Source organism: Thalassospira permensis NBRC 106175 (assembly GCF_000714555.1).
Classification (GTDB): domain Bacteria; phylum Pseudomonadota; class Alphaproteobacteria; order Rhodospirillales; family Thalassospiraceae; genus Thalassospira; species Thalassospira xiamenensis.
The window spans coordinates 57672-115342 of the sequence record NZ_AUNC01000067.1 but is presented as its reverse complement, the minus strand read 5'-3'; the positions used below and the strand labels follow the sequence as shown (position 1 = coordinate 115342).

The following is a 57671-nucleotide window of genomic DNA, read 5'->3' as shown; positions in this document are numbered from 1 at the left end:
TGATGCTTTCTTCGGCTGCGGCACTGCGCAGGGTGATTTCAAGCACCGGCAAACCACCGGCCACCAGCGCCTTTGCAAGCGGAACGGCATCATTGGCGTCTTCGATCACCAGAACCGGTACGACCGGGGCCTTGGACAGAATTTCGCGTGACGAAAGGCTCATTGGGTATCCTCCAGTTTATCGGTCAGGCCGTCAAAATCCTGGCACAACCGATCAGGGCCGGGTATTTCGCCGTCATCAGGCGCACCGGCACATCATTCATCAAATCATGGAAACGGCCTTTGGCGATCATACGATCCTTAAGGCCGCTTTGTTTCATAAAACCGGCAATGCGCGGACCAATGCCGCCGCCGATAAACACACCATCAAACGCGCCAAGCGTCAGGACCAGATCACCGGCCACCCCGCCCATGAACAGACAGAACCGATCGAGCACCTTAAGGCAAAGCGGATCGTTTTTCTGCATGGCATTTTCAACGATTTCCGCCGCACTAAGCGGTGTGACGTCGATCCCGTCAATGGCGGCAAGCGCACGATAAAGGTTTTCAAGCCCCATGCCCGACAGGATACGTTCCGCCGACACACGGCCCAGTTCGGCACTCAGGAATTTGACGATTTCATAATCAAGATCATCGACGGCGGGCAGTGACACATGGCCGCCTTCGCCCTGGATCGGAATCCAGTGATCGTCATGGCGCAGAAGCCCCGAAACGCCAAGCCCGGTGCCCGCTCCGATCACCGCCAAGGGCAATCCCGGACGGCCCGGACCATCAAACAGCGTGATCAGGTCTTCGTCGCCAAGATAAGGCACGGACATCGCAAGTCCGGTAAAGTCATTGACCACCACCAGACGATCAAGACCAAATTCGGCCTTCAGCGCATCCTTGGAAAATACCCACGGATTATTGGTGAATTTGATGATGTCTGCGGATGCCGGGCACGCTACGGCAACCGCAAATTCATTCAGATCCGCACAATCGGTTTTCACCATGAAATCGCGCATGGCATCGCCGATGGTCGCATAATCGCGGACCGGCAATGTCATCGGTGATTGCGGATCGCCATTATCGTCAATCCAGGCAAAGCGGGCGTTGGTACCGCCGATATCACCAACCAGCCGCATTATGCTACCTCGACCTCGACAGCCCCCGGAAGCACCGCACTGGCCCCCATTTCGGCCAGCCCGACATGTTCGCGGAACACACCAAACAATTCACGACCGAAACCGGTCTGATGTTCGGCCTTGTTATCAAAGGTCGCAAAGTCGCGCTTGGCCAGTTCGGCCTCGGTCACGTTCAGGATCAGCTCGCCGGTTTCGGCATCCAGACGCACGATATCGCCGTCTTTGACCTTGGCGATCGGACCGTTCATCATGGCTTCGGGGGTGACATGGATTGCCGCCGGGACCTTGCCCGACGCACCCGACATGCGGCCATCGGTGACAAGGGCCACCTTGTAACCAAGGTCCTGCAACACGCCAAGCGGCGGGGTCAGTTTGTGCAATTCGGGCATCCCATTGGCCTTCGCCCCCTGGAAACGGACAACACAGACAACGTCGCGATGCAGTTTGCCGTCCTTGAACGCCTGCATCATTTCTTCCTGCGAGGTAAAGACCGCCGCCGGGGCTTCGATCACGCGGTTTTCCGGCTTCACCGCCGATACCTTGATCACCGAACGGCCAAGGTTGCCCGACAGCATGCGAAGACCGCCATCGGTGCTAAACGCCTTTTCGGTCGGGCGCAGGATTTCCTCGTCATGGCTGGTGGCCGGGGCATCGCGCCACGACAGTTTGCCATTATCCAGATACGGCTCGGTGCCATAGGCCGCCATGCCACCGGTATGGATGGTCTGAAGATCAGGATGCAGAAGACCGTTTTTCAGAAGGTCGCTGATCACAAAGCCCATGCCGCCCGCGGCATGGAAATGGTTCACATCGGCCTGCCCGTTCGGATAAACGCGGCACAGCAACGGCACAAGTTTCGACAATTCATCGAAATCTTCCCAACGAAGTTCGATACCCGCCGCACGGGCCATCGCCGGAAGATGCAGGGTGTGGTTGGTCGACCCACCGGTCGCAAGCAAACCGATGATGCCGTTCACAAATGCCTTTTCATCGAGAATTTTGCCAACCGGACGATAATCATTGCCAAGCTTGGTGATCTGAAGCGCACGACGGGCGGCTTCTTCGGTCAGGGCATCACGCAGATCGGTGTTTGGATTAACAAACGCCGCACCGGGCAAATGCAGCCCCATGATTTCCATCAGCATCTGGTTGGAGTTCGCCGTACCATAGAAGGTACAGGTCCCCGGGCTGTGATAGGACGCGGTTTCGGCTTCAAGAAGCTCCTTGCGACCGACCTTGCCCTGTGCATAAAGCTGACGGATGCGGGCCTTTTCATTGTTCGGCAAACCGGACGGCATCGGACCGGCTGGCACAAACACCGCCGGGATGTGACCATAGGCAAGTGCACCCATCACCAGACCCGGTACGATTTTATCGCAGACACCAAGATAAAGGGCCGCATCGAACACATCATGCGACAGCGATACCGCCGTCGACATCGCGATCACATCGCGCGAAAACAGCGACAGCTCCATCCCCGGACGGCCTTGCGTCACGCCATCGCACATGGCGGGCACGCCACCGGCAACCTGTGCGGTTGCCCCGGCTTCGAACACGGCCTTTTTGATGCGGTCGGGATAGACGCCCAGCGGCTGATGGGCGGACAGCATATCGTTATAGGATGTCACGATGCCCAGATTGGCACCTTCGTCACCATTGATGCGTTCCTTGTCCGCCGCACTGCAGCCCGCAGACGCATGGGCAAGGTTGCCGCATGACAGCGATGATCTGTGCGGGCGGTCGGACGCGGCGGCTTCGATCCGTTCCAGATATGCCTCGCGGGTCGGCTTGGAACGTTCGATGATGCGTTTGGTAATCTGTTCTAATTCACGTTTCATGGGGTTCAGCCTTTCGGGTTCTCGGCGCTCCACCACAGATCGACGGGGATGTCAGTCTGCTGCAAGATTGCGCGAACCGGCATTTCTTCGATCTCGGTGCCGTTTTTCGCGGTTTCAAAGGTCGACCATTTGGATTGTCCGGTAATATGGATGCCAATATACCGGGCATTAAGGATGGCGGGCAAAGTCATGCTGATGCGCGGGACCGGGGATACGGTCGGGCGCGCGGCGGCAACCAGTTCGCCATGGGCGGGATAAAGTCCCTTTTGCAGGGCATCAGGCGCGGATGACGGGAACAGGGATGCCGTGTGGCCATCATCGCCCATGCCCAGATACACGATATCAAGCGGCCAGTTCAAATCGGTGCGAAGGCGGCTTGAAACCGTTGAAATTGCGTCTTCGGGATTGGCATCGCCGGTTTTCAGCGACACAAAACGCGCATGCTGGGCCTCGTTGATCAGGAAATGATCGCGAACCAGCTTTTCGTTCGACTGATCGTCATCCAGCCCCACCCAGCGATCATCGCCAAGGGTCACGGTGACTTTTGACCAGTCGAGTTTGACGGTCGACAGTTTTTCAAAAAGCGGTTTGGGAAAACGTCCACCGGCCACCGCCATGCTGGCATGGCCGCGGGTGGCAATGGCGAATTCAAGGCGTTCCACGGTTTCCTTGACCATGGCCGCAAGCATGTCATCGCCGCTTTGGAAAATGCGTTCGTTTGTCATGTCTTCGTCCAGAAAATTGGGAACCGGTTCATCGTCACGCAAGGCCGCCATACCAAAAGGCAAGGCGACCCGCATGTCATCAGAACCCGGCTTCTTCGTTCCAGGTCCGGCCGTCACGCTCGATCAGCGCAATGGCCGCCGAAGGCCCCCACGTGCCGGAGGTATAACCCTTGGGCGTGATGTGATTGCTTTGCCATGCTTCCTGAATGGCATCGACCCACTGCCAGGCAATGTCCTGCTCATCACGGCGAACAAACAGCGTATTATTGCCATCAATCGCATCGAGCAGAAGACGTTCATAAGCATCCGGGCTTCGACCACCGAACGCCTCGGCAAAGGACAGGTTAAGCGCCGTCGGACGCAGGCGCACAAGCCCCGGCCCCGGATTCTTGGTATTCAGAACCAGATGAATGCCGTCATCAGGCTGCAAACGCAGAACAAGGCGGTTGGCCTGATAATTGGTCATGGATTTTGCCAGCGGGAAAATCTGGTGCGGCACATCGCGGAACTGGATGACAATTTCCGAATGACGTTTCGGCAAGCGTTTACCCGTCCGCAGATAGAACGGCACACCAGCCCAGCGCCAGTTATTCAGTTCGGCCCGGATGGCAACGAATGTCTCGGTGGTGCTGTCGATATTGGCACCTTCTTCTTCAAGGTAGCCCGGGACTTCCTTGCCACCGACGGCACCGTTGCGGTACTGGCCGCGCACGGTGGCACTGTCGATATTGGAATCGTTGATCGGTTTCAGTGCCTTGAGCACCTTGACCTTTTCATCGCGCACCGCGTCCTGATCCAGAACATGCGGGGCTTCCATCGCGACAAGGCAGAGTAGCTGCAACATATGGTTCTGAACCATGTCGCGCATCGCACCGGCATCGTCATAATAGGACCAGCGCCCTTCGACGCCGACTTCCTCGCCAACCGTGATCTGCACATGATCGATATGCGCGCTGTTCCACAGCGGTTCGAACATGGCATTGGCAAAGCGCAGGATCAAAAGGTTCTGCACCGTTTCCTTGCCAAGATAATGGTCGATACGGAAAATCTGGTGTTCTTCGAAGACTTCGCCGATCTGGCCGTTGATTTCACGGCAGCTTTCAAGATCGTGGCCCAGCGGCTTTTCAAGCACAACGCGGGAATTCGGCGTTACCAGACCGGCTTTCTTGAGGTTAAAGGCCATATCGGCAAACAGCGACGGGCTGGTCGAGAAATAATAGACGCGGTCGCGATCCGGCTGATCGGAAAGCTTTTCATGCAGGATTTTAAACCCGGCCTCATCCCCGGCGGATACCTGAACATAGGCGATGCGGGCTGCAAACTTTTTCCAGACCTTGGCGTCAAATTCGCCTTTGGGAATGTATTTCTTTCCGGCTTCTTCAAGCTTGGCGCGGAATTCTTCGTCGGAATGTTCGCTGCGTGATGCACCGAAAATACGGGTGGTATCGTCAAAACGCCCGGTACGTTCCATTTCGTAAAGTGCGGGGAAAAGTTTGCGTAACGCCAAATCTCCGGTCCCACCGAAAATCACGATATCAGCGATACGATGCTTCAGCCGTTGGCGCTGCGTCGTCGTTTGTGTCATCTTGCCCTAAGCCTTCCAAGCGAACTGCTTTGCTCTCACTCGTTTCCTCCCCGTCGTAAAGGTGGGATCCCGAACCCGAAGGGCTCTGGCAAACGACCGGGCCACGGTATTTACCGTGTTGGCAGGTGCCGGGTTTCCCCCGCCACCGCCTATCCTGTTGCCAGCTGGGCTCTGAGCGGTTCGTAATCCACATCAAGGCGCCGTCTGGCTTGTCCGTTCTGATCGAACAGATAGCAATCTTCCACCCGGGCATGAATGCCGATGGATGATCCTGTTACAATTGCCGTATCACCCGTGACACGGGCAACAAACAGTTCGTCCCCATCGGCCTGCACATAGACGAGACCCGCCTCGCCCAGATGTTCAACCACTTCGACCGTTCCTGACAGCATTGCCGTGTCCTGATCGGCAAGGCTGCAATGTTCCGGTCTGATGCCCACTGTTACACGATCTCCGGCGTCAAGACCACTGCCATCAACAGGCAGCGTCACCTCTTTACCGGAATCCAGTTTAACCGTAACAGTTTGTTGCGAAACCCCCATCACAACCGCCGGAACAAAGTTCATTTTAGGCGACCCGATGAAGCCCGCAACAAATTGATTTTGCGGGTGATGATAGAGTTCAAGCGGGGTCCCGACCTGTTCGACCGAACCGGCCCGCAAAACCACGATCTTGTCGGCCATTGTCATGGCTTCGACCTGATCATGCGTCACATAAATCATCGTGGACTTCAATTTTTCATGAAGTTTTGTCAATTCGATGCGCATTTGCACGCGCAAACCGGCATCAAGGTTCGACAGCGGTTCATCAAACAGGAAGACTTTCGGCTTGCGTACAATCGCCCGGCCAATCGCCACGCGCTGACGCTGCCCACCTGAAAGTTCCTTTGGCTTGCGGTCCAGCAATTCTTCAAGTTGCAGCACCCTGGCCGCAGCCATCACGCGTTCGCGTTGTTCGTCCTTGGTTCTTTTCGCAAGATCAAGGCCGAACGCCATGTTTTCATAGACCGTCATATGCGGATAAAGCGCGTAGGACTGAAAGACCATGGCAACACCACGATCCTTTGGCGCCCTGTCATTGACGATCTCGCCACCAATGGAAAGTTCGCCGTCGCTGATATCTTCCAGCCCGGCAATCAGGCGCAGCAAGGTTGATTTGCCACATCCCGACGGGCCGACAAACACACAAAACTCGCCATCGCGGATGTTCAGATCGACACCATGAATGGTTTCGATTGGACCGAAACGTTTTTTAACCTGCTTAAGAACCACTTCCGACATGCGGGTTCCTCCCTCGACTTGTCGATTTATATCGTTCCGAAATAAAAGCCCCAGCCCGGCAGCGAAAGCTGATTGCCGGTAACCGATCCGCTGTTAAGGGCGAAATTCGCATCCGAACGCCCGGGCAAGGTCACGGTCCGGGCATCGGGTGTAGTGTTGAACACGCAAATGGTCCGGACCACGCCCGCCATCCGGGCATAGGCAATGACATTGTCATCGATATCGAGCATCTCGATATCGCCATCGATGATTTCCGGATGGATTTTGCGCCACGCCAGAAGATCGCGATAGAAACTGCGCAATGAATTGGGATCATCCATCTGTTCGGCCACGGCAAGCCCGCTATGATCCTGCGGGACCGGCAGCCACGGCGCGTCACTTGTTGTGAAACCACCATGGGGGATGTTGGCATTCATCCACGGCATTGGGGTCCGGCATCCATCGCGCCCCTTGAATTCCGGCCACATTTCAATCCCGTAGGGGTCCTGCAACAATTCATAGGGGACGATGGCTTCTTCAAGGCCAAGTTCCTCGCCCTGATAGATGCAGGGCGTGCCACGCAATGTGGTGTAAAGGGCCGGGATCATGCGAAGGCGGGCATCATTATCGCCACCCTTGTCCCTGCCCCAACGGGTCGCAACCCGGACGAAATCATGGTTTGACACCGCCCAGCACGGCCAACCATCACCAAGGACGTCAAACACATTGCGCAACATCCCGCGGATCAGCGGCGTTTCAAGCGGGCTTTCGAGCAGATTGATCGTGTAGGCCATGTGAAGCTTATCGCCCCCGGCGGTATATTCCGCCATCGTCGCCAGCGAATTGTCCGATCCGATTTCACCGACCGTCGTGGCACCGGGATATTTATCAAGAACCGCGCGCAGTTTTTTAAGGAACGCGATATTTTCCGGTCGCGTTTTGTCATAGACATGCATCTGGCGGGTATAGGGATTTTCCTTTGGCGCGCCTTCGGGCCGGTGGGTACCCGGAACCCATGGCGGGTTATCACGTAATTCCGCGTCATGGACATAGAAATTGGCGGTATCAAGCCGGAAACCATCCACCCCACGACGCAGCCAGAATGCCACATCGTCAAGCAACTGGGCCTGAACATCCGGGTTATGGAAATTCAAGTCCGGCTGACTGACCAGAAAGTTGTGCATGTAATATTGCTGCCGGGTGGTATCGAACTTCCATGCCGAACCGCCAAAGATCGACAGCCAGTTATTGGGTGGCGTGCCGTCCGGCTTGGGATCGGCCCAGACATACCAGTCGGCCTTGGGATTATCGCGTGATGACCGGCTTTCCTTGAACCAGGCATGCTGATCGGAACTGTGCGACAGGACCTGATCAATGGTGACACGCAGGCCAAGCGAATGGGCCTTTTCAACCAGATGATCAAAATCGGCCAAGGTGCCAAACATCGGATCGACATCCCGATAATCCGCCACGTCATAGCCGAAATCCTTCATCGGCGAGGTAAAGAATGGCGACAGCCAGATGCCATCAACGCCCAGATCGGCAATATAATCCAGTTTCTGGGTAATCCCGGGCAGATCACCAATGCCATCGCCATTCGAATCAAAGAAACTGCGCGGATAGATTTGATACAGGACGCCACCGCGCCACCAGTCAGGATTTCCGGCCAAAGCCATTTAAGTCACCTTAAGTCATGTGGGACGAGAAGCCGCATCAGCCTTTGACAGCCCCGGCGGTCAGGCCGGACACAATGCGACGCTGGAAAATCAGAACCAGAACAATCAACGGAACCGTCACGATCACCGATGCCGCCATGATATTGCCCCATGGCATTTCAAACTGGCTGGCCCCGGAAATCAGGGCGATGGCAACCGGCACGGTGCGCTGTTCATTGGTCAGGGTAAAGGTCAGGGCAAACAGGAATTCGTTCCATGCCATGATGAAGGCCAAAAGCCCGGTGGTCACCATCGCCGGCCACATGACCGGCAGGAACACACGCGTGATCACGGTCCACGGGCTTGCCCCATCCATCACGGCGGCTTCTTCAAGTTCACGGGGCAATTCGCGCATGAAGGCGGTCAGTATCCAGACCGTGAATGGCAGGGTCAGCATCATGTATGAAATCGCCAGCCCGAACATCGAATTATAAAGCCCGACGGCCCGGATCAGTTCGAACATGCCCGACAGCACCGCGACCTGCGGGAACATCGACACCGACAGGATCGTCACCAGCAACAATCCCCGCCCGGCAAATTTAACCCGTGCAAGCGCATAGGATGCCGTTACCCCCATCAGAAGCGACAGGGCCACAACCATCACACTGACAAAGATCGAATTGAAGATATTGCGACCGAACGGCTGTCCTTCAAAGACCGACAGATAGTTCGAGAAACTGAAACTTTCCGGCAGATAATTGACGTCAAACAGCGCAGACCCGGTTTCGAACGCGGTCAGGATCGCATAGTAGAACGGGAAAACGGCAAAGATCACGATCACCGCCACCAGAAGATAGAACCCTGCCTTCATCATCAGGGATTTGACATTGCGGTTCATCTTAATGTCCCCCTTCGTCAAGCCGGACCCGACCGATCATCATGTAGGCCATGATCGAAAAGGCGATGACCAGAAACAGCAGTGTCGACGCCGCCGAGCCGTACCCGACTTCCTGAAAATCGACCAGAAGCTGCCGGGCATAGACCGACATGGTCATTGTGTTCGGATTGTTCGGCGTTAAGACATAAATCACGTCAAACACACGCAATGCATCAAGGGCACGGAAGATCACGGCAACCATCAATGCCGGTTTGATCAGCGGCAATGTCACCTTGAAAAACACCCGGATCGGATGAATGCCATCGACACGGGCGGCTTCGTAACAGTCACTTGGCAGCATCTGGAGGGCCGCCAGTGTCAGAAGCGCCATGAACGGCGTGGTTTTCCAGACATCGACCATGATTACCGCGACCATTGCCGTATCGGGATTGGCTGTCCAGGCAACCGGCGATGCAATCAGCCCCAGTGACATCAGAAGATCATTGATGATGCCGAACTGGTCATGCAGCATCCAGTTCCACATCTTGGCCGATACAATCGTCGGGATCGCCCACGGGATCAGAACCGCCGCCCGAACCAGACCGCGCCCCTTGAATTCCTGATTAAGGACAAGGGCCACAATGATACCCAACACCGTTTCAAGCGAAACCGAAATCACGGTGAAGTAAATCGTGTTCCAGACTGCCTGCCACCATTCCGGATCGGCCAGAAGGCCGAACGTCTCGCCGTCATAAACCGCATAGAAATTTTCAAAGCCGATAAAGCCATAATTGCCAAGGTCGGAAAGATTTGCATCGGTAAAACCGAAGATGAAAGTCCGCAGCAACGGCCAACCGGCCACTGCGGCAAGAATGACCAGCATCGGTGTTAAAAACAGCCATGCCGAACGCCGTCTTGCACGCGTCAGGGACGAAGCTTGCGCCATGGGAACCGCTCTTGATCTTGAAGGGGGATGATCGATCATGACCGCCATCCATCAAACCGGCCAAAGCAAAGCCGGTACGAAAACAGGGTTGGAGCAACACCGGGAAAACAAGAGCCTCCCGGTGTTGCAAACCCTGTTTACCAGCCGGAACGTTTCACACGTTTCAGGTTGCGTTCAAGTCCGGTTATCGCCTGATCGGCGTTCTGCGATCCCGACAAGGATGCATGCACCGCCTGCCAGAACTCGCTTGACACCTGATTGTATTTCGAACCGGTCACGGTTGACGGGCGCGGTGCCGCACTGGTGAATGTTTCGTAAAGATCGCCAAAGAACGGGTTGGCCGAAAGGACTTCTTCGTCCTTGTAAAGATCGGCAATCGTCGGGTTATAGGATCCTTTGATCGCACGGCGTTTCTGTTCTTCGTAGGAGGTCAGGAACTTTACAAGATCGGCCGCCAGTTCCGGATTTTCCGAATATTTCGAAACTGACAACTGCCATCCGCCAAGGGCCGCCGCCGAACGGCCATCCGTGCTTCCCGTGGGCAGGGCAGCAACACCGACCTTGCCCTTGACCGGGCTGTCTGCCGAATTGGCCAACGCCCAGGCATAGGGCCAGTTGCGCATGAAGACCGAATTGCCTGACTGGAACACGCCGCGCGCTTCTTCCTCGGCATAGCCAAGAACGCCTTCGGGGGAAATGGTGCCAACCCAGTTTGATGCGGTTTCAATCGCCTTTTTTGCCTGATCGTTATTGATCGAAATATCGCCATTCGGTTCGACCACCGAACCACCATTGAACGAAACCACCCATTCCAGCGCGTTACAGGTCAGCCCTTCATAGGCGCGGCCCTGAAACACATGGCCCCACATCTTGTCATTACCGGCCTTGCGTTCGCCTTCCTGAATTTTCTGAGCCGTCGCAGTCAGCTGTTCCCAGGTTTCAGGAACGCTTTCGCCGTACTTTTCCAGCAGATCCTTGCGGTAATACAGCACGCCTGCATCCGTGTACCACGGCATTGCGACCAGCCGGTCTTCAAAGGTATTGTTAGTAACAATGGCCTCAAAGTGCTGCTTGGCCTCGTCCGCCATGTATTCGTTAAGATCGATGAAGTGGTTGCCAAGAATCCCCGGCCAGATCACATCAATCTGGAACACGTCGATATCGGATGATCCGGCAGCAAGAATCTGCTGATACAGCGCCAGTCGTTCGGTAGTCGAATTCGGGGTGGAAATTACCGCAACTTCGTTGCCGGTTTGCTTTGCCCATGCATCGACACCTTCCTGGCAAAGCGCAAGTTCCTGGCCGACGGCACCACAGGAAATAGAAATTTTTGCGGCATTGGCATGTCCGGCCATCACGAAAGCTGCGCCAAGAACGCCCGCCGTTGCGAGCAATTTTTTCATCAAGGTCATTGAGACCTCCCTAGGATGTTATCGGTTTTCCCATACAGCTTTTGGCAGCTGCTTTTGTTCGTTTTGATTGGTCTTTTTGTCCGGGTCGGGCACCCGTACCGGAACCCCAGATGCAATCACCGGCTGCAATCTGCTTTTGGTGATTGCTTCCCGGCGCGAAACCGCCCGATTGAAAAAGGATACGCCTCATCGCACCTTTTCAAAGTGTCATATCCTTCAAAGGATGATACTATTCTGCAAATTCGCGGCGATCAGAACATGAATAGTAGGACGATATGCGGATCATTCAGGAACGGATCACGAATCCACAGGGATATAGCTGGGGTTATTTTCACTATGTCTGGGATGATTTTCGCTGCAACTGGCACCAGCACCCCGAATATGAAATGACCCTGACGCTCAACGCCAAAGGATCGCGGTTGATTGGCGATCATCGGCAGACGTTTGACGGGCTGGATTTCGCCATGGTCGGCCCCAACCTGCCCCATCTTTGGGAATGCAAACGCATTGATCCGTCGCGCCCGATAGAGGTTTATGTGCTTTGGCTGTCGCAGGAATGGGTGGAAAACCTGACACGGGATTTTGTTGAATTTGCCGATTTCCACGAATTGTTTGCCCGTGCGCGCCGCGGTCTTTCCTTTCGCGATGAAACCGTGGAACAGGTTCGGGAAATCTGCCCGCATCTTGATGATGCCAAACCGCGGCGGCGCTTTATCCTGATGATCGAACTGCTTGAAGCCCTGCTTGCCGGGATCGACAAACCGCTGGCATCGGCCAATTTTGGCGGCGAAGCCGGGAAGAATAGCGAATCTATCCGGGTGGATCGCTCACTGGCCTTCATTCATGCCCATTACGCCGAACCGCTCCGGGTTTCATCGCTTGCCGATGTGGCAGGGGTCAGTGAAAGCAGTTTTTACCGGCTGTTCAAACGCTATACCGGGCGCAGTGTTGTCGAATATCTGAACGAATACCGGATTTCGCGGGCCTGCGTGCAGCTATCGCGCACCGATCTTCCGATCTATCAGATCGCCGAAAATAACGGCTTTAGCAATCTGTCTAACTTCAACCGGCGTTTTCGCCAGTATCGCGGAAAATCAGCCAGCGACTATCGCGAAAACATTCGCATTCATGGCCAGTTCCCCGATCACCCACCGATGCCCGATGCCCGCATCGGCGCCGTTCCGGCCCGCCCGCTGCCAAGCGAGGTCGACGGTGTCCCGGACCGTCGCACAGCCATTCCGGCATCCGCCGCAGAATAGGTCCTGCGAAGCAATACGGAACATCTGGAATGCGACGATGTTCCGTTTTGCGTTCTCCTATGGCCCACCCCCTTGAAGACTCGCGTAAAGCCTTTGTTTTCTGCGGGTTTCATTCGACCTGACACACAGTGTTCACCATCGATGTTCTCATTTTCAGCAGCAAAAAGAGAACATCGAGAACAAATAAATTTCATTTAAAAACATCAACTTAACAATTTAATCGGCCTTTGTTCTAATTTTGTTCTTGTGAGAACAAAACGGGATCAGTATGGTTTCTTCAGACAGATTGAGGAGGACATCGCCATGATGAAGTTGCTTGAAAATCCGAACCGCCTAAACGAGCTTTGCAGCACGGTCGCCGTGGTCGGAAGCACCGGATTTTTCCTGTTCGTGATTGGACTGGGAATGGCGCAAACCCTTCGCGGTCTGATCTGATCAAAGCTCATACCTTTTACGAAACCCGGATGGACTTCCCATCCAGGGTGACGACCGGCAGGCAACCCCGCACCCATACCCTGTCCCGTCTGTCGGTCGTCCCTCTTCCATCGGTCCGGGTCACGTAAATTGTAACCTGCATATTACTTTCGTTATTCCGCGCTACTTGACGCTGCTGTTTCCCCGACAGCAGCGTTTTTCTTTGATTGGTTCTTTCGGACCTCGAGTCCCGCAGATACTATACCATTGCATAGATCAGGACGGATTTACCCCATCTTTCAGGGAAAAACTATTATTGCAACGCAACAACTTACGCTGCATTGCAAAATTTCACTCGACAGCACCCCGAATGTTGGTTTGAATCAAGGTGAAAAACGAAAGTTTGGAAATTCATCATACTTTTAGGCTATTGATTGAAACCTGAAGTATCGTAGGATTCTGATGAATTGCAGGATTTCTGTTTATCGTGATTTTGCGGTGTCTTAGCCCGCAATCAGCTGAACCCCGGATGGTCACCCGCAAAAAACGGCCGGACGCGGGTTCGGAACTTACGAAAATCAGAAGGCCTGCCCACCGGAAATCCTTTCGGAAAAATGCAGCCGGGGACCAACACGGTCGATGCACCCCACCACCGAACCTTTGCATCGCCGGGGAGTGAGAGATTAATGCTGTACCATCTCTATGAACTGCAGCACGCCACCATCAGTCCATTGCGGATGGCGGCAGATGCCAGCAAGAAGTGGCTGCGCAATCCGGTCAACCCGCTTGCCTATACCCATCAGGGCCGTGCGGCGGCCGCCGCGTTTGATGTGTTCACCCATATCACACATCGTTATGGCAAGCCTGAATTTGGCCTTGATACCACGATCATCAATGGTGAAACCGTTGCCGTGACAGAGGAAATCGTTCACAGCGAACCGTTCTGCAATCTTTTGCATTTCAAACGCGAAACCGATCACCTTAAAAATCAGCCCGACGATCCGCGGCTTCTGATCGTGGCCCCGCTGTCAGGTCACTTCTCGACGCTTCTGCGCGGCACGGTTGAGGCATTACTGCCCGATCACGATGTTTACATCACCGACTGGATCGATGCGCGCACGGTGCCGGTGCATCTGGGTCATTTCGACCTTGATAGCTATATCGACTATGTCATGCAGTTCCTGCGCAAGCTGGGCCCTAATACGCATCTGATGGCAGTGTGCCAGCCATCCGTTCCGGTGGTTGCCGCCGTATCGCTAATGGCAGCAGGTAACGAGCCGTGCCAGCCGGCATCGATGACCCTGATGGGCGGCCCGGTCGATACGCGTGAAAACCCGACCGAGGTCAACAATTTCGCCAAACAGCACAGTCTGGACTGGTTTGAACGCCATGTCATTTCGCATGTACCGCTGCCCCATGCCGGTGTGATGCGCCGGGTTTATCCTGGCTTCATGCAGTTGGCCGGATTCATGAGCATGAATTGGGACAAGCACGTTTCCGCCCACCACGAGATGTTCACTCATCTTGTCGAAGGCGACGGCGAAAGCGCCGATGCCAAGCGCAATTTCTATCATGAATATCTGGCAGTGATGGATATGAGTGCCGAGTTCTATCTTCAGACGCTGAAAGCCGTGTTCCATGAACATCAGCTGCCCGAAGGGACGATGCGCTGGCAGGGAGTTCCGGTTGAACCGTCCGCCATCACCAAGACCGCCCTTCTGACGGTCGAAGGTGAACGCGACGATATCACCGGCATGGGACAAACTCGTGCCGCGCACAAGCTTTGCAGCAATCTGCCCGATAATATGCGCATGCATCACATCCAGAAGGGCGTTGGTCATTACGGCGTGTTTAACGGTCGTCGCTGGCGCGAACAGATCAGCCCGCGGATCAAGGATTTCATCCGCCGCCACGACCAGCAGGGCAAAGGCCGCCAAAGCGCGCCCGACATGACCCGGATCGAAGCCGCCGAATAGGCAGCGCCCCGATCCTCGGATGAATAGAACACTCAAAAGCCGCCCTTATCCGGGGCGGCTTTTGGCTTTGATGCCTGAGACGGGGGATATGGGGATGTGTTCACGCCCCGATCATCAGCTGGCTTGACGTCAAAAGCGCGGCTGAATCCGGCCATTGACGATTTCGCCACCATAGGTCCCGTCGCCATAGGCATATTGTTCAACCGGATGCAGTGTATCGACCAGATGCTGATAGACCGCAGACGCCGATGCTTCCCATGCACTGATCGATCCGATCACGACAGGATACGCCCCACCATCCAGCAATCCGATTGCCGTATCGATATCGTCATTGGTCACCGCGTTATTCCCATCACGCAGTGGCAGATGCACACCGATGACCTCATTGTTCTTGATTGCCATGATCCCGATGCACGATGAAAAGCCGGTAAACATGATCTGAGCCGCTTTGCCCCATTCCCGTTCGGCGATGGCTTCGGTATCGGCGGCCTGGCTAAAAACATATGGCATTGGATTGTCCCTGATTTGCGAAAGATAAAGGATAACTGACGCATCTGAGAGGGGTGTAATCCGTTACTGTGACAATCCATAAACCAACACGGTTTTGCCTACGTAAAACAGACAGGATAGAAAACCAGATCGGGGATCAGATCATGTCGATACCACCCGCCCCCAAACTGCAAAGTTTTGATGCTGCCAGCATCGCAATTGTAATCGGGGCAACCGGCGGCATCGGCCGGACCTTTGTGAAACATCTTCGCGATTGTGGCCGGTTCGATGGTGTGATCGAACTATCGCGCGGCACCCAGCCAGCCATTGATTTTGCCGATCCCGGCAGCATCGAAAATGCCGCCGCCTTTGTTCGTGATAAGGCATCTGCCAAGAACCAATCCGTTCGTCTGATCATCGATGCCACCGGTTATCTGCATGACGAGGTATTTCAGCCGGAAAAATCATTGCGCCAGATCGATGCCGATTACATGGCGAAATCGTTTCTGATCAACGCCATTGGCCCGGCTTTGCTGATGAAGCATTTCACGCCGTTATTGCCGCGCGACGGCAAATCGGTATTTGCCACCCTGTCGGCAAAGGTCGGTAGCATCGGCGATAACCGGATGGGCGGCTGGTACGGTTATCGTGCCGCAAAGGCCGCATTGAACCAGTTGGTCAAATGCACCGCCATCGAACTTGCACGCAGCAAACGCAATGCCATCTGCGTCGCCCTGCATCCTGGCACGGTTGATACCGGCCTTTCGGGCCCGTTTGCCAAATCGGGGCTAAATGTACAAAGCCCCGATTTGGCAACGGCCAATATGTTGATGGTGATTGACGGGCTGCAACCATCACAAAGCGGCGGTTTCTTTGCCTATGATGGTAGCGAATTACCTTGGTAAAGCTGCAAAAACATCAATCAAACAGCCCCTTCAACAAGGCGTGCTGTAACAGAATGACGGTTTTGGCATCCCTGATGCGACCATCCGCGATCATGGCCAGTGCGTCCTTGAAGGGCACTTCAAGGACGTGGATATCCTCGCCCTCTTCATGCAAACCGCCGCCCTCGCCCGCACGATGATCGCTTGTGACTTCGGCCACAAACAGGTGCAGGCGTTCAGTGACCGAACCGGGGCTCATGAACAGATCAAACACCTTTTGCGGTTTGCCGATCTTGTAGCCGGTTTCTTCTTCGACCTCGGCAATCACGGCGGATGCCGGATCGCGATCGTCAAGCAAACCTGCCGGAACTTCGATCAGCATGCCGTTTTCATGGCCGTTCACGAAGGATGGTAGACGAAATTGCCGTGTCAGGATCACGGTGCCAGCCCCGCGGTTACAAAGCAGGATGCCCGCCCCGTTGCCCCGGTCATAGGCTTCGCGTTGCTGATTCTGCCATTCGCCGTTGCTTCGGCGCAGATCAAAGCTTACGCGGTACAGGTGATACCAGTTGTCCGACAGGCGTTCGATGTCCTGAACGCGGATATCGTCGTTTTCCGGCAAGTTCCAACCTTTGGGAAGCTCGGTCATGTCAAAATATCCGTTAGCGGTTCAGAAATGCAGACAGAGTCAGCAATACCGCATCAGGTTTTTCGGCATGAACCCAATGGCCTGCGCCCTTGATGCTGGTAAAGGCCGCCTTGGGAAATAGCGACTTGATGTGATCGCGGTCCTTGGGATCGACATAATGCGAATTGGCCCCGGATATGAACAGCACATCGCGATCAAAACTGCCATTGGCCGTTTCGGGCCAGCCGGTGATGTCGGAGAGGTGGTTTGCCATGGCATCGATATTGACCTGCCATGACATTTTGCCGGTTTCCTTGTCGGTCGCGACATTCTGCGCAAGGAACTGACGCACGCCCTTTTCCGAAACGCCACGGACAAGTGCATCTTCGACTTCGGCGCGCCGCGATACTGCATCGAAATCCACCGACTTCATGGCACTGATATAGTCGGTATAGTCATGGTCATAGGTCACAGGCGCAATATCAACCACAACCAGATCGGCCACCAGATCGGCATCCTGTGACAGGGTCAGCACCATTGATGCCTTACCCCCCATCGAATGTCCGATCAGGTGAACCGGACCATTGGCAACATCCCGGATCAGTTCGGCGATGTCCGATGCCATCGCCGCGTAGGTCATGTTCGCATCCCACTCAGACCGGCCATGATTGCGCAGATCTGCGGTTACCACATGATACTTTTCCGCCAGACGCCGCGCGATGGCGGTCCAGTTACGCGCCTGCCCGAACAGCCCGTGCAGGATCACAAGCGTGCCATTGTCACGGTTTTCTTCGCCAAAGGCATAATGGGTAAGTTTCATCAAGCAGGCTCCGCATTTTAATTATCAGGCTGTTACATCAATAGCCGGACAATAGCGGCAGCAAAGGACGGCGTGAAGCCCTGCGATGGGGATGGAATCAAAACACCCCCGCATGGGAGGAATGCGGGGGTGTTTTTTGGGTCATTCGACCCGGTATTCATCGCCAAGCGTTAAGCTTAGGCACCAGCCGGACGGCCACCCGGAAGACGGTTACCGCCAAACAGGGAAGCAATTTTGCGGGCCAAAGTAACAACGGCTTTGCGGATCGCCTGAGCACGGAGTTTTTCGGCTTCGCGCTGCAGCGTGGTCAGATCGTAATCACCATAACGACGCATGGCTTTATCCTTTCCATAACAGGCGGAGCTATGTGCGCTCCGGTTTCGCGTTGATTTGTTCTGAAGCCGGTGTACGCCTGTTTATTCGATCCTACGAGACGAGTTTTTTCACCTCACCCATGCATTTGACGCATAGACAGACATAAGTTCGTCACAATCATTTCATGCGAAAGACGCATGATTGTCTCATGACAAATAAACCATTCAACTTGAACGAAATTTTCCCCGACCTGTTTTACACAGTTCAAACACAATCCGAACAGGCCGGATCAATTAGACCTCTATCCTTTGCATATAAAGGGATTGAGGCAGATCAAACAGGGTGATTTTAATGCTTAAAGCGGGGTCTTAAATGGCAATTTGCCGACAAATCGGTTTTAAATTGCAGACTCGATTCCTGGAATCGCACACCGTTCAATTTTGCATGGCTGATTAAGAAATCGGAGAACGGCAATTGCAGAGCACACAATTGCCGTTCTCCGATCTGAAAATTATCGCACGAAAACCACCGGATATTTGCGGGCTCAACCCAGTGCATAATTCAGATATTTGGGTTCAAGATATTCTTCCAGCCCCCAATGACCGCCTTCGCGGCCCTGTCCGCTTTCCTTTACACCGCCAAATGGCGCGCCTTCATGGGACGTGGTGCCATCATTGATGCCAACCACCCCGCTTTCAAGCCCATCGGCGATCCGCTGGATACGACCGATATCGCGACTGAAAAGATAGGATGACAGACCGGCCCGTACCCGGTTGGAAAGCTCGATCACCTCGGCCTCGGTCCTGAAACGATAGATCGGCGCCACCGGGGCAAACAGTTCCTCGTTAAAGCAATCGGCATCAAGGGGCACATCCGTCATGACAAGCGACCGGATGAAATGGCCTTCTTCGGGGCGGTCAGCACCGTAATGCATTATCGCGCCACGCTTTTTCGCATCATCGATCAATCGTTCAACTTTTGCCACCGCCTGACGATTGATCAGCGGACCAATATCCGTACCGGGAATAAAACCGTTGCCGATGGATTGCGCATGGCTTGCCGCGATGAATTTTTCGACAAAGCTTTCATAGACCCCGTCCTGCACGAAAATGCGATTGGCACAGACGCAGGTCTGGCCGCTGTTGCGGAATTTGGAAATCATCGCCCCGGCCACGGCGGCATCGATATCGGCATCATCCATCACGATGAAAGGCGCATTGCCGCCCAGTTCAAGCGACAGCTTCTTGACCGTCGGCGCACATTGCACCATCAGCCGTTTGCCGACCTCGGTAGAGCCGGTGAAGGACAGCATCCGTACGCGCGGATCCCCTGTCAGGGCCTCACCAATCGGCATGGGTTGGCCGGTCACGATGTTAAACACCCCCGCCGGGAAACCCGCCATTTCGGCAAGTTTGGCGGCGGCCAGTGCCGAAATCGGGGTATCTTCGGCTGGTTTGACAACAATTGTGCACCCCGCCGCCAGTGCCGGGGCACATTTGCGCACGACCATGGTCAGCGGAAAGTTCCATGGCGTGATCGCCGCCACGACACCCACGGGATGCTTTTGCACCACCACGCGCCGGTCGCGCTGGGTCGCGGGCATGGTTTGGCCGTAGGCGCGTTTGGCTTCCTCGGCATACCATTCGGCATAGGCAATGGCGCCGACAACTTCGCGCAAGGCCTGATCATAGGGCTTACCCTGTTCAAGCGTGATCAGGGCGGCCAGATCATCCTGATACTGTTCCAGAAGGTCGCGCCAACGTTTGATGTAGCCGGAACGTTCCTTTGCCAGCATGCGCGACCATGCCGGGAACGCTGCATCCGCGGCATCAATGGCGCGCCGTGCCTCGGAGGTGCGCATGAAGGGCACATCGCCGATAACCTTGCCGGTTGCCGGATCATACACATCAATGGCTTCGCGCGAATCAGCACGCGCCCATTCGCCATTGATGAATGCCTTATCAAGGTTCCAGTCGGCGATCAGCTTGCGGGCGCGCGATCTGCCCTCACGAATGGCGGTTTGGCTGGCATCGGGGGCGGCGTTGGACACAGCGGACATTTGGGGGCGTTTCCTTGTGCACGTCATTTACAATAATTTATTCGGTGATCACGCGGTTGTGATTCCGAATTTCGGGGCGCAATTGGGAGACTAAGCGCAGCGGCAAGTCATAGGCAACAATGCTTATGACCTTAATATAAGAATTAAAACAGCCGGGGCCGCACGCCAATGCCCCGTATCCGTCAGAGAGTTTCGAAGAAACAACCAACGAGAGAGCCATGAAGCATTTTGTGACCGCAGGTTTGATGACCGCATCCCTCGCCCTTGGTCTGGGGGCATTTGGAACCGCACAGGCCGACGAGGCAATGGATAACGAAGCCGTTCAAACACGTCAGATGCTGATGGATGGCATCGGTGGTGCGATGGGAACACTTGGCTGCTACATGAAGGGGCAGTGCGAACTGCCTGATGGCGTAATCCGCAACCTTGCCAATGGCATTGCGTTTTCCGCCTCTGCCGCCCCGGCCGCGTTCGAACAGAACACTGCGGAAGCATCCGTAAAAACCACCGCAAAGCCGGATGTCTGGACCAATTGGGATGAATTCGCGGGCCGTTTCCCGGAAATGAAAACCGCGGCCCTGAACCTTGCGGCCGCAGCCGGGGATAAAGGGGCTATGGGTGCCGCTCTTGGCGAACTTGGCAAATCCTGCAAGGGCTGCCACGACGAATACCGTTCGAAGTAACAGATCGAAGATGCCGGGCACGAGCAAGCTCGGACATCCCCGAAAGGCCCTGTCCCCCCCCCTGCTGCCCTCCCCCGGCAGCACGACAGGAAAAACCTTTCGGGGATTTCTTTATTTTCGCGATATTAGCCTTAGAAATAAAGCGTCACGGTAATGTCCTGATCATAGTCACCGAACCCGCGACCAAAGATATTTACCCCGCCCGGATTTTTGGCATTTTCATCAACCCCGATCCGGAACCGGATCGAGTGATGATCCATGATTTCCAGCGTATGGATCGTTTGATCGGAAATTTTTTTGCCGTCGATCCAGGTACCGCTTTCATCGATCACCCAGGTCTTGAGCTGACCATATTGCGAACCTTCCAGCTTCCACCAACCGGGGGAATACAGGCCCCGCCGATCACCGAAATCGCCGGGTGAAGTCCATATGCCGACATGGACCCCATTGATCCAGATCGAAATATCCGATGGCCATTCCGCGTTGGTTTCCGGGGTTTCCGAACTAACCTCGGCAGTGATCTCGATCCGCTTTGGCAACCGTCCGGTGACCTTGGCATTGTTGGGGAATTTGTATTCGACATGTCCGCGCGTGAACCATAGAAGGGCCGCCTGCATCCGTTGCGGGTCCAGAAACACATTGGGCACATCAAGCACACCAATAATCCGTTCAATCGAACACATCCCACAAGGTGGCCCCACATCAAATTCGGTGAACAGGCCAATTGGCATACTCACGACAACCCGATCATCGTCCGAGCTGGTTTTATCCGCATCAAAGCGGATATAGATTTCACTGTAAGCTGCCGAACAGACTTTCTGATTGCCCTTCTTGGCCTTCATGGTCTGGGTTTCAACCAATCCGGCCTTTTCAAGCGTCTTGATATTGGTTGCAACAGTCGATTGCGGCAATCCCATCATATCGGCGATTTCATTGACATTTTGCGGGCCGTGTTTGCGCAGAAGATACAGGATATCAATCCTGGTTTTCGATGCCAGGCCCTGAACAATGTCGGCGTCTTTTACCGGATCGACTGTCAGTAATTTTGTCTGCATGACTTTTTATTGTTCCCTTCAGCTTTTTCGATCCATCGGCCAATGCATATGCGGACTGTACATATAGCCAGGAATGGCGACGGCCAACTTATCCCTTGATCCCCGATGACAACATGATCGCCTGCGTCACGCGGCGCTGGAAAACCAGATATGCAACAGCCACTGGCATCGCTGCCATCACGGCAACCGCCATATCACGCGCATACTGGACGCCGAACGAATCACCGACCTGCGTAATACCGACAGTAACCGTCATCATTTCTTCCGAAGTGGTAACAAGAAACGGCCACAGGAAGTTATTCCAGGACATGATAAAGGTGATGATCGAAAGTGCTGCTGTAATCCCCCAATTCAACGGCAGATACAGCTTGAACAGAATCTGGAATTCGCCGCAACCATCAAGTTTGGCAGCCTCGCGCAGTTCACGGGGCACAGAATCAAAAAACTGCTTATAAACAATCACAACCACCGGAATGATCACCTGCGGCAGGATGATCCCACCCCATGTATTAACCATGCCGAATTTATGCATCAGCACGAATTGCGAGACCACCAGTGCCTGTGATGGCACCATAAAGCTTGCCAGCACCACCAGAAAAAGCACCCGACGGCCGGGAAAGACCAGTTGTGACAGGGCATAACCACACATCATGCTTATCATGAGGACTATGCCTGTAATCAGGACCGACGTCCCGATGGAATTGATGTACCAGCGCACAAGATTGGTATCGAATAACGCAAAGGCATAGGAAGAAATATCGAATGTCTGTGGCCAGAACGATAGACTGCCAACGACTTCCGGTTCCGGCTTCAGCGATGTGACAATCGCCCAGTAAAGCGGGAATGCCCATGCACAGGCAGCGATCAGGGTAAAGATCAGAAGCAGGATGTTGCTTGGCGAAATGCGTCCCATCATTATTTCCCCCGCGCTTTAAGCAACTGATATTGCAGGACCGAAACCGCCACGATGATGACAAACAACGCCACCGCAACCGCCGAGGCGTAACCGCCCTGATTGCGCCCGAACGCCTCGCGATAGACAAGTTGCAACAACACATAGGTCGAATTGAACGGCCCGCCTTGTGTCATCAGGTAAATCTGATCAAAAATCTTGAGCTGCAGGATCAGTTGCAGGGTCAGAACCAGCGCAGTTACCGGCCACAGCAAAGGCCACGTGATACGACGGAACTGCTGCAAGCGGCTGGCACCATCAAGCGATGCGGCTTCGTAGTAATCGTCGGGAATATTGCGCAGGGCTGAAATGAACAGCAACACATTGAACCCGTTGGTCCACCATATGGTTACGAGTGCCACCATCGGCATTGCCCATACCGGATCACGGAATACACTGATACGGCGGCCAATAACGGCTTCTATCAGGGGCTGAGCGACCCCGAACTGCTGATCAAGAACCCACTGCCAGATTTGTGTCACGACTGTCACCGGCAGGATATAGGGCATGAAAAACAGCACCAGAATGCCAGCCTGTATCCAGCCTTTAAGCCGGACGACCATCATTGCGATGCCAAGCCCGATCAGGGTATTGGGCACCACTGTCAGCAACACGAAATAAAGCGTATTATAGACCGAGGTGTAGAACAGCTTGTGTTCGAACATCCGGATATAATTGTCGAGCCCGATCCATTCACCTTCACCGATCAAGGGCGCGTTGGTAAAGCTCATCGCGAACATTTTGTAAACCGGATAGGCAAAGACCACGAGATAGCAGATCACAAATGGCGCAATCAGCAGCAGGGCCGTTACTGTTCTGTTTCGGGATTTCAATCGCATTGATGCCGCCCCATAGCCATGAAAGTCACGCAAGGGATCACCTGCAGCGATGGCTGGCAAAGGGAGGAATGCCAGCCACCACCGTCACCGATGATCAGTTAAGTTCCAGGCCCTGGAGTTCGTCACGCACCATGTCCAGCGCATCTTCGGGGTCGAGCTGCCCGTTGAGTGCAGGAACAATGAAATTCTGCGTGGCTTCGTAAATCGGCCCGGCGACACCGGCAATCGAGATTTCAGGATCGAAAACAGCGGTTTCAGCAAGTGCGGAATAGGTCGCATTCGGTTCCATTTTCTTGAACTCGTCGCTTTCGGCAACCGCCTTGAAAGCCGGTATATGCCCGGCATCAGCCCACGACAGGCTGTGTTCGTTCATCCAAGCGATGATCTGCAGGACGGTCTTGACCTTCTCAGCCGACATCGGATTGGCTTCGCTGTGCGGGATGGCAAAGGCATGAGAATCTGCCCATGTCGCTTTTTGATCCATCAGAACGGGGATCTGAATGGCACCCCATTCGAAACCAAGATCGCCGTTCTTGGCCAGATCCTTCATTGTCGGGACTTCCCATACACCATTGATATGCATGGCGGCACGACCCGATGTGAACAGCGCGATGGATGCCTCGTAGGAAATCAGCTCTGGCGAATAACCCGATGCCACCCAATTGGTCATAGCATTCAGCGCCTTTAGCCCCGCATCGCCGGGGAGGATTTCGCCATCTTCGATAAATGGCGCGCCTTGCTGGGCAAGCAGCGTATAGAATACACGCCACATTGATCCGCCTTCATCCGTATGCAGAGACAGCGGAACCTCGACCCCGGATTCTTCAAGTTTGGCAAGGGCTGCGTTGAAGTTTTCAAGCCCGTCCAGCCCTTTTGGTTTGCCGTCTTCACCAAGCAGGCCGGCCTTATCAAGCGCATCCTTGTTGTAATAAAGAACAATGGAATGGATATCGAACGGCAGGCCATAAAGCTGATCACCAACCTTGGCCGCGTTGAAGCTTGAAGGGAAATAATCATCGGGCGACAGCCCGGCCTCTGCCAGCTCATCATCACTGATCGGGCGCAACTGCCCCTGCGGCACGGCAAGCGGGAAACGCGACAGGTGATAGGTCATGATATCGGGTTGCTGACCGACCGCCGTTGCGGTTTGAACCTTGGTATAGAATGGAACGCCCCATTCCAGTGTGGTTGAACTGATATTGATATCCGGATGGGTTTCGTTGAATTCCTTGATCAGTGCCTTCATACGCACGCCATCGCCGCCTTCAAGGAAATCCCACCAGGTAATCTGGGTCTGGGCGCTGGCGACGGCAGAACCGCCTATCAGGATAGCGGCCGAAAGACCGGCCTTGATGAAATGTTTCACGACGTTTCCTCCTCGTTCGCCGGGTGATGAGACCCGGCCTGAAATGCCCTGACAGGTTTCTTGTTATGATTGCATCCCGTTTCGGGCGACTGTAGTCCGGTGGGCTGCGGCGTTACCGCAGGCGCGCACCGTCGGCATCGAACAGAAACAGGTGACGTGTCGGCAAACGCGCCGATATGTGATCCTGTGCGATATGATTGCGATCCGACCGGCGTTCGATTGTGACGCGCGCGCCACTTTCGGTCAGGCTGTGGACGTAGCTGACCCCACCGAGTTCTTCGGTAAATTCGGTTTTAAGCGTTAGTTCCGCGGCGTGCCCGTCCACGTCTGTCACGTCACCGGTTTCGATATTTTCCGGACGGATGCCCAGTGTGACGGTAGTCCCGACTTTTGGCACTGGTCCGGAAAGGGGCAGCGAAACGATACTGTTTGGGGGTTCATCCAATCGGATATCCACAGTGTCCGATGTGCCACTATTTGATTTGGCGACAGTGCCGGTCAGGAAGTTCATTTTCGGCGAACCAATGAAACCGGCGACGAACTGGTTATCGGGATTATCGTAAAGATCAAGAGGCGATCCGATCTGCTGCACGACACCCGATTTCAGGACCACGATCTTGTCGGCAAGCGTCATGGCTTCGACCTGATCGTGGGTGACATAAATCATTGTCGCCCCGATCTGATTGTGTAGACGGGCGATTTCCATGCGCATCTGAACGCGTAGTTCGGCATCAAGGTTGGATAAAGGTTCGTCAAACAAAAAGACCTTTGGCTGACGCACAATGGCACGTCCGATGGCAACGCGCTGACGCTGTCCGCCGGAAAGCTGCGATGGTTTGCGATCCAGATGCTGATCAAGTTGCAGAATGCGTGCTGCTTCTCCGACCTTTGCCCGGATTTCATCCTTTGGACGACGGGCAATTTGCAGGCTGAAGGCCATATTGTCGAAAACCGTTAGGTGCGGATAAAGCGCATAGGATTGAAACACCATTGATACGCCGCGCCTGGCAGCTTCCTGATGGGTGACATCCTGCCCTTCGATATCAATGACGCCGCTTGTCGTTTCCTCCAACCCGGCAATCATTCGAAGCAGCGTGGATTTCCCACAGCCCGACGGACCGACAAAGACGACGAACTCGCCCTGTTCGATCGAGATATTCACATCATGGATAACTTCGACCGGCCCGAAGGCCTTTTTGATATTGCTCAGCGTAACACCGGACATTTCCGTAATCCTCCCAAGTCTGAACCCGATATGACGACGGGCTGGCCGGTGCTTCCGGCCAGCCCGTAACCATCAGGCCGATGCATCAAGAGAAATTCGGATCATGTGATAGGACAGCGGCTTGAGCATTCCGGCGAGCTTGCCATCCTCAAGTCCGATACCGCTGCCCTTTTTCGGAGTTACGGTATCCGGTGCGTCAATCGAATTGCGGTCTTCGAGCTTGTGACCGGACAGCTCGACATGTTCGATCACACTCGTTTCGCCAAATCCTTCAAGGGACAGATCAAGACCAAGGTCGCTGTCGAGGTGGCGATTGATCAGGAATATCGCAACAGACTTACCGTCTTCGGCCTGCACAGCCGACGCATCGAGATAAGGCACGTCCTGCGATACATCACAATCGTAGCGCGGCACATCCACACTTACATTCAGCGCCGTGCCCCGCCCGTGCTTTGATGCGAACTGCAGGGGATAATAAATTGTCTGAGCCCAAGCTGGTCCGCCTTCACGCGTCAGGATCGGGGCAATGACGTTCACAAGCTGCGCCATGCAGGCGATCTTGACGCGGTCAGAACGACGGATGAATACGTTCAGCAGGCTGGCAATCAGAAGTGCGTCTTCGAAATTATAGACTTCTTCAAGCAAGGCCGGTGCGACCGGCCAGTCCCATTCCTTGATCCGCTGATCATCGGTTTTACGGTCGTGATACCAGACATTCCATTCATCAAAACAGATTTTGACATCCTTTTTGGAACGCTTCTTGGCCTTGATGTAATCAATCACGCCGCCGATGGTAACGATATAGCGGTCCAGTTCTTCGGCACGGCCGAAATAGTTCAGCGTGTCCTTTTCCTCGTTGCCGAAATATTTGTGCAGCGAGATGTAATCAACACTGTCATAGCTTTCTTCAAGCACCGTGGCTTCCCAGTCGGGATAGGTTTTCATCTTGTCGTTCGACGACCCGCAAACCACAGTTTCAAGTGACTGATCAAAATATTTGAAGGCCTTGGAAACCTCGTTGGCAAGATGTCCATAGTCCCGTGCGGTCTTGTGACCGACCTGCCAAGGACCATCCATTTCATTGCCAAGGCACCAGATACGCACATCATGCGGATCGGCATAGCCATGGGACTTGCGCAGGTCCGACCAATAAGTTCCTCCGGGATGGTTGCAATATTCAAGGAAGTTGCGTGCATCTTCCAACCCGCGTGAACCAAGGTTCATCGCCAGCATCATTTCTGTATTGGCAAGCTTTGCCCAATCAGCGAATTCGTTGACCCCCATCTGGTTTGTTTCGCGGGTCCGCCATGCCAGATCAAGACGTGTAGGGCGGTGATCGCGCGGACCGATACCATCTTCCCAGTTATAGGCCGAAACGAAATTGCCCCCCGGATAGCGTACAATCGGCACATCAAGCCCGCGAACCAGTTCCAGCGTATCCTGCCGGAATCCGTTTTTGTCGGCGGTTTCGTGGCCGGGTTCATAAATACCGGTATAAACCGCACGGCCCATATGTTCGAGAAACGAGCCATAAACCCGCCTGTCGACAGTCGCGATTTTGAAGTCCCTGTGAATGGTTGCGCGTGCCCGCATGACTGTTTCCTCACCTGTCTTTTGTTCTTTGATGAGGTCAGCCTAGGAACACGAAATTTATAGATCAAGTAATTTGTTTTATATCAAAAATACTGATACATAAATTTCGGTATATATCTCATTTTTCGGTTTTAATGTCCGCCGAATTATGACGGTCAACTCAGTAACTTACCGCAATGCAACACGTTTTCCGATTTAGTATGATGATATGATAAAATATTTCACCCGCCTCTGGCAATGATAACCATTCCCCACACCACCAGACCACAAACCACGAGAATCGCAATCCCGAGGACCGGAGACGCAAAGCGGATTTGCAGAAAGCCGGCCGCGATGCTTTCGGGGACTTTGCGTACGCCGGTGATCATGGCCCCGATCAGGTTTTCGCGTTTGATCATCAGATAGAAAATCGCGGCCAGAACATGCAGCGCCACTGCGCCATAAATCAGATTGATGTTGGTGTGGTGAATGAAATTCATCGTGCTGGCGACATCGGAACTGACATAGGCAACCAGCGGACCATCAAAGAAGAGGAAGGTATCCTCGCTGGCAAAAAGGCCGCTTATCGCCTGTATCGCCACGAGCAGGATCAGCACAATAACCATCCAGCCGCCCGCCGGATTGTGCCCTGGATAAGTCAGGTCGCGGACCGAGCCGTTTGACAATTTGCGCATATAGCCGATCACCTTGTCTGGACCGGCAAGGAAACTGGAAAACCGTGCGTTGGAACTGCCGACAAATCCCCAGATAATACGAAACAGCACCAGTGCTAATACGCTGTATCCGGCAAGGGCATGGATATCAATCATGACTTCCTGATTGGACCACCAGGATGTCGCAATCGCGATCACCAATGCCCAATGGGACAGACGGACGGGAAAATCCCAAAGCCGGACGGTTTTTTGCGGTTCTGTATCATCGCTCATACGCAGGTCCCCTCTTTCTGCTTGTTGGCGGTCGCATCATGCATTTGTTTGATGATGCTCCGATCTTGGCAAAAGTGCAGGTCAAATTCCGTTTATCACAGCAAAAAATGTGGAAAATCTGCTTATTGAGATATTTCGAGTTTGCAAATCATTATCACAAGCAGTAACAATTACCCCGAAGTATCACGGGCTATGCCCTTGGCTCACCTTCAGGGACAGATGGGAACTCCTATGAAATTCGTTAAAATTCTCGGGATGGCTGCACTGGCAACCACCCTTGGTGCACAGGCCTATGCCGCGCCGGACGCAAAAGACGTCCTGACCACCTATGCCGATATTGCACATGCCGGTTACGAAGATTCGCTCATCACCGCAAAACAGCTCCAGACCGCTATTGATGCGCTGGTGTCCAATCCGTCGCAGGCGACTTTTGATGCTGCGAAATCCGCATGGCTGGCCTCACGCGTGCCGTATCAGCAGACCGAAGTTTACCGTTTCGGCAATGCGATCGTTGATGACTGGGAAGGCAAGGTTAACGCATGGCCGCTTGACGAAGGTCTGATCGACTATGTCGAAACCGACCTTTACGGCGAAGAAAACGAAGAAAACCCGGCTTATACCGCCAATGTCGTTGCCAATCCGAGCCTGAGCATTTCCGGTGAAACCATCGATGCATCAACCATCGATGCCGCACTGATCGAAAGCCTGCATGAGATTGACGACGTTGAAAGCAACGTTGCAACCGGCTACCACGCCATTGAATTCCTTCTGTGGGGTCAGGATCTGAACGGGACCGAAGCCGGTGCCGGTGCACGCGCATGGACCGACTATGCCAAGGGCGATGCCTGCACCAATGGCAATTGCGACCGTCGCGGTACGTATCTTCAGGCCGCAACCGACCTTATGGTTTCGGACCTTGAATGGATGACCGCACAGTGGGCGGATGGTGGCGAAGCACGTGCGACCGTTCTTGAAGGTGACGGCGTTCCGGGCCTGACCGCAATCGTGACCGGCATGGGCTCGCTGTCTTATGGCGAACTCGCGGGCGAGCGCACCAAGCTTGGCCTGTTGCTGCATGATCCGGAAGAAGAGCATGACTGCTTCTCGGACAACACCCACAACTCGCACTACTATGACGCGTTGGGCATCCAGAACGTTTATCTTGGCCGTTATACCCGTGTTGACGGGTCGGTCGTCGAAGGCGCATCGCTTTCGGATATGGTTGCCGCCAAGGATGAAGGCCTCGATACCGAACTGCGTGCCAAACTGGCAGCATCGGTTCTGGCCGGTAAGGCCATGGTCAGCCGCGCACAGGCAGGCGAGCATTTCGACCAGCTGATCGCAATGGACAATGAAGACGGCAATGCCGTTGTTCAGACCTTTGTCGATGCGCTTGTTGATCAGACCAAATCGATCGAACAGATCGTTGCCGCGATTGGCGTTGACGGGATCGAGTTCGAAGGGTCGGACAGCCTTGACAATCCGTCCTCGATCAATTGATTAGATACGATCCGCATTCGGGGTCATGCCCCAAATGAGTCCGACGGCGGGGGAATTTTTCTCCCGCCGTTTCGCTTTTACGATTAGAAGAATTCCATGCAGTTTCCCGCCATGCGCCTTTCCCGTTTCATGATCGCGACCGCCCTTGTTTTTGGGGCAATGACACCGGCGTTTGCCGATGAAACCATACCCGCCGATGCCCTGCCGGGCGGGGCGACCACCTGGCAAAAGAAAACCGGACGAATGGCATTCACCCATCATTCGGCCAATATGACCTTTGAAAAGCGGCTTGATTTCAAGCTTGGCGAGGCCCTTTTTCAAAGGCTTTGGGTAACCGCCCCAACGCGCACCAAGGCAGCAGACGGTTTGGGGCCGCTGTTTAATTCACGAGCCTGCAACGGGTGCCATATCAGAAATGGCCGCGGCCATCCGGTTGATGAAGATGATCCGTCTGCCGGGGCGACGTCGATGTTGTTGCGCCTGTCGATCCCGCCGCAAAATGATGCGGATCGGGAATTACTGGCGTCAGGCCATGCATCCACCCTGCCCGATCCGGTTTATGGCGGCCAGTTTCAGGATTTTTCGATCCCGACCGTTCAAGCCGAAGGCAAGGTCACCGTCAGTTATGACATGCAAACCGTCGAACTAGCCGATGGCACCAGAGTCGAATTGCGCCATCCGACCTATGGCATGCGCGATCTGGCTTATGGGCCATTGCACGACGATGTGATGATATCGCCGCGCATTGCACCGCCGATGATCGGGCTTGGGCTTCTGGAAGCCATTCCCGATGAAGTACTGCTTGCGAGCGCGGATCCGGAAGATCATGACGGCGATGGCATATCGGGCCGGGTTAACCGGGTTTGGGATATTGCAAAGGACGAGGTCGCCATCGGGCGGTTTGGCTGGAAGGCCGGAATGCCAAACCTTGATCAGCAGAACCAGAATGCGTTTCAGTTCGATATCGGGCTTTCAACCCCACTATATCCCAACGGATACGGCGACTGCACCGAAGCCCAGACACTGTGCCGTGGTGCGCCGGATGGTAATGATGCGGAATTTGACAATCTGGAAGCGCACGGGCAGATCACCGACCTTGTACTTTATTACACCCGTAACATAGCCCCGCCGATGCGACAAAACGTATCCGATCCGGAGGTGATCGCAGGGCGTGAGATTTTCAATTCAATCGGTTGCGGAGCCTGCCACACGCCAAGCTATCAATTGCCCGAACAGACTGATCTGGCGGAGCAATCCGGGCAGGTGATCTGGCCGTATAGCGACCTGTTATTGCACGATATGGGTGCCGGGCTTGCCGACAACCGGCCTGAAGCCGAGGCCAGCGGAACGGAATGGCGCACCCCGCCCCTTTGGGGATTGGGCCGCGCGAAGGAAATTGATCCACGTGCCGGATACCTGCATGACGGGCGGGCGCGCAACATTCTGGAAGCCATATTGTGGCACGGGGGAGAGGCAAAACCCGCGCGTGACGCCGTCACATTCTTGCCATCATCGGATCGCAGCAAGTTGATCGCGTTTTTGAATTCTTTATAAGCGTTATTTTATAAGCCTTACTGTTCGGGGGATATCATGCCTTTCCTGTTTCGCACTCGCAAAGCCGCCCTTTTGGGGGCATCTGCCTTGCTGACGGTGGGGCTGGCACCGCCCGGCGCGCGCGCCGATATCCCCGATGAAAATTACCGCCCGGTGCTTGAACATCTTCTGGGTGAGGTCATGCCGCCCAAGCTTGATGCGCTGCATGACGCCACAACAAACCTGTCCGATGAAATGGATGATTTCTGTGCCGAGCCCGATCAGGATGGCCTTGACGAAGTACGCGAAGATTTCCATGCGGCCATGGATATCTGGCAGGAAGTGCAGCCTTGGCGCATGGGACCGCTGATTGCCAATGGCCGTGATCAGCATATCGAATACTGGCCGGACAAACATGGTACGGCGACAAGGCAGTTCCGCAAACTGATGTTTGACAAGCCAGCGATTTATACCGACCGGGAAAAAATCGCTGATACCAGTGCCGCCCTGCAAGGTTTCCCGGCACTTGAACAGGTTCTTTTTGACGACAAGCTATCGCCCAAGCTTCTGGGTGATGACGAGGATGGCGTATTCCTGTGTGGGTATGGCGGGGCCGTCGGCGCCAATCTGGCACGCATGACCGGTGAACTGGTCGATGAATGGCCGGCATTTGCCCAAGGCATGATCAAAGCCGGCCCTGATAGTATGGATTACCCGGATGCCAAATTTGCCGCGACCGACCTTTATCGTGCGCTTCACGAAGGACTTCTGATCATTGTCAGTCAGAAACTTGGCCGACCGCTTGGCGACGGACCGAAGGATGGCAAAGCCAGCCGCGCCGAAAGCCCGACTTCCGAACGATCCCTGCGCAACATTGCCCATAACCTGACCGGGCTGTTTGCGATTTATGACGGCAAGTGGGGCGATACCGGCGAAGAAGGCAAAGGCCTTTCGGCCCTGATTGATAGCAGCCTTCTGGACCGATCCTTCCGGCTGAACTGGCAGACCATGTCAGACGGACTTGATCAGTTGCCTGCCTCGATTGTCGAGTTGCTTGATCAGCCCGATGGCTATCAGAAACTATCAGATTTCGCCGATCAGGTCAGTTTTGTGAATACGCTGGTTGAGGGCGACGTTGGCGGTACGACGCAATTGGGCGGCGGTTTTAACGCGCTTGATGGCGACTAGGCGAACAGGAGTTCAAAAAGTGAACCATCAACGACGCGATTTTTTGAAACTCATGGGTGTTGGCGGGGCCTTTACCCTGTTGCCGGTTGGCATTGGGTGTGCGGCAAGCGCCCCCGCGATGGAAGACCGGGCACATTATATTTCCGCCAGTGCCGGGGATCATGATGACTTTTACGTCAGCGCGTTCAACGCCAACGGCAAAATCCTTTTTGAACAGGCCCTGCCCGGCCGGGGTCACGACCTTGGCCTGCGTCCCGGCCATGTCGATGTGGCGGCGGTTGAACGCAGGCCGGGTCTTTATGGCCTGATCCTTGATCGCCATAGCGGCGAGGTCCGCGCCAAACTGCATTGCCCGGAAGACCGCCGGTTTTATGGCCACGCGGTTTATTCCAATGATGGCCGGTTCCTTTATATCACCGAGAATGATTTCAACCATGCCCGCGGGGTTGTTTCCGTCTGGGATGCAGAAGACGGGTATCGCCGCATTGCCGAATTTGACAGTTTTGGCACCGGCCCGCACGAATTGCACCTGATGCCGGACGGTGAAAGCCTTGTGATCGCCAATGGTGGCTTGCACACCCATCCGGACTTTGACGGACGCACAGCCCTTAATATCGACAGTATGGAACCGAACCTGTCGATCATTGATCGGCATACCGGCACGCTGATCCATCAGGCGGCACTTAAAGCCGACTGGCATCAATTATCCATCCGCCATCTTGATGTCGCATCCAATGGGACAATTGCGGCGGGCTTCCAGTATCAGGGGGAACTGACCGATCAGGTGCCGCTGGTCGGGTTGTGGCATCCGGGTAGCGAAATCCGCCCGATCGAGGCCCCGGACAATGTCCAGCTGCGCATGCGGCAATATTGCGGATCGGTGCGCTTTGACGCATCGGGACAGGTATTTGGCATTTCCTGCCCACGCGGCGGATTGATCACATTCTGGGATGTCAAAACATCGGGCTTCCTGACCCATATCGCCGCCCCGGATGGCTGTGGGCTTGCCGCGACAGATGTTGCGGGTCAGTTCGTTGGCACCAGCGGCCTTGGTACCGGATGGCGTATGGATGCGATTCGCCGAAAACGCGTCGAATTACCCGACGATTCGCTTAAATCGCTTCATTGGGACAATCATCTGCGGCGCATTTCCATCTAAATATCGTCGTTTAACCCGACCTGAAAGGCCGTACAGATCGTGCGGCCTTTTTGGCATTTTCGGCCTGAAATCCGCGGGAAACCGCGGCATTAACCAACCGTTTCAGTCGGGATATAAACACCGTCAAACTCTCAACCAAAAATTTTATGCAAATGCGAACGATTTTCACTTGCGCAGTGATTTTTCCTGACCTATAACGGCTCTCGACACAGCCCGCGAATGCAACCCATTCGCACTTGTCCCCAAAAGGCTTGTCTCTCACCTGCGGGTCTCTCTCCCCGCAGGCCTCTCAAGGTGGAACAGCGGTGGTTATCGATGCGGGAAACGATAACCGCCGCTTTCTCTTTTCAGCACAAAGAAACCGGCATTCTTCCACGCAAAGATATTGTGTGCGGACGGATAAGTAATCAGACGCTGTGGGATAGTTTATCGCCAGCGGATTTCAGTGCGTCGCGATACTGCGCATAGTTTTTGCGGGCATCATCCTTTGGCGCGACAATACATACCGTTGCAACACAGACGCCGTTCTGATCGCGGATCGGGGCGGCGAAGCAATGGGTGAAGGTGTCAACGATGCTATCAAAGGAAAAGAATCCGTCTTTTGCCGCCTGCCGGATTTCGGCGATATAGGCATCAAAATCGGTATGGCTGCCATCGGGCAGAACAAAATCGTTTGCCGGAATCAGATCGCGGATTTCATCATCGGAAAAATGGCCCAGCAACAGCCGACCCGATGCCGTCCACGGGATCGGGGTGCGTTCGCCAACATTTGCACTGATGCGGAACGGACGGCTGCCTTCGCGTTGAAGGGCGACGGTGTATTTATTGCCGTCCAGCATGCAGAACTGCGATGTTTCCTTGGTCGTGGCGGTGATTTCATCCAGCACGACACCGGCTTCGCGGGTCAGATCGAAATATTCGCGATAGGCCAGCCCAAGGAAATAGACACGACGCCCAAGGAACACCGATCCGTTGGCATCGGTGACCTCGAGCATGCCATGTTCCAGCAGAACGCTGATCAGATCATAGATCGTAGAGGTCGGCGCGCCGAGCGCCTGGGCGATCTCGGCAGGCCGTTGCGAGACTTTGACAGAGCGCAAATGATCAAGAATATCAAACGCCCGATCAATGCCGCGCGCCCGTTTCCGTATTTGCCCTTCTTTCATAAGTCCCCTCTTCGCTGGCGATCAGTTCTTTGGATAGAGGTTCTTATGCCTTGCGAAAGGCAATGCAGTCGACCTCGACCTTGCAATCCACCACCATTGAAGACTGAACGCAAGCGCGCGCAGGCGGATGATCGCCGAAATATTCCTGAAAGACGCCGTTGAAGCTCCAGAAATCGCGCGCATCATCAAGCCAGACGCCTATGCGCATGATATCGCTTGCACCATACCCGGCATCCTCGACGATTTTCAGCATGTTTTCGATAGCAATGCGGGACTGCTCGACAATCCCGTTTCCAACAACTTCGCCATCACGCATCGGCGTTTGTCCGGACACGTAAAGCCATCCATCGGCTTCCGTGGCCTTTGCAAAAGGCAGTGCCTTCTGACCGTTTCCTTTTGCTTCACCGACACCGTGTCTTTTGATGGTCATTCAATATCTCCTGGTATTCAATCACATTTCAGAATTTGCAAGAAAGCCCCGCAACCGGTCTGTTTCCGGTGCGCCGAAAATCTGTTCGGGGGGACCTTCTTCGTGGATACGGCCGTGATGCATGAACACGACCTTGCTTGAAACATCGCGGGCAAAGCGCATTTCATGGGTGACAAGCAGCATGGTCATGCCGTCATCGGCAAGATCGCGGACAACGGCCAGAACTTCCTTGACCAGTTCCGGATCAAGGGCGAATGTCACTTCGTCAAACAGCATGATGCGCGGGTTCATGGCAATCGCGCGCGCAATCGCAACACGCTGCTGCTGTCCGCCAGACAACTGACCGGGGAAATGATCGCGCCGTTCAATCATGCCAACCCGTTCAAGCCATTTTTCGGCAATGGCATAGGCTTCGTCCTTTGCCATTTTCTTGGTCTTGGTCAGACCCAGCATGACATTGCGAATGGCGGTCATATGCGGGAACAGGTTGAACTGCTGAAACGCCATGCCGGTCATGGCGCGTTGACGCGCAATATGACGTTCGGAAAGACGGCGACGCTCACCACCTTCGTGTCTGTAGCCGATGGCTTCGCCGTCCAGTTCGATGGAACCGCGTTCGAAATCTTCAAGCAGGTTCACGCAGCGCAACAGGGTTGTCTTGCCCGAACCCGATGATCCGATCAGCGAGACGACATCACCCTTTTGCATGGTCATATCGATGCCCTTGAGGACTTCGAGATCACCAAAGCTTTTGTGAAGGTCGGTAATTGTCAGAATGGGGGACATGGCTGCCTCATTATGGGATCGAGATGCGGCGTTCGACAGCACGGCCGGCCTGTTCGATCAGGAAGTTCAGAATGAAATAGACGAAACCCACGAACAGATAGAATTCGAGGCTGAGATAGGTCCGCGAAATGACCTGCTGGGTTGCCAGCAGCAATTCAACCACACCGATGATCGACAGCAGCGTCGATGCCTTGACGATTTCGGTCGCGGTATTGACCCAGGTTGGCAATATCTGACGCAGGGCCTGGGGCAGCAGGACATAGGCAAAGGTCTGCCCGAAAGTCAGCCCGATTGATTTGGCGGCTTCGGTCTGCCCGGCCGGGATCGCCTTTAGCGCACCACGGACAATTTCACCAACATGCGACGAACAGAACATCGTCAGCGCAAGCACACCAGCCTGAAACGCACTGAGATCCAGGCCAACAACAGAAAGAATATAAAAACAGGCAAGAATCAGAACGAAGACCGGAGTTCCGCGCAGGAAGTCGATATAGACGCGCACCCCGAACCGGGTCGGCTTGTTGCCATATGTCATCGCCAGACCGACGAAAACGCCAAGGAACGTTCCAAGCAGCACGGACGCGACGGAAATGAGAACCGTATCGCCAAGCCCGGCCAACAGGTTCATCCGGGCGTTCCACAATTCTGTCAGGAAAAGAGAAAAATTCATGTGAAAGCCTTTCAGCGCGGAACCGCAAGTCGTTGTTCAAGCTGGCGCAGGAACCACGCGATGACATAGCAGGCCACCACGTAAATCAGTGACGCAACCATCCATGTTTCAATCACGCGGAAACTTTCGACATTGATCTTGCGCGCATAAAACGTCAGTTCGGGCACCGCGATGGCGGCCGCGAGCGACGTGTCCTTGAACAGCGAAATGAAGTTGTTCGATAGCGACGGCAACACATTGCGCAACATCACCGGAATGATGATGTGGATTTTGATTTTCAGTTCCGTCAGACCGATGGCAAGCCCGGCTTCGCGCAGGCCCTTTGGCAATGCCACAAGGCCCGAACGGAAAACTTCGGCCAGATAGGCACCGGCATAAATCGACAGCGTGAAAATGAAGGACGGTATTTTATCAAGCGCAATGCCAAGCTGGGGCAATGCGAAATAGCAAAACAGGATCAGGACAAGGATCGGGGTATTGCGGATCGCAGAGACATAAGCCACTGCGATCCAGCGCAAAACCCGATGACGGGACAGCATCCCGAAAGCCGCCAGAAGTCCGATCCCGCAACCGATTGCAATCGAAACAAGGGCAAGGAACAAGCCAAGGCCAAGCCCCTGCGCCAGCAGTTCCCAATTGCGCCAGATGACGCTGAAATTGAAATCGTAGTTCAAAGCGGTTCTTCCCGGATGCTGCTGGGTTATTTGTATTCGACGGGGAAGCCGATCTGCGGCACCGACAGTTCGGTACCAAACCAGGTTTTGAAACTGTCGGCGTAGAACGGGAATTCAACACCGGTCATGCCTTCGTGCAGAACCGTGTTTACAAAGTTCAGCCAACGCTGATCGCCCGGCTTCACACCACAGGAATAGCTTTGCGGGTTCCAGCCATATCCGGCGTCATGATAACGGCCCGGGTTTTTGACCATGAACCAGCGCAGTGCCGACTGATCGGTTGCGGCGGCATCGGCACGCCCGGAATTAAGTGCCTGATACATCAGATCCACACTGTCATACTGGTCAACTTCTGCCTCTGGCAGGGCGGCGTGAACCATTTCTTCGGCGTAGACGTTCTGAAGAACGGCAACGGTAACATCCGATCCGGCAGCTTTGAGCGCCTCGTAATCGGCGTAGTCGCCACCTTCCATCTGCAACAGACCAACGCCTTCACGGTAATAGGGGATCGTGAATTCGATCTGCTGGGCGCGTTCGGCGGTCACCGTCATGAACTGGCAGGCCAGATCGACCTTGTCGGTCACAAGATTCGGAATGCGGGCATCGCCGGACTGCTGGACATATTCAATCTTGTCGGGATCACCAAACAGGGCCTTGGCAACAAGGCGGCCCATATCAACGTCAAAGCCCTTGAGCTTGTTATCCGAGTCAATGAAGTGCCATGGCGGGTTGGTCGAGCCGGTTCCCAAAATCAGGTAACCGCGGTCAAGGACCTGCTGGAGCTTGCTGGCTTCCTGTGCAATGGCCGATCCGGCAGTTGCGGTCATAAGAGCCGCGACTGCGATTGTCTTTAAGAAGGTCATGTTTGTCTCCGCTGATGAAAAGAGCCAACCGTTTTTGATGAGTCCCGGTTTTCCGCTATAACGGAATTAATATCGTTGTTACGGATTTAACTTGAAACCAAAATCTAGCCATGTCAATTCGCTTTTGCGAAACCCGCAGCTTCCCTTGGTTTTTGAAGTGTAGTGATTTTGTTGCCCGGCCCCTCCGGTCAGCGGATTTTCGTGGATGCCATGACCTGCACGTCCTGTAAAAACAGGACGTTTTCCGCATATTTCTGCGCAAAATGAAGGTCTCGCACACAGGGCAGATCGGGAGTCGCCGCGCGGAAGGTAGCAAAAAGAAATCGGCCACTATCACGAGATGCAATAGTGGCCGATATTCTATAGGTTTATGATGCAGTTTCCCCGAGATGAGGATCAGCGGTTGCGTAGCGCAATCAGCAACCGCAGACTGTTAAGCGTCACCAGAACAGTTGCGCCGGTATCGGCCATCACCGCAAGCCACAGCCCGGTCAGGCCAGTGATGCTTGTGACCAGAAAGACAGCCTTGAGCCCCAGCGCCAGCGCGATATTTTCGCGGATCACGCGACGTGTACTGCGGGACAGCTTCACCAGATTGACAACATCCGAAAGCCGGTCCTTGACCGCCACCGCATCGGCGGCCTCAAGCGCAATATCCGTACCCCCGCCAATTGCGATGCCAACATCGGCCGATTTCAGCGCCGGGGCATCATTGATGCCGTCACCCACCATGGCAATCGGCCCCTTTCGCGCCGGATCATTGCGCAATTCGGCCAGCACGTTCAGCTTGTCTTCGGGCAGAAGCTGCGCCCGGTAATCAATGCCAAGTTCACCAGCCATACGTTTGGCGACACGTTCGGCATCGCCGGTCAGCATCAGCGGGCTGATGCCCAAGGCGTTCAGTTTGCCAAGTGCATCCTTTGCATCGGCGCGTGCGATATCGCGCAACGCAAGCGCGCCAATGACATCGCCATCACGTAGGACGACAACGGCCGTGCTACCGGCGTCTTCCTGTGCGGCTAGCCAGTCGGCAACTTCGGCAGCCGGTTTGATATCAAGGCGTTTGGCCGCCCCGACACGATAAAGCGTGCCATCAATCCGGGCTTCGACCCCGGCACCGGCGATGGTTCGCGCATCGGTGATTTCCGGCAGATCAAGTTTGTTTTCCGTCGCCGCATTGACCACCGCCTTTGCCAGCGGGTGGGAGGTCACGGTTTCAAGGGCGGCGGCAATGGCAAGCAACCGGTCCTCGTCCATATCACCCACCGACATCATTGCCGTCAGCTTCGGCTTGCCTTCGGTCAGCGTGCCAGTTTTATCAAACGCCATGGTGCGTACGGCCCCGATGGCCTCAAGTGCTGCACCGCCTTTAACCAGCAGGCCGATCCTGGATGCACGGGCAAGGGCCGATGTCACCGCCGCCGGTGTGGAGATCACCAAGGCACAGGGGCAGCCGATCAGAAGCAGGGCCAGCCCGCGATAGATCCATTCTTCCCAGCCTTGCCCGAACAGAACCGGTGGAACAACGACCGTAAGGGCCGCAAGCGCCATGATGATTGGCGTATAGATACGGGCGAATTTGGCAACGAAACGCTCGACCGGTGCCTTGTGCTTTTCGCTTTGTTCGACCAGATCGATCACGCGATCCAGCATGGTTTGCCCGGCAGCGCGGGTCACGCGCAGGCGTACCGGGCGATCTGTGACGATGGCACCGGCAAAAACCTCGCCCCCCGGTTCAGAGGCAACCGGAACGGATTCCCCGGTCAGGTGGCTGTTATCGATTTCAGCCGAGCCGACAGTCAGGATACCATCCGCCGGGATGCGTTCGCCGGGGCGGACTTCAACGATGTCGTCAAGCGCAAGCACCGAGGGTGCAACCGTATCAAAGCCACCACCAGATGGTGAAACCCGCCGCGCAGTCTCCGGGGCCAGTTTCATCAGCGATTTGACACCGCTGCGCGCACGGCCTGCGGCGACACCCTCGAGGCTTTCGCCAATCGCAAACAGCAGCACAACCATCCCGGCTTCAAGACTTTCGCCAATCGCGACCGCGCCAAGCACCGCGACACTCATCAACAGTTCGATGGAAAAGAACGCCCCGCTTACTGCCAGACGGAATGCCGATTTCATCACCGGCAATGCCGCAATGATCGATGCAACCGACATGGCATAGGCATCGGTGGCCGGAACCAGCCAGCCGACCAACCCGCCCAGAACCAGCCAGATCGCTGCCCATGCAATTTCGTCCCCGGCTTCCGGCCAGGGGGCCAGTTTGCGCAGCAGGGATTTGTCATTGGCATCGGTATCTTGCGACGCGGCATTATCCGTCGCAGCCGGATTGGCAGAACCACAGGAACCGCCAGCGCAGCAAGCGGCTTCGGATGATTTCCCCGCCCCCGGAATTACCTTTTCCTTTGCCGGATAACCCAATTTGGTCAGCATGGTGCTGATATCGGAACGCGTTTCGGCACTATCATTGCGAAGGCCCAGCGTGACCGTTTCACGCATCATTGATACATCAACACATTGCACGCCATCACGTTTGGAAAGCGCGGTTTCAATTTTCGCCACACAGGACCCGCAATCCATGCCCGACACGGCCCAATGACGATGCGAAATGCCGTCACGATGACGGGCCAGCACATCATCAACCGCGCCCTGGTCCTCGCCACTCAGTTCGGACTGCGCGTGCAGGCCATCGGCGGCAGCAACAAAGCTTTGTCCAGGCACAGCAATGTTGAGCGACGCAATCAGCGATGACTTGCAGCTTTCACAATTTCCAATGGCCGGGAACTGATCCCATTTTACGATGACGAACATTCTGGACCTCGCCAACATTCAAATTTATATTCATGCATCACATTCAAATAACAATTCATATATTAGTGAGTCAAGAACATTCAAACCATGATTTGAATGTTATCACACACAATGCCCGACGCCCCGAAAAAGTTGATGAATTACGCCAGCACTGCGGCCATAGTGACCACCCGATTTAAGAACCAAGGCCAACCGCCGCATGCCCCGTATTGTCATTTGCAAAACCTGCCAACCAGCACCTGATGCTGATCCGGACCCAAAGATGGATTTTGTCGATGCGGATGGTTTTGTGCGGCAGTTAGGCACGGCACTTGATCAGGCGGAATTGCCCGAAACGTTTGAAATCACGCAGGTTGACTGCATGGGATCATGCAGCGACCCGACATCGGTTGCACTTCAGGGAACCGGGCGGGCAAGTTATCTTTTTGCCGGATTATCGGCACATCGTGATATTGACGATATCATTGCCACCTGCCGGGAATATCTGAACGCCCCGGATGGATGGATCGAAGACGCACGCGGCTGCGGACGTCTTCGATTTTGCCTTAAGGCCCGTATCCCGGCCCTGTGATTATGGCGCAACCGAAACAGTCATGACCTGACGCAGTGGCTTATCGCCAACGGCAAGCTGGCTATGGTCATTGGCCGTAAGGGTCACGATAACCTCATTATCGCCCGCTGGAAGGTCTGCGATATGAAGCCACGGGCCATACAGGCGGGCGATCTTGGTGCCGTTAACATAGACATGAGCATGTCCCTCGCCCGGGATATGGGGACTGCTGGCATGTTCGGGGGCAAAACGGAAATTCTGCACCAAGAGATGCAGGTTCCAGCCACTGACCGGATCGGGCGCAATGGCAACATCAAGCCTTGGCGCATCAACGGCATCGGGCAGTGAAATGACGGCATCATGGCTGGCATGGGCACCGTTGACATTCATCGTGTCATGCGTATCACCATGGGCACTTTCCCCATGCGCGCGCGGATCGGAATGGTCATGACCATCAAGGGTGATGCCATTGCCCGCCGCCACCAGAAAGCCAATCCCGCCGCCAAAAACAAGCCCGATCCCGAAAAGAGCAAGTGAACGTGGCATTTCGTTTATCCAGACAAATCAATGAAAGAAAACAGGCGCGGAATATACCGCGCCTGATCAATGTGATTGCGTTTTACGCTTCCCGGTCGGCTTCACGCCGCCAGAAATGCCCGGCAAACAGCCCGGTCAACACCCAGGCCACCGCCCCGATACCAAAGGCACGCGCAGCAAACAGCGCGCCGAGTTCGGTCGGCACGGGACCGCTGAACTGATCGGGTTCCGGCGCACCGATAACATGGGGCGCCAGAAGCAGAACAACCGCCGCCCCCCACGCCAGCCAGTTCCGGCCAAAGGCGATCAGCCAAACCGCAAGTGCCGCGGTTGCCACCGTCGCAAACCACCAGATTTGCCGTTCATAGACATCGGCCGCAGCAACACCGGGCACCTCTGGCGCCAAGGTGAAGCCCGGTGCGAAATGCACGATGACAAACCCTGCAATGCCCCAGATGATGCCATTGCGCGCCGTCACCACATGACCACGATTTTCGGCAAAGGCCATGGCCGCGATCAGGATCAGTGCATAGCCGGTATAGACCAGCATGGTGAACAGGATGCTTAGCCCGTCACGCAGCGGATCAATCCCGCCGACATCCTGATGCGCGCTAACCGCGTCACCGCCGAAATGCACAAGGGCACCGGTTTCATACAGCTCCGCATGCAGCAAAACGGGCTGCACAAAATACAGCTGTAGCAGGGCCGCAATAAGCCCCGCTGCAGCACCAGCGAACAACGCGCTGGTTACTATGCGTGTGAACATGACTTAGTGGCAGGGAAAGCCGGTCGCGTGGCGCACATCGTGTGCCGCGTCATGAAGCAGGTCCGCCTGAACGTGGCCGGTCACAAAGACAATCGCCATGCCGAAAACGGCACAGGCAAGGATCGGCAGAAGAACGGATTTTTTCGAAACGGCAAATGCCGCGGTCTGCGTGGTCATAGAAATCTCCTTTGCTGTCACACCCGACAGTCGGTTCGGGTCCATGCCTGGCAGGTCTCCTGGCTTGCGGGTCTTCATGCGTCGCCGACCTTCCCTGCTTTCGCAAGTGGTATGATGGCGGGCACTCGTCGCATACAGTCGCGGGGGCGGCTTTGGCTTTGACCGTCAAACAGACGGCTTTCCAAATTCCCTCTTCGTTTCCCAACCCCGAGCAGAGCGGGAAAAACCAAGCCATTCGTTTATGACGGTAATTTTGCGCAAGTGCAATGTGAAAACCACGCAGGCCGGGTGATCATTTGCCGAACATATTCGCCCGATTGTCGATCTGCGACTGGAATGCCCGCAAAGATCAGTGCGGGGGTGGCTTAGTCGTGTGTGACGTGGGCAAAGACATCTCGAACAACACGGGAAATATGTTCGTCATCAATCTGATAGAAGATATGACGCCCGTTGCGCTCGGAGGCCAGAATGCGCTGATCGCGCAACTGACGCAGATGATGGCTGGTAAGCGACTGCGACATGCCCGATGCCTCGGCCAGTTCGCCAACGGTTTGCGGTTTTTCCATGCAGCGCAGAACAAGCTGCAACCGCCCGGCATCCCCCAAAAGCGCAAAGATTTTTGCCGCCGCCTCGATATCGGGCAGCGACAGGTTATGACCGGTGGCGCGCGACGCATCACGCGTTACGGCTTCCCCCTGTTCGGTGGAAAGGCCAAGACGTGCGGCGGTATCGCATTCCTGACAACCGTCACCATCATTATTGGCGCTGACCACGACCGGGCGGGCCGGTGTGACTTCGACTTTACGTGATTTTGCTTTGCTTTGTGACATGCCCCTATTTTCCACGCCCTGCATCGCTTGGCAAGGGGACTTGATGTTTGCGTGCATGGAACTCCGCCACGCAGGGAACGTTACAGGTATGACACATCATCGAAAGTGCCCACCAGAACAAGGAGACACACCGATGCAAGAGCAAACAGCACTCGACATTTTTAATCTGCGCCAGTCCCACGACAGCTGGGAACGGAATGTTGCCGGTTACTGCGCGAAAAACGACATGCAGGTCGGAAATCTGCCCAAAGAGGTAACCGGCACCTATAACGAGATGAATGAGGCGTGGGAAAAGCTTAAGGCCGAAGGCGATGCCGCAAGCAACGCCACCGCAGAGCAGTTCCACAAGGCGACCGCAAATCTTGAAAAAGCATGGAACGATATGACTGGCAGGTAAATTGCCGGTTTTATGCCCTTTATAGAGAATGCCCCAAAATCGCCTTTTCATTGCAAATCGATGACATGATTACGCGCCAGATTGAAATTGTCTGGAAAAGCAAAAGGAGGCTCCCATGACAGCCCGTCCCCTTCCGGAGCACGCCAAGCTCCATCAGGAATTCAAGGATTGGGAATTCGGCCTTACAGCCCATTGCAAGGAATCCGAAGCCGGGCTTGAACAATTGCCAAGCGAGGTTGTTCAGGCGTGGGATGACATGGATGCCGCCTGGAGCGAGATCAAGGATCATAGCGGTGATATCCCGCAAGAATCCCTGCAGCGTTTTCGTGAAGCCAAACAACGTTTGCAAGGTGCGTGGGACGCGATGATCTCTTCCAAACGGCATTAACGACGCCGCGCTGGAAGCAGCCAGACTTTTTCGTCTCCCTCTCTTCCCTGGCGGGTTTTCCTCCCCTCCCCGCCATTCCTTCTGCAGCCGGGTGTTTCAACCGCCCCGGCTGCATTTTTTTGTCTGCATTTTGGCTAGGCATCGACCACCTGACGGTCAAAGCACTACTACGGACAAAAATCCGGGTTGACTCATTTCGATAAAAAATTCATGTTTTATTTTAATTAATGAATTTTATTCGTCATTAAAATATCCCCTGATTGTTTCCGGATGGAGCCCCGTCATGTCCGACACCTTGAAAAATGTCCGCACCGTCAGCCGCATACTTGGCTGGGTATGCCTTATCGGCGTTGTTTTCGAAATCTGTCTCGTGCCGCTGATATGGCATGTGGATGGCTGGATTGATACCAGCGCCAGCCAGATGACCATAAGCCTCGAAGAATTGCGCGCCCTTTCCGGATGGCAGAAATATGCCGTGATGGCATCGATGATGCTGCCGACACTTGTTATGGCCTATGGGCTTTGGCGGTTGCGCAAGATGTTCCTGTCTTTTGCCGAAAACCATGTTTTCCAGCTTGCCCCGATTGCCCATCTGAAAGCATTTTCCGTGGCCCTTATGGCACAGACCCTGATCAAGCCGATTTCAGGCGCTCTGACATCCGTGCTGGCAACCATAACTCGGCCAGAAGGCGAACGGGTACTGTCGATCGGGCTGAGTAATGCCGAAGCCAGCACGCTGTTTCTGGGTGGGCTGCTTCTGGTGATTGCATGGGTACTGGGTGAAGCCACCCGTATCGAAGACGAAAACAGGAGCTTCGTCTGATGGCGATCATTGTCCGGCTAGACGTGATGCTTGCCCTGCGAAAGATGAAATCCAAGGACCTTGCCAGCCGGATCGGGGTGACCGAACAGAACCTGTCGCTTCTGAAATCAGGCAAGGTGCGCGGGGTCAGGTTTGAAACGCTTGCCGCGATTTGTCGGGAACTTGATTGCCAACCCGGTGATCTTCTGGAATTCGTTGCCGACGACCTGTAAGCTCTTGTGATCATGGCGGGCCCGGTTAACAGGGGGCCGTCCTTCATAAGAAACCAAGCAGCCTGTTTAACGGCTGTTATCAGGGAAGACGTGAATGGAAAACAAGGTTGCCCTCGTAACAGGTGCCGCGCGCGGCATCGGACTTGCCACCACACATCTTTTTATCGAACAGGGCTGGCAGGTTGCGATGATTGATCGCGACAGCGCGGAACTTCGCAAATCATGTCGTGATATCGCAAATGCCAAGGCATTTGAATATGACGTATCAATCCCCGAACAGGTCGATCTGATGATCGACGAGGTCCTGACCGAGTTCGGACAGATTGATGCGGTCGTCAATAATGCCGGGGTTGCCGATTTCCTGCCAATTGGTGAAACCGACTTCAGCGCGTGGCGCCGGATCATGGAAACCAATCTTGATGGTGTTTTTCTTGTCTCACAGGCGGCAATCCCTGCTCTGAAGCAGACCAAGGGCGCGATTGTCAATATCGGCTCTATTTCCGGGCTTCGGGCATCTACCCTTCGGGTCGCTTATGGCACATCGAAGGCCGCCGTCATTCACCTGACAAAACAGCAGGCGATCGAGCTTGGCGATTTCGGGGTGCGATCCAACTGCGTCTGCCCCGGCCCAGTCAAAACCAAGCTTGCCATGGCGGTCCATTCGCCGGAAATCATATCGGCCTATCTTGACGCCATGCCGCTTGGCCGATTCGGTAACGAACGCGAAATCGCCGAGGTGATTTCGTTTTTATGCTCCGACAAGGCGAGCTACGTTACCGGTCAGGTGATCGCGGCCGATGGCGGGTTTGAAACGGCCGGTGTCGGGCTCCCGGCCCTTCGCAAGGCCGCAGAAGAATAAGCACTTTCGGGCGATCAGCTTGATAAAACACGCACGCCTCGCGGCGCAAAAGTTTGATCGCCTGCCCTTTTTCCTGCGTATGGCTTGGATAGACCATCACCAAAAGGTGTTTCCGTGACCATCGAACTTGCCCTTCTCGTTTTCAACGCCCTTTTCTGCCTTGCTTTCCCGTGGGTTTACAATTGGTCCTATGGCAAGCAGGTCGGCGGCAAACGCCTTTTGGGCAATCGCGACAATCTGCCCGAACGGCAGGGCTTGGCTGCCCGTGGCCTGCGCGCCCATCAGAACCATCTGGAAAATCTGGTGCCGTTTGCGATTATCGTTCTGGTCGCGCATGCAATCGGCATTTCTAACACTGTCACTGTGGCTTGCGCAGTTGTCTTTACCCTCGCCCGTATCGCACATGCCGGGTTCTATGTTGCCGGGATCACGCGCGTTCCGGGGATCAATGGCGTGCGATCCATTGCCTATTTTGTCAGCCTGTTTGCGACGCTTGCCTTTGTCTCGCAATTATTCGGGTCGTAATTGTCGGCGCAAACTCTCGACAAGCCGGGTTTCGGGCGTTACGAGATAGGCGGCCAAACCGGAACGGGTAGGGTCATGACTTAACGCTTTTACCCAAGGATCTGCCGTGAGCACGTTACCCCCCTGCCCCAAATGCCAGTCGCCCTATACCTACGAAGATGGTGAATTGCTGATTTGCCCGGAATGCGCCCATGAATGGTCGCAGCAAACCGCGTCAAGTGGCGATCAAACCGAATACAAGGATGCCAATGGCAATGTGCTTGTTGACGGCGATACGGTTTCGATCATCAAGGATCTGAAGGTCAAGGGTGCGTCTCAACCGCTTAAGGTCGGCACCAAGGTCAAGAATATCCGCCTTGTCGAAGGCGACCACAATATCGATTGCAAGATCGACGGATTTGGCCCGATGAAGCTTAAATCCGAATTTGTCAAAAAGATCTGATTGCGGGCTTGTGAGCCACAGGACTATGGCGACGACATTGCGACCGGGTTCTGGTATCATGTCGTCGTCTGATACCGGCTTAAACCACCCGAAAGAAAACGGGGGCCACCATGCGCCACCTTGCCCTTATCGCCGCACTATTTGCGACCCTGTCGCTATCCTCCTGCCTGACATTTAACTGGCAGCGCAGCGTTCAGCAGGTTTTATCGAATGCATGCAATTCGACAGGGGATTGCGGCTCGGATGGGCCAGGTTATTAGAACAGCCCCAAACAAAACGGCGCGCCCAATGGACGCGCCGCTGTCATTTCCGATGATCGGAAAGCTTATTCCCACTCAATCGTTCCCGGTGGTTTCGAGGTGTAGTCATAGGTGACGCGGTTGATACCGTTGACCTCGTTGATGATCCGGTTGGCGATGCGGCCAAGCAGTTCCGACGGGAAGGCGAAGAAGTCGGCGGTCATGCCGTCGGTCGAGGTGACCGCGCGCAGCGCACAGGCATAGTCATAGGTGCGACCATCGCCCATCACGCCAACGGTACGGACCGGGAGCAGCACCGCGAAGGCCTGCCAGATGGCGTCATAGAGACCGGCATTACGGATTTCTTCGAGATAGATCGCATCGGCCTTGCGCAGGATATCAAGCTTTTCGCGCGTGATCGGCTGGCCGGGGATGCGGATGGCGAGGCCCGGTCCAGGGAACGGGTGACGGCCAACAAAGCTGTCTGGCAGACCCAGTTCACGACCAAGGTCACGGACTTCGTCCTTGAACAATTCACGCAGCGGTTCGACCAGTTGCATGTTCATGCGTTCCGGAAGGCCGCCGACATTGTGGTGTGATTTGATGGTGACAGACGGGCCGCCGGTGAAAGACACGCTTTCGATCACGTCCGGGTAAAGGGTCCCCTGTGCAAGGAAATCGGCACCACCGATTTTCTTGGCTTCTTCTTCGAACACTTCGATGAACAGACGGCCAATGGTCTTGCGTTTGGTTTCCGGATCAATTTCGCCTTCAATCGCGCCGATAAAGGTTTCGGACGCGTCAACATGCACCAGCGGAATATTGTAATGGTCGCGGAACAGGGTGACGACCTGATCAGCCTCGCCCGAGCGCATGAAACCATGATCGACAAACACGCAGGTCAGCTGATCGCCAATCGCTTCGTGGATCAGAACCGCGGTGACAGAGCTGTCAACACCACCCGAAAGACCGCAAATGACCTTGCCATCGCCGACCTGTTTGCGGATTTTGGCAATGGCGTCGTCTTTATAGGCGTTCATCGTCCAGTCGCCAGAGCAACCGGCAACGCCATGCGTGAAGTTTTTAAGCAGCTGCGCACCATGCGGGGTGTGGACCACTTCGGGGTGGAACTGCACGGCGTAGAATTTCTTGTCGTCATTGGCGATGGCGGCAAACGGTGCGCCTTCGGATTTGCCAACAACGCGGAACCCGTCAGGAAGCGCATCGACACGGTCGCCGTGGCTCATCCAGACCTGTTCGCGGGCACCTTCGGCCCAGATGCCGGTGAACAGCGCGCAGTCTTCGATGACATCGACAAAGGCACGACCGAATTCACGGTGATCGGACGTTGCGACCTTGCCGCCAAGCTGGTTGACCATGGTCTGCTGACCATAGCAGATACCAAGCACCGGCACGCCAAGCTCGAACACCTTTGCCGGAGCCGAGGGTGCCTTGTCCCAATGGACCGATGCGGGACCACCCGAAAGGATCACGGCCTTGGGCGCGTATTCGTCAAGGAAAGCATCCGAGACATTGTTGAAGGGGTGGATTTCGCTATAGACACCGCTTTCGCGCACGCGGCGTGCAATCAGCTGGGTGACCTGCGATCCAAAATCAATAATCAGCACGCGATCTGTCATCGGGCCGTATCTCCGTCGAGTATGGGGTTGCGCCGTACATACGCCAAACCATCCGTCTCGGCAACCCGGCGCAAACGGTTACCTTGGGATGCATTCATGAAATTCTGATGCCGAATTCCGGCATTTAGGGACAATTGCGGCCTTTTCCTGCCGGAACGCCCCCGAAAAGAGCACAATTGGTCCCTTTTTCCTGCGCAATGCGTCTGTAACTTGGTTTCCAACGGAGCACGGAGATAACCGCGTCCGACAGAATTAGAAATCATGAGCAAATCAAGTTTGACCATGCAAAGGGACACAGACAAATGACACAGAACAAAGGCAGTAAAATCGCGCTTGCCGTCGCTGGCCTTCTTCTGGTCGCCGGTGCGGCAACGGCCATTGCAATGACCCAGTCCGAGACCAACAACCCGGCGTCGCTGTTTGGCACCGAAACCGGTACTGAAAAAAGCGATACCATGACCCCGGCACCTGATGCCCCGGCAGCCGAAACCGGCGAAGCGCCGAACACTGTCCTGCCGGACGACAATCAGGAAGTTCCGGGCATGAAGGGTCTTGATGGCAATGCAGGCGAAGATAGCAGCCCGCTGGAACTGATGCCGCAGAATGACGGCGGCACCACCGGTGGCGAAGCTGCACCCAAGACGGAATAAAAAACCGGTCGGGTAAACTGTGGAAGATCCAATCTTCACATCGCGTTCACGGTAAAATGCAGTTGTGAAAAGAATTGGCCCTGTCCCCATTCGGGACAGGGCCATTTTTCTTGCCGCAATTTTGCAGTTTGCGAGCAGACCAAGGGCGGTATCGGACATCGGGTTGTTTGCGATGACCATGGCCGCCATTGTCATTATTTCACCTTGCCTTTGGCTGTGCGTTCAAACACCGCGACAAAGAAACCATCCGTACCATGAACATTAGGCGACAGGCGAAGCCACGGCTTGTCCTTGCCACCGGGTACCGGAACGGATTTGGGGGCGTCGGGCCAGATTTCACTGATCGGAACCGGTCTGAAATCCTTGCGATCCCGCATGAAGGTCTCGATCAGGCGTTCGTTTTCTTCGGGCATGATCGAACAGGTCGCGTAAATCAGACGCCCGCCCTTGGTCACCTTTGCCGCACCGGCCTTCAATATCTTGCTTTGATTTGCCATCAGGGTGCGGATATCGCGCTGCCCGATACGCCAGCGCAGTGCCGGGTTACGGCGCAGGGTACCAAGCCCCGAACAAGGAACATCAAGCAACACACGATCAAAGAAACCGGATTTGTTGCGAAGCCAGCTATCGCGTTCATCAGCGATGATGCGCTGCTGAATACAGTCACCGGCACCGGCACGTTTGGCACGCTTGCGCGAATTATCCAGACGACCGCCATGGGTGTCGCAGGCAAGGATATGGCCCTTGCCGCGCATGTCGGACGCCATGCCAAGCGTCTTGCCGCCACCGCCCGCGCACATATCAAGGATATGCATGCCCGGCTTGGCATCGACCAGCCGCACGCAAATCTGCGATGCCTCGTCCTGGATTTCGATCAAGCCATCCTTATAGGCCGCCGTAACCAGCATATTCACACCAAGCGGCAGACGCAGGCCGTTGGGCGCATAAGGCGTTCTTTCGATATTGTGGATGCCATCGGCTTCAAGCGATTTGATTGCGTCTTCAACCGTGCCCTGAAGGCGGTTAACGCGCAGATCAAGTTTGGCGGGCTGATTATAGGCCGCCATTTCAGCCGGAAGGTTTTCGTGATGGAGTTTCAGCAGTTCGGCATAAAGCCATTTCGGCAATTCGGTTTTGACCGCACCTGGCTGGCCGTCATGATCAAGCGTCTTGCCAGTCAGCTTGTTGATCAGATGATTTTCTGCCGGATGCAGCGGGTTCGGGCAGAACTCCTCACCATTGAACATGCTTGAAATGTCTTCGGCCTTGCGTTTGTCCTGCAAGACCAGTTCGGCGATCATGCGCGCACGACCGTCCTGAAACTCATATCCGCATTCGGCAAGCCACCAGCCCAGACGCGCCTGATGGCGGATCAAGTTATAGAAACGTTCGCTGATCTCGCGACGATCGCCACCACCGATATAACGGCGATTGCCAAAATAGCCGGAAATGACGCGGTCTGCGTCGTCTCTGGTCTGGGTCCAGCCGTCATAGAGTTCAATGACAGCCGCGATACGTGCACCGGGTTTCAAAACGAATGTCCAACCTGTCTGAGTGTGATGTTCCTGTCCCGATATGGGAATTCAAGTAAACACCATACGATAAAAAAGGCGATGACGGCAGGATTGCCTGCCGCCACCTGAAACTTGTGCCCGCTGATATCACGGGTTGGGCCATTCGCCAACAGCGACAAGCGCAAGGCAGCCCAGCCAATTGATCAGCGTGCCCGCGATTAGTTACCAGGACGGTAATTCGGGGCCTCGCGGGTGATGGTCACGTCATGGGCATGGCTTTCGCGCAGGCCCGCATTGGTGATGCGAACGAACTGGGCCCGTTCACGGAAATCGGCAAGCGTTGCCGAACCGGTATAGCCCATCGATGCCTTAAGACCGCCAACCATCTGATGGATGATCTGACCGGCCGGACCTTTATACGGTACGCGGCCTTCGATGCCCTCGGGGACGAGTTTCAGGTTGTCCTGAACATCCTGCTGGAAGTAACGGTCCGCAGACCCGCGTGCCATCGCACCGACCGACCCCATCCCGCGATAGGATTTGTACGAACGGCCCTGATACAGGATGACTTCGCCTGGGGCTTCGTCGGTACCGGCCAGAAGTGAGCCAACCATGCAGGTGCTCGCACCGGCGGCCATTGCCTTGGCAATATCGCCCGAAAACTTGATACCGCCATCGGCAATGATCGGAACGTCAAGCTTGTGACCGATTTCCGCACATTCAAGGATGGCCGTCAATTGCGGCACACCCACACCGGCAACAATGCGGGTGGTGCAGATCGACCCCGGACCGATGCCGACCTTGACCGCGTCCGCACCGGCTTCGGCCAGTGCCTTGACGGCTTCGGGGGTGGCAACGTTACCGGCGATGATCTGGGTATTGCCGATCTTTGATTTGATATATTCGACTGCCTTGATCACACCGGCGGAATGGCCATGTGCGGTATCAATGACCAGTACGTCAACACCCGCTTCAACCAGCGCCATTGCCCGTTCAAAGCCGCTTTCGCCAACGCCGGTTGCCGCGGCAACACGCAGACGACCGCTTTCATCCTTGCAGGCATTCGGATGCAATTTGGCTTTTTCGATGTCCTTGACGGTAATCAGGCCGGTGCAGCGATAGGCTTCGTCAACCACCAGAAGCTTTTCAATGCGATGCTGGTGCAGAAGTTTTTTGGCTTCTTCGGTTTCGACATTTTCCGTTACCGTAACCAGATTTTCGTGGGTCATCAGTTCGGAAACCGGTTGCGAACGGTTGGACGCAAAACGCACATCTCGGTTGGTCAGAATGCCGACCAGCTTGTTGCTGGCGCGTTCAACAACCGGAATACCGGAAATGTGGTTGATGTCCATCAGGTCCAGCGCATCGGCGAGCGTCTGATCCGGGTGAATGGTGATCGGGTTGACGACCATACCGGATTCAAATTTCTTTACGCGGCGAACTTGTTCGGCCTGCTGTGCGATATCGAGGTTCTTGTGAATGACCCCCATACCACCATGCTGCGCCATAACAATCGCCATCGGGCTTTCGGTCACTGTGTCCATTGCGGACGACAGAAGCGGAATGCGCAGGTCGATATTTTTGGTAATGCGGGTGTTGGTCTGCACCTGCGCCGGCAGCACTTCGCTGGCGGCGGGTTTGATCAAAACGTCATCAAACGTCAGGGCTTCTGCAATGCGGGTCATATGGGGCCACCTCGTTAATCTGAGTTGGCGCGGAACTTATACACGTTATGGCCTTTATGCCAAGTTTTCTGCGCCCATAGCAGCCCTGTTATTTTATTGCTGCATTATCCGGGCAGTTCCGTTAGAAACTGGTAGATGGGGCTGCTATCTGGCGCAGCCCCATTTTTATGCCCGGATCACCCCCGAATTTTGCAAGGCAGACCAAGCGTTTGCCGCAATCGCGAAAGCCGCCCGCCCCTGTTTTACGCGGTCGCAGCATCCGGAACGTTGAGCACCTTGTCGATAAACCGGCGTACATCACCATCAAGTGAATCGGCCTGCCCCAGAAGATTTATCGCCTCGCTATGGAGTTGCAGGACGACAGAGCCGGACTCGGTCGTGCCGCTGGCAACGTCAGCAAGGATGGCCGCAATGGTTTGCATGCGTCGCACCGCCTGATCGATCCGGTCACTGATCGCACCGACAACTTCGGTCTGTTCGCGGGCGGCTTCGGCAACCAGACGCGCACCGCTATCGATTTCGCTGATCTTTTCATTGATCTCGCGCACCGATGAAACGGCTTCGCGGGTCATTGACTGCATTTCGCCGATTTCACCAATCACCTGTTCGGCGGCACGCGATGTCTGGGACGCCAGGTTTTTGACCTCGGTCGCGACAACGGCAAAACCCTTGCCTGCTTCGCCGGCACGGGCGGCCTCTATGGTGGCGTTCAGGGCCAGAAGATTGGTCTGATCGGCGACATCGGTGATCAGTTCGACCACCTTGGTCACGCGAAGCGCCATGTCATCAAGACGCGTGATGTGATTATCGGCAACACGGGCCCGGCTAACCGCGGCTTCGGCCAGTTCGGCGGAACCATTGATCTGCGCGCCGATCTGACGAATGGAGGCACTGAATTGTTCGGTGGCAACCGCGATGCCGTTCAGGGCCTCGGTACTGTCATCGGCAGCAAGGCGCATATCGTTGGCCTGTTCGGCGATGCGACTGACCTGCCGGGACAGAAAATCGGAACTGTCACTTAGCTGTTTTGCACTGTTCGAGACCGAACCAACCACCGACTGGATATCATCACCGATACGCCCGGCGCTATCGCTGAAGTTTCTGGTTTTTTCATGCATGGCATCAAGGGCGGCATTGACCGTCCCGGCATAGCCGATCAGATCACCGCGCAGTCCCCTTGGCAGGATTTTGCGATAATAGGATCCCCGCGATGCATGGCCCATGGCACCTGCGGCTTCCTTGGCGAACGCCTCGGTCAGGTCAAGTAACTGGTTCACGGCATTTTGCAGGGGCGCAAGATAACCCTGTGTTTGACGATTATTGACCCTGACACCCATTTTGCCATCGGCAGCGTCATGGACGATATCATGCAGTTCATCAATGATCCGCTTGTGACGCGTGAGGGCAACCGTACCAATCAAAGCCATGACCAGAAGCGCAATCGTCGCAATCAAAGAAACAAACGGTGCATGCGTTGGCGCCATCAGAAGTGCACCAATCAGACCAAAGGCCAGCATCAGGCCAGAAATCAAAATCCGTCGCAGATTAGAGAGTGAAAACAAACTGATCATAGTCGATGCCTGCCTGCCCCAGAAGATTGCCAAGTTTTTGTGTACTGCGCGCCATGCCGTCCTTGCGATTACGTTCGCGTTCTTCTTCTGCACGAAGATCGGCATAAAGCGGGATAACCTGTTCAACCGCTTCGCGGCGGGGTACCCGACGATTGGAATGATAACCAACGATATTGCCATTCGGTCCGAAGGTCGGCGTGACATTGGCCAGCACCCAGTAATGATCCCCGTTCGCCGAGCGATTGATCACATAGGCGAAAATCTCGCGCCCCTTGGAAATCGTGTCCCACAGTAAGGCGAACACGCAGCGCGGCATGTCGGGATGGCGGATAATGCTGTGCGGCTGGCCCAGAATATCCTTTTCACGATATCCTGCGACCCGCAGAAAGACATCATTTGCGTAAGTAATACGTCCCTTGGTGTCGGTCTTGCTGACGATAATTTCATTATCGCCAAAATGACGTTCAACACCGGTCAGAAAAAGCTGATCCTGTTTCATCAATTGCACCCCGTTCACGGATCAATGGTCCCACAACCGATCCTGTCATAGCGAAACCCCGCCCGGGTCGCGCAATTCTGCGTCAATTTCATCCGGTGCGGAGACTATTTGCTAGACCAATGTATAGAAGATGCCGGATTGCCACTTCTTGACTTAGCGCAATCGGATTGCGGAATATTTCACCCGCGACACAACCCAAGCGGGATGAAAGCGAATTTTTGCAAATAAAAAAGCGCGCCGATCTTGTGGCGCGCTTTGCATTTTACCTTTTCATGAACTTAGCCGACCGGCGACCAGCCGTCGTCTTCGCGCAACTCTGCATTGGCAATGTCATCGGCGGCATTGTTTTGCCCGCGGAAGCCGGTTGCAATCAGATAAGCTTCCGGGCTTTCGGGGCGTGATGCCGGTGGTTTGGCATGTTTGGATACGCGGAAGTTCTTTTTGACCCGATTCAAAAGATCATTTTCCGTACCGCCCTTGAACACCTTGGCGATGAAAATACCGCCCGGTGCCAGAACTTCTTCGGCAAACAGCAATGCATGTTCGACCAGATCGATAATACGGATATGGTCGGTCTGGCGATGGCCGGTGGTTTCGGGCGACATATCGGAGATCACGGCATCAACCGGCCCATCAAGGGCCTGCTTGATCATGTCAGGCGCTGCAGGATCAAGGAAGTCGGCCTGCAAACAGGTTGCACCGGAAAGACCTTCCCATTCCAGAATATCAAGCCCGACGACCTGACCGCGTCCCTGTTTTGAACCGACCATGTCAACCGCAACCTGCGTCCAGCCGCCCGGTGCCGCGCCAAGGTCGACAATGCGCATGCCCGGACGCAGCAGATCGAACTGATTGTTGATTTCAATCAGCTTGAAGGCCGCACGCGACCGATAGCCAAGGCGCTTGGCTTCCTGCACATAGGGATCGTTCAGTTGCCGGTCGAGCCAGCGGGTCGAGGAAATCTTGCGTCCCTTGGCACTTTTGACGCGCGTCCGCAGCCCGCGCCGTGCGCCGGTATCGATCGCCGCAATGGCTGAACCCTTGCGGCGGCGCGTCCCGCCTTTTCCGCTGCTATTGTCGGTCATGTTCTTTACCTGAACTGAAACGTGTTAAAGGCCAGTACGATCCGATGGCGCGATGCCGATCATGGATTGGCCGAAATATGGGACACTGTATGACGTCGCGCATCGCACGGGTCAATAGCATGACCGTCTGCGCGCATCAAATCGACCAATATTCCCTCGCGAAGGCCACGATCGGCAACTTTTAGCGTCGCCAAGGGCCAGATATCGCGAATCGCGGCAAAGATCGCCGCCCCCGCATCCATCAGCTCGGCCCGCTGATTCCCGATGCAGGGATGGCCTTTGCGTTTGTCGGCTTCCATGCGCAGCAGCAATTCGGTGACGCGTTCCGCATCATCGAACCGCAAATCCGATCCGTCTACCTTGTGGCGCTCGTACCGCTCAAGGCCAAGGGCAATACCGCAGAATGTGGTCACGGTGCCAGATGTACCAACCATCTGCACCTTGCCATCGTCAAGAATGTCCGAACAGCAATTGCGGCTGGCGAAATCGCGCAGGCGGTCGCGAATTTCAGTGCGCATTGCTTCGAACCGTTCGCGGCGCTGTTCGATCCCGGCATAACGTTCGGTCAGGCACAGAACCCCGCAGGGCA

58 protein-coding genes and 1 riboswitch (2 of these 59 cut by a window edge) are annotated in these 57671 nt (G+C 55.1%); of the genes, 18 read left to right on the top strand and 40 right to left on the bottom strand.

Translation table 11 applies throughout. From position 1 onward, the window contains the following. The 10 genes from SMB34_RS19100 to SMB34_RS19055 all read right to left on the bottom strand — a co-directional run. On the bottom strand, positions 1 to 163 hold the 5' portion of the coding sequence (locus SMB34_RS19100; protein WP_007090845.1) for a bifunctional 4-hydroxy-2-oxoglutarate aldolase/2-dehydro-3-deoxy-phosphogluconate aldolase. 479 nt of this gene lie to the left of the window's left edge; 163 of the gene's 642 nt are visible here — the first part of the coding sequence; the start codon lies at positions 161 to 163; its stop codon lies off the left edge, out of view. Between the two features lie 22 nt (positions 164 to 185). Beyond that, complete coding sequence (gene glk, locus SMB34_RS19095; protein ID WP_037992412.1) at positions 186 to 1124, bottom strand: glucokinase; 939 nt, start codon at positions 1122 to 1124, stop codon at positions 186 to 188. Beyond that, entirely contained in the window at positions 1124 to 2962 is a 1839-nt protein-coding gene (edd, locus tag SMB34_RS19090; protein ID WP_037992411.1) for a phosphogluconate dehydratase, read from the bottom strand. Before edd ends, glk begins: the two co-directional genes overlap by 1 nt. Positions 2963 to 2967: 5 nt before the next feature. Next, a complete protein-coding gene (gene pgl / locus SMB34_RS19085; protein WP_051682426.1) occupies positions 2968 to 3762 on the bottom strand; it encodes a 6-phosphogluconolactonase in 795 nt (264 codons plus the stop codon). A 4-nt stretch (positions 3763 to 3766) separates the two neighbouring features. Next, positions 3767 to 5272, bottom strand: coding sequence for a glucose-6-phosphate dehydrogenase (gene zwf / locus SMB34_RS19080; RefSeq protein ID WP_007090841.1), 1506 nt, complete (start codon positions 5270 to 5272; stop codon positions 3767 to 3769). A gap of 149 nt (positions 5273 to 5421) precedes the next feature. Beyond that, positions 5422 to 6552, bottom strand: a complete 1131-nt coding sequence (locus SMB34_RS19075) for an ABC transporter ATP-binding protein (protein ID WP_037992410.1) — start codon at positions 6550 to 6552, stop codon at positions 5422 to 5424. Positions 6553 to 6578: 26 nt separating this feature from the next. Beyond that, on the bottom strand, positions 6579 to 8207 hold the full coding sequence (locus SMB34_RS19070) for an alpha-glucosidase (protein ID WP_037992409.1): 1629 nt from the start codon (positions 8205 to 8207) through the stop codon (positions 6579 to 6581). 37 nt (positions 8208 to 8244) lie between these two features. Further along, entirely contained in the window at positions 8245 to 9084 is an 840-nt protein-coding gene (locus SMB34_RS19065; RefSeq protein WP_007090838.1) for a carbohydrate ABC transporter permease, read from the bottom strand. A 1-nt stretch (position 9085) separates the two neighbouring features. Further along, entirely contained in the window at positions 9086 to 10009 is a 924-nt protein-coding gene (locus tag SMB34_RS19060) for a carbohydrate ABC transporter permease (RefSeq protein WP_007090837.1), read from the bottom strand. Positions 10010 to 10146: 137 nt separating this feature from the next. After that, entirely contained in the window at positions 10147 to 11421 is a 1275-nt protein-coding gene (locus tag SMB34_RS19055; protein WP_205618069.1) for an ABC transporter substrate-binding protein, read from the bottom strand. 275 nt (positions 11422 to 11696) lie between these two features. Between SMB34_RS19055 and SMB34_RS19050 the strand changes: the two genes are divergently transcribed. The 3 genes from SMB34_RS19050 (at position 11697) to SMB34_RS19045 (ending at position 15070) form a co-directional block, all read left to right on the top strand. Beyond that, positions 11697 to 12680: a helix-turn-helix transcriptional regulator gene (locus SMB34_RS19050; protein WP_051682424.1), complete on the top strand. Its 984-nt coding sequence runs from the start codon at positions 11697 to 11699 to the stop codon at positions 12678 to 12680. A 303-nt stretch (positions 12681 to 12983) separates the two neighbouring features. Beyond that, a complete protein-coding gene (locus SMB34_RS21545) occupies positions 12984 to 13115 on the top strand; it encodes a hypothetical protein (RefSeq protein WP_255356831.1) in 132 nt (43 codons plus the stop codon). A 665-nt stretch (positions 13116 to 13780) separates the two neighbouring features. Continuing rightward, positions 13781 to 15070, top strand: coding sequence for a polyhydroxyalkanoate depolymerase (locus SMB34_RS19045; RefSeq protein ID WP_037992408.1), 1290 nt, complete (start codon positions 13781 to 13783; stop codon positions 15068 to 15070). 129 nt (positions 15071 to 15199) lie between these two features. Here SMB34_RS19045 and SMB34_RS19040 read toward each other — a convergent pair whose 3' ends face one another. Continuing rightward, a complete protein-coding gene (locus SMB34_RS19040; RefSeq protein WP_037992407.1) occupies positions 15200 to 15580 on the bottom strand; it encodes a hypothetical protein in 381 nt (126 codons plus the stop codon). 143 nt (positions 15581 to 15723) lie between these two features. Here SMB34_RS19040 and SMB34_RS19035 point away from each other — a divergent pair, with 143 nt between their 5' ends. Beyond that, entirely contained in the window at positions 15724 to 16464 is a 741-nt protein-coding gene (locus SMB34_RS19035) for an SDR family NAD(P)-dependent oxidoreductase (protein ID WP_051682423.1), read from the top strand. A gap of 13 nt (positions 16465 to 16477) precedes the next feature. Here SMB34_RS19035 and SMB34_RS19030 read toward each other — a convergent pair whose 3' ends face one another. From SMB34_RS19030 to SMB34_RS19020, 4 genes are all read right to left on the bottom strand, one after another. Continuing rightward, positions 16478 to 17092: an NUDIX domain-containing protein gene (locus tag SMB34_RS19030; RefSeq protein ID WP_051682422.1), complete on the bottom strand. Its 615-nt coding sequence runs from the start codon at positions 17090 to 17092 to the stop codon at positions 16478 to 16480. 13 nt (positions 17093 to 17105) lie between these two features. Then, entirely contained in the window at positions 17106 to 17891 is a 786-nt protein-coding gene (locus SMB34_RS19025) for an alpha/beta fold hydrolase (protein WP_037992405.1), read from the bottom strand. 176 nt (positions 17892 to 18067) lie between these two features. Further along, positions 18068 to 18226, bottom strand: a complete 159-nt coding sequence (locus SMB34_RS21100; protein ID WP_156484639.1) for an RSP_7527 family protein — start codon at positions 18224 to 18226, stop codon at positions 18068 to 18070. Between the two features lie 524 nt (positions 18227 to 18750). Next, complete coding sequence (locus tag SMB34_RS19020; RefSeq protein ID WP_240478876.1) at positions 18751 to 20265, bottom strand: NAD-dependent succinate-semialdehyde dehydrogenase; 1515 nt, start codon at positions 20263 to 20265, stop codon at positions 18751 to 18753. Between the two features lie 218 nt (positions 20266 to 20483). On the opposite strand from SMB34_RS19020, the gene SMB34_RS19015 reads away from it, so the two are divergent. Further along, a complete protein-coding gene (locus SMB34_RS19015; protein WP_037992404.1) occupies positions 20484 to 20948 on the top strand; it encodes a c-type cytochrome in 465 nt (154 codons plus the stop codon). Between the two features lie 131 nt (positions 20949 to 21079). On the opposite strand, the gene SMB34_RS19010 is transcribed toward SMB34_RS19015, so the two are convergent. The 7 genes from SMB34_RS19010 to SMB34_RS18980 form a co-directional block, all read right to left on the bottom strand. Further along, positions 21080 to 22003: an ArsR/SmtB family transcription factor gene (locus SMB34_RS19010; RefSeq protein ID WP_037992402.1), complete on the bottom strand. Its 924-nt coding sequence runs from the start codon at positions 22001 to 22003 to the stop codon at positions 21080 to 21082. An 88-nt stretch (positions 22004 to 22091) separates the two neighbouring features. After that, positions 22092 to 22919: a carbohydrate ABC transporter permease gene (locus SMB34_RS19005; RefSeq protein WP_037992401.1), complete on the bottom strand. Its 828-nt coding sequence runs from the start codon at positions 22917 to 22919 to the stop codon at positions 22092 to 22094. Further along, the gene (locus SMB34_RS19000; RefSeq protein WP_240478875.1) at positions 22919 to 23827 is read right to left on the bottom strand and encodes a carbohydrate ABC transporter permease; all 909 of its coding nucleotides are present in this window, start codon (positions 23825 to 23827) and stop codon (positions 22919 to 22921) included. The genes SMB34_RS19005 and SMB34_RS19000 overlap by 1 nt, the downstream gene beginning before the upstream one ends. Positions 23828 to 23888: 61 nt before the next feature. Then, positions 23889 to 25160, bottom strand: a complete 1272-nt coding sequence (locus SMB34_RS18995) for an ABC transporter substrate-binding protein (protein WP_037992400.1) — start codon at positions 25158 to 25160, stop codon at positions 23889 to 23891. A gap of 112 nt (positions 25161 to 25272) precedes the next feature. Next, positions 25273 to 26385: an ABC transporter ATP-binding protein gene (locus tag SMB34_RS18990; RefSeq protein ID WP_037992399.1), complete on the bottom strand. Its 1113-nt coding sequence runs from the start codon at positions 26383 to 26385 to the stop codon at positions 25273 to 25275. A gap of 72 nt (positions 26386 to 26457) precedes the next feature. Further along, positions 26458 to 27978, bottom strand: coding sequence for an arabinosylfuranosidase ArfA (gene arfA / locus SMB34_RS18985; RefSeq protein ID WP_037992397.1), 1521 nt, complete (start codon positions 27976 to 27978; stop codon positions 26458 to 26460). 221 nt (positions 27979 to 28199) lie between these two features. Continuing rightward, a complete protein-coding gene (locus tag SMB34_RS18980; protein WP_037992396.1) occupies positions 28200 to 28904 on the bottom strand; it encodes a cytochrome b/b6 domain-containing protein in 705 nt (234 codons plus the stop codon). Between the two features lie 231 nt (positions 28905 to 29135). Here SMB34_RS18980 and SMB34_RS18975 point away from each other — a divergent pair, with 231 nt between their 5' ends. From SMB34_RS18975 to SMB34_RS18960, 4 genes are all read left to right on the top strand, one after another. After that, complete coding sequence (locus SMB34_RS18975; protein WP_037992395.1) at positions 29136 to 30404, top strand: imelysin family protein; 1269 nt, start codon at positions 29136 to 29138, stop codon at positions 30402 to 30404. Positions 30405 to 30500: 96 nt separating this feature from the next. Next, a complete protein-coding gene (locus SMB34_RS18970; protein ID WP_037992393.1) occupies positions 30501 to 31958 on the top strand; it encodes a di-heme oxidoreductase family protein in 1458 nt (485 codons plus the stop codon). A 36-nt stretch (positions 31959 to 31994) separates the two neighbouring features. Further along, on the top strand, positions 31995 to 33125 hold the full coding sequence (locus SMB34_RS18965) for an imelysin family protein (protein ID WP_037992390.1): 1131 nt from the start codon (positions 31995 to 31997) through the stop codon (positions 33123 to 33125). Positions 33126 to 33144: 19 nt separating this feature from the next. Further along, positions 33145 to 34284 (top strand): DUF1513 domain-containing protein, encoded by a 1140-nt coding sequence (locus tag SMB34_RS18960; protein ID WP_037992388.1) that lies wholly within the window; start codon positions 33145 to 33147, stop codon positions 34282 to 34284. 407 nt (positions 34285 to 34691) lie between these two features. On the opposite strand, the gene SMB34_RS18955 is transcribed toward SMB34_RS18960, so the two are convergent. The 7 genes from SMB34_RS18955 to SMB34_RS18925 all read right to left on the bottom strand — a co-directional run bounded on the left by SMB34_RS18955 (position 34692) and on the right by SMB34_RS18925 (position 41693). Then, complete coding sequence (locus tag SMB34_RS18955; RefSeq protein WP_007090816.1) at positions 34692 to 35450, bottom strand: IclR family transcriptional regulator; 759 nt, start codon at positions 35448 to 35450, stop codon at positions 34692 to 34694. A 43-nt stretch (positions 35451 to 35493) separates the two neighbouring features. Next, positions 35494 to 35880 carry a RidA family protein gene (locus tag SMB34_RS18950; RefSeq protein ID WP_007090815.1) on the bottom strand — a complete coding sequence of 129 codons (387 nt, stop codon included), beginning with the start codon at positions 35878 to 35880 and terminating at the stop codon, positions 35494 to 35496. A 21-nt stretch (positions 35881 to 35901) separates the two neighbouring features. Next, the gene (locus tag SMB34_RS18945; RefSeq protein WP_037992385.1) at positions 35902 to 36666 is read right to left on the bottom strand and encodes an amino acid ABC transporter ATP-binding protein; all 765 of its coding nucleotides are present in this window, start codon (positions 36664 to 36666) and stop codon (positions 35902 to 35904) included. 10 nt (positions 36667 to 36676) lie between these two features. Further along, the gene (locus SMB34_RS18940; RefSeq protein WP_037992383.1) at positions 36677 to 37336 is read right to left on the bottom strand and encodes an amino acid ABC transporter permease; all 660 of its coding nucleotides are present in this window, start codon (positions 37334 to 37336) and stop codon (positions 36677 to 36679) included. 11 nt (positions 37337 to 37347) lie between these two features. After that, the gene (locus SMB34_RS18935) at positions 37348 to 38010 is read right to left on the bottom strand and encodes an amino acid ABC transporter permease (RefSeq protein WP_007090812.1); all 663 of its coding nucleotides are present in this window, start codon (positions 38008 to 38010) and stop codon (positions 37348 to 37350) included. Positions 38011 to 38036: 26 nt separating this feature from the next. Further along, positions 38037 to 38873, bottom strand: a complete 837-nt coding sequence (locus SMB34_RS18930) for a transporter substrate-binding domain-containing protein (RefSeq protein ID WP_007090811.1) — start codon at positions 38871 to 38873, stop codon at positions 38037 to 38039. A gap of 396 nt (positions 38874 to 39269) precedes the next feature. Further along, a complete protein-coding gene (locus tag SMB34_RS18925) occupies positions 39270 to 41693 on the bottom strand; it encodes a heavy metal translocating P-type ATPase (RefSeq protein WP_051682421.1) in 2424 nt (807 codons plus the stop codon). Between the two features lie 199 nt (positions 41694 to 41892). Between SMB34_RS18925 and SMB34_RS18920 the strand changes: the two genes are divergently transcribed. Then, the gene (locus SMB34_RS18920) at positions 41893 to 42264 is read left to right on the top strand and encodes a DUF1636 family protein (RefSeq protein WP_076519564.1); all 372 of its coding nucleotides are present in this window, start codon (positions 41893 to 41895) and stop codon (positions 42262 to 42264) included. Here the strand turns inward: SMB34_RS18920 and SMB34_RS18915 are convergent, their stop codons facing one another. The 4 genes from SMB34_RS18915 to SMB34_RS18900 all read right to left on the bottom strand — a co-directional run bounded on the left by SMB34_RS18915 (position 42265) and on the right by SMB34_RS18900 (position 44553). Further along, on the bottom strand, positions 42265 to 42789 hold the full coding sequence (locus SMB34_RS18915) for a hypothetical protein (protein ID WP_037992381.1): 525 nt from the start codon (positions 42787 to 42789) through the stop codon (positions 42265 to 42267). It abuts the gene before it with no gap. Positions 42790 to 42862: 73 nt separating this feature from the next. Continuing rightward, the gene (locus SMB34_RS18910; protein ID WP_037992379.1) at positions 42863 to 43546 is read right to left on the bottom strand and encodes a CbtA family protein; all 684 of its coding nucleotides are present in this window, start codon (positions 43544 to 43546) and stop codon (positions 42863 to 42865) included. Positions 43547 to 43549: 3 nt separating this feature from the next. Next, a complete protein-coding gene (locus tag SMB34_RS18905) occupies positions 43550 to 43723 on the bottom strand; it encodes a CbtB domain-containing protein (RefSeq protein WP_007090806.1) in 174 nt (57 codons plus the stop codon). A gap of 32 nt (positions 43724 to 43755) precedes the next feature. After that, a riboswitch (cobalamin riboswitch) is annotated at positions 43756 to 43968 on the bottom strand. Positions 43969 to 44088: 120 nt separating this feature from the next. Further along, positions 44089 to 44553, bottom strand: a complete 465-nt coding sequence (locus SMB34_RS18900) for an ArsR/SmtB family transcription factor (protein ID WP_037992465.1) — start codon at positions 44551 to 44553, stop codon at positions 44089 to 44091. A gap of 133 nt (positions 44554 to 44686) precedes the next feature. Between SMB34_RS18900 and SMB34_RS18895 the strand changes: the two genes are divergently transcribed. From SMB34_RS18895 to SMB34_RS18865, 7 genes are all read left to right on the top strand, one after another. Then, positions 44687 to 44950 carry a hypothetical protein gene (locus tag SMB34_RS18895; protein WP_037992376.1) on the top strand — a complete coding sequence of 88 codons (264 nt, stop codon included), beginning with the start codon at positions 44687 to 44689 and terminating at the stop codon, positions 44948 to 44950. Between the two features lie 115 nt (positions 44951 to 45065). Next, positions 45066 to 45338, top strand: coding sequence for a hypothetical protein (locus SMB34_RS18890; RefSeq protein ID WP_007090803.1), 273 nt, complete (start codon positions 45066 to 45068; stop codon positions 45336 to 45338). Positions 45339 to 45621: 283 nt separating this feature from the next. Next, on the top strand, positions 45622 to 46161 hold the full coding sequence (locus tag SMB34_RS18885; RefSeq protein WP_037992374.1) for a DUF2975 domain-containing protein: 540 nt from the start codon (positions 45622 to 45624) through the stop codon (positions 46159 to 46161). Next, a complete protein-coding gene (locus SMB34_RS18880; protein ID WP_037992372.1) occupies positions 46161 to 46373 on the top strand; it encodes a helix-turn-helix domain-containing protein in 213 nt (70 codons plus the stop codon). Before SMB34_RS18885 ends, SMB34_RS18880 begins: the two co-directional genes overlap by 1 nt. Before the next feature lie 94 nt (positions 46374 to 46467). Next, positions 46468 to 47232, top strand: a complete 765-nt coding sequence (locus SMB34_RS18875) for an SDR family NAD(P)-dependent oxidoreductase (protein ID WP_037992369.1) — start codon at positions 46468 to 46470, stop codon at positions 47230 to 47232. Positions 47233 to 47346: 114 nt separating this feature from the next. After that, positions 47347 to 47757 carry an MAPEG family protein gene (locus tag SMB34_RS18870; protein ID WP_037992367.1) on the top strand — a complete coding sequence of 137 codons (411 nt, stop codon included), beginning with the start codon at positions 47347 to 47349 and terminating at the stop codon, positions 47755 to 47757. Between the two features lie 106 nt (positions 47758 to 47863). Beyond that, positions 47864 to 48199 (top strand): zinc ribbon domain-containing protein YjdM, encoded by a 336-nt coding sequence (locus SMB34_RS18865; protein ID WP_037992364.1) that lies wholly within the window; start codon positions 47864 to 47866, stop codon positions 48197 to 48199. A 325-nt stretch (positions 48200 to 48524) separates the two neighbouring features. Here the strand turns inward: SMB34_RS18865 and guaA are convergent, their stop codons facing one another. Beyond that, entirely contained in the window at positions 48525 to 50078 is a 1554-nt protein-coding gene (gene guaA, locus SMB34_RS18860; RefSeq protein ID WP_037992363.1) for a glutamine-hydrolyzing GMP synthase, read from the bottom strand. A 302-nt stretch (positions 50079 to 50380) separates the two neighbouring features. On the opposite strand from guaA, the gene SMB34_RS18855 reads away from it, so the two are divergent. After that, a complete protein-coding gene (locus tag SMB34_RS18855) occupies positions 50381 to 50728 on the top strand; it encodes a hypothetical protein (protein WP_037992361.1) in 348 nt (115 codons plus the stop codon). 194 nt (positions 50729 to 50922) lie between these two features. Here the strand turns inward: SMB34_RS18855 and SMB34_RS18850 are convergent, their stop codons facing one another. From SMB34_RS18850 to SMB34_RS18825, 6 genes are all read right to left on the bottom strand, one after another. Next, positions 50923 to 52260, bottom strand: a complete 1338-nt coding sequence (locus SMB34_RS18850) for an RsmB/NOP family class I SAM-dependent RNA methyltransferase (RefSeq protein ID WP_037992360.1) — start codon at positions 52258 to 52260, stop codon at positions 50923 to 50925. A gap of 200 nt (positions 52261 to 52460) precedes the next feature. Continuing rightward, positions 52461 to 53927 carry an IMP dehydrogenase gene (guaB, locus tag SMB34_RS18845; RefSeq protein WP_037992357.1) on the bottom strand — a complete coding sequence of 489 codons (1467 nt, stop codon included), beginning with the start codon at positions 53925 to 53927 and terminating at the stop codon, positions 52461 to 52463. 242 nt (positions 53928 to 54169) lie between these two features. Then, positions 54170 to 55498, bottom strand: coding sequence for a methyl-accepting chemotaxis protein (locus SMB34_RS18840; protein WP_084716699.1), 1329 nt, complete (start codon positions 55496 to 55498; stop codon positions 54170 to 54172). Continuing rightward, a complete protein-coding gene (locus SMB34_RS18835) occupies positions 55473 to 55997 on the bottom strand; it encodes a PAS domain-containing protein (protein ID WP_007090791.1) in 525 nt (174 codons plus the stop codon). The genes SMB34_RS18840 and SMB34_RS18835 overlap by 26 nt, the downstream gene beginning before the upstream one ends. Before the next feature lie 278 nt (positions 55998 to 56275). Further along, the gene (locus SMB34_RS18830; RefSeq protein WP_007090790.1) at positions 56276 to 57082 is read right to left on the bottom strand and encodes an RlmE family RNA methyltransferase; all 807 of its coding nucleotides are present in this window, start codon (positions 57080 to 57082) and stop codon (positions 56276 to 56278) included. A 59-nt stretch (positions 57083 to 57141) separates the two neighbouring features. Then, a protein-coding gene (locus tag SMB34_RS18825) for a Ppx/GppA phosphatase family protein (protein ID WP_240478874.1) crosses the window boundary here: on the bottom strand, positions 57142 to 57671 show its final stretch. 649 nt of this gene lie beyond the right edge of the window; 530 of the gene's 1179 nt are visible here — the last part of the coding sequence; the start codon falls outside the window, past its right edge; its stop codon occupies positions 57142 to 57144.

What these genes read in the sequence shown, in the direction of transcription:
- glk (WP_037992412.1), bottom strand. Translation starts at nt 1,124, where the DNA reads ATGCGGCTGGTTGGTGATATCGGCGGTACCAACGCCCGCTTTGCCTGG.
- edd (WP_037992411.1), bottom strand. Translation starts at nt 2,962, where the DNA reads ATGAAACGTGAATTAGAACAGATTACCAAACGCATCATCGAACGTTCC.
- pgl (WP_051682426.1), bottom strand. Translation starts at nt 3,762, where the DNA reads ATGCGGGTCGCCTTGCCTTTTGGTATGGCGGCCTTGCGTGACGATGAA.
- zwf (WP_007090841.1), bottom strand. Translation starts at nt 5,272, where the DNA reads ATGACACAAACGACGACGCAGCGCCAACGGCTGAAGCATCGTATCGCT.
- SMB34_RS19075 (WP_037992410.1), bottom strand. Translation starts at nt 6,552, where the DNA reads ATGTCGGAAGTGGTTCTTAAGCAGGTTAAAAAACGTTTCGGTCCAATC.
- SMB34_RS19070 (WP_037992409.1), bottom strand. Translation starts at nt 8,207, where the DNA reads ATGGCTTTGGCCGGAAATCCTGACTGGTGGCGCGGTGGCGTCCTGTAT.
- SMB34_RS19065 (WP_007090838.1), bottom strand. Translation starts at nt 9,084, where the DNA reads ATGAACCGCAATGTCAAATCCCTGATGATGAAGGCAGGGTTCTATCTT.
- SMB34_RS19060 (WP_007090837.1), bottom strand. Translation starts at nt 10,009, where the DNA reads ATGGCGCAAGCTTCGTCCCTGACGCGTGCAAGACGGCGTTCGGCATGG.
- SMB34_RS19055 (WP_205618069.1), bottom strand. Translation starts at nt 11,421, where the DNA reads ATGACCTTGATGAAAAAATTGCTCGCAACGGCGGGCGTTCTTGGCGCA.
- SMB34_RS19050 (WP_051682424.1), top strand. Translation starts at nt 11,697, where the DNA reads ATGCGGATCATTCAGGAACGGATCACGAATCCACAGGGATATAGCTGG.
- SMB34_RS21545 (WP_255356831.1), top strand. Translation starts at nt 12,984, where the DNA reads ATGATGAAGTTGCTTGAAAATCCGAACCGCCTAAACGAGCTTTGCAGC.
- SMB34_RS19045 (WP_037992408.1), top strand. Translation starts at nt 13,781, where the DNA reads ATGCTGTACCATCTCTATGAACTGCAGCACGCCACCATCAGTCCATTG.
- SMB34_RS19040 (WP_037992407.1), bottom strand. Translation starts at nt 15,580, where the DNA reads ATGCCATATGTTTTTAGCCAGGCCGCCGATACCGAAGCCATCGCCGAA.
- SMB34_RS19035 (WP_051682423.1), top strand. Translation starts at nt 15,724, where the DNA reads ATGTCGATACCACCCGCCCCCAAACTGCAAAGTTTTGATGCTGCCAGC.
- SMB34_RS19030 (WP_051682422.1), bottom strand. Translation starts at nt 17,092, where the DNA reads ATGACCGAGCTTCCCAAAGGTTGGAACTTGCCGGAAAACGACGATATC.
- SMB34_RS19025 (WP_037992405.1), bottom strand. Translation starts at nt 17,891, where the DNA reads ATGAAACTTACCCATTATGCCTTTGGCGAAGAAAACCGTGACAATGGC.
- SMB34_RS21100 (WP_156484639.1), bottom strand. Translation starts at nt 18,226, where the DNA reads ATGCGTCGTTATGGTGATTACGATCTGACCACGCTGCAGCGCGAAGCC.
- SMB34_RS19020 (WP_240478876.1), bottom strand. Translation starts at nt 20,265, where the DNA reads ATGTCCGCTGTGTCCAACGCCGCCCCCGATGCCAGCCAAACCGCCATT.
- SMB34_RS19015 (WP_037992404.1), top strand. Translation starts at nt 20,484, where the DNA reads ATGAAGCATTTTGTGACCGCAGGTTTGATGACCGCATCCCTCGCCCTT.
- SMB34_RS19010 (WP_037992402.1), bottom strand. Translation starts at nt 22,003, where the DNA reads ATGCAGACAAAATTACTGACAGTCGATCCGGTAAAAGACGCCGACATT.
- SMB34_RS19005 (WP_037992401.1), bottom strand. Translation starts at nt 22,919, where the DNA reads ATGATGGGACGCATTTCGCCAAGCAACATCCTGCTTCTGATCTTTACC.
- SMB34_RS18990 (WP_037992399.1), bottom strand. Translation starts at nt 26,385, where the DNA reads ATGTCCGGTGTTACGCTGAGCAATATCAAAAAGGCCTTCGGGCCGGTC.
- arfA (WP_037992397.1), bottom strand. Translation starts at nt 27,978, where the DNA reads ATGCGGGCACGCGCAACCATTCACAGGGACTTCAAAATCGCGACTGTC.
- SMB34_RS18980 (WP_037992396.1), bottom strand. Translation starts at nt 28,904, where the DNA reads ATGAGCGATGATACAGAACCGCAAAAAACCGTCCGGCTTTGGGATTTT.
- SMB34_RS18975 (WP_037992395.1), top strand. Translation starts at nt 29,136, where the DNA reads ATGAAATTCGTTAAAATTCTCGGGATGGCTGCACTGGCAACCACCCTT.
- SMB34_RS18970 (WP_037992393.1), top strand. Translation starts at nt 30,501, where the DNA reads ATGCAGTTTCCCGCCATGCGCCTTTCCCGTTTCATGATCGCGACCGCC.
- SMB34_RS18965 (WP_037992390.1), top strand. Translation starts at nt 31,995, where the DNA reads ATGCCTTTCCTGTTTCGCACTCGCAAAGCCGCCCTTTTGGGGGCATCT.
- SMB34_RS18955 (WP_007090816.1), bottom strand. Translation starts at nt 35,450, where the DNA reads ATGAAAGAAGGGCAAATACGGAAACGGGCGCGCGGCATTGATCGGGCG.
- SMB34_RS18950 (WP_007090815.1), bottom strand. Translation starts at nt 35,880, where the DNA reads ATGACCATCAAAAGACACGGTGTCGGTGAAGCAAAAGGAAACGGTCAG.
- SMB34_RS18945 (WP_037992385.1), bottom strand. Translation starts at nt 36,666, where the DNA reads ATGTCCCCCATTCTGACAATTACCGACCTTCACAAAAGCTTTGGTGAT.
- SMB34_RS18940 (WP_037992383.1), bottom strand. Translation starts at nt 37,336, where the DNA reads ATGAATTTTTCTCTTTTCCTGACAGAATTGTGGAACGCCCGGATGAAC.
- SMB34_RS18930 (WP_007090811.1), bottom strand. Translation starts at nt 38,873, where the DNA reads ATGACCTTCTTAAAGACAATCGCAGTCGCGGCTCTTATGACCGCAACT.
- SMB34_RS18925 (WP_051682421.1), bottom strand. Translation starts at nt 41,693, where the DNA reads ATGTTCGTCATCGTAAAATGGGATCAGTTCCCGGCCATTGGAAATTGT.
- SMB34_RS18920 (WP_076519564.1), top strand. Translation starts at nt 41,893, where the DNA reads ATGCCCCGTATTGTCATTTGCAAAACCTGCCAACCAGCACCTGATGCT.
- SMB34_RS18915 (WP_037992381.1), bottom strand. Translation starts at nt 42,789, where the DNA reads ATGCCACGTTCACTTGCTCTTTTCGGGATCGGGCTTGTTTTTGGCGGC.
- SMB34_RS18910 (WP_037992379.1), bottom strand. Translation starts at nt 43,546, where the DNA reads ATGTTCACACGCATAGTAACCAGCGCGTTGTTCGCTGGTGCTGCAGCG.
- SMB34_RS18905 (WP_007090806.1), bottom strand. Translation starts at nt 43,723, where the DNA reads ATGACCACGCAGACCGCGGCATTTGCCGTTTCGAAAAAATCCGTTCTT.
- SMB34_RS18900 (WP_037992465.1), bottom strand. Translation starts at nt 44,553, where the DNA reads ATGTCACAAAGCAAAGCAAAATCACGTAAAGTCGAAGTCACACCGGCC.
- SMB34_RS18895 (WP_037992376.1), top strand. Translation starts at nt 44,687, where the DNA reads ATGCAAGAGCAAACAGCACTCGACATTTTTAATCTGCGCCAGTCCCAC.
- SMB34_RS18890 (WP_007090803.1), top strand. Translation starts at nt 45,066, where the DNA reads ATGACAGCCCGTCCCCTTCCGGAGCACGCCAAGCTCCATCAGGAATTC.
- SMB34_RS18885 (WP_037992374.1), top strand. Translation starts at nt 45,622, where the DNA reads ATGTCCGACACCTTGAAAAATGTCCGCACCGTCAGCCGCATACTTGGC.
- SMB34_RS18880 (WP_037992372.1), top strand. Translation starts at nt 46,161, where the DNA reads ATGGCGATCATTGTCCGGCTAGACGTGATGCTTGCCCTGCGAAAGATG.
- SMB34_RS18875 (WP_037992369.1), top strand. Translation starts at nt 46,468, where the DNA reads ATGGAAAACAAGGTTGCCCTCGTAACAGGTGCCGCGCGCGGCATCGGA.
- guaA (WP_037992363.1), bottom strand. Translation starts at nt 50,078, where the DNA reads ATGACAGATCGCGTGCTGATTATTGATTTTGGATCGCAGGTCACCCAG.
- SMB34_RS18855 (WP_037992361.1), top strand. Translation starts at nt 50,381, where the DNA reads ATGACACAGAACAAAGGCAGTAAAATCGCGCTTGCCGTCGCTGGCCTT.
- guaB (WP_037992357.1), bottom strand. Translation starts at nt 53,927, where the DNA reads ATGACCCGCATTGCAGAAGCCCTGACGTTTGATGACGTTTTGATCAAA.
- SMB34_RS18840 (WP_084716699.1), bottom strand. Translation starts at nt 55,498, where the DNA reads ATGATCAGTTTGTTTTCACTCTCTAATCTGCGACGGATTTTGATTTCT.
- SMB34_RS18835 (WP_007090791.1), bottom strand. Translation starts at nt 55,997, where the DNA reads ATGAAACAGGATCAGCTTTTTCTGACCGGTGTTGAACGTCATTTTGGC.
- SMB34_RS18830 (WP_007090790.1), bottom strand. Translation starts at nt 57,082, where the DNA reads ATGACCGACAATAGCAGCGGAAAAGGCGGGACGCGCCGCCGCAAGGGT.